The organism is Pseudoflavitalea sp. G-6-1-2 (assembly GCF_012927185.1).
GTDB lineage: Bacteria > Bacteroidota > Bacteroidia > Chitinophagales > Chitinophagaceae > Pseudobacter.
On sequence record NZ_JABBGB010000001.1, the window covers coordinates 2,248,068 to 2,305,287 of the forward strand.

57 protein-coding genes (2 of these 57 only partly in view) are annotated in these 57,220 nt (G+C 47.7%); 21 read left to right on the top strand and 36 right to left on the bottom strand.

Annotation, left to right across the window (positions count from 1 at the left end):
- Nucleotides 1-1,178, bottom strand: the 5' portion of a protein-coding gene (locus tag HHL16_RS09430; protein ID WP_169424867.1) for a PDZ domain-containing protein. Its footprint begins 646 nt before the window's first position; 1,178 of the gene's 1,824 nt are visible here — the first part of the coding sequence; its start codon is at nt 1,176-1,178; the stop codon falls past the left edge of the window.
- A 76-nt stretch (nt 1,179-1,254) separates the two neighbouring features.
- Here HHL16_RS09430 and HHL16_RS09435 point away from each other — a divergent pair, with 76 nt between their 5' ends.
- Nucleotides 1,255-1,731, top strand: a complete 477-nt coding sequence (locus HHL16_RS09435) for a nucleoside deaminase (protein WP_169424868.1) — start codon at nt 1,255-1,257, stop codon at nt 1,729-1,731.
- Here the strand turns inward: HHL16_RS09435 and HHL16_RS09440 are convergent.
- Both HHL16_RS09440 and HHL16_RS25215 read right to left on the bottom strand, forming a co-directional pair.
- The gene (locus HHL16_RS09440; protein ID WP_169424869.1) at nt 1,728-2,090 is read right to left on the bottom strand and encodes a hypothetical protein; all 363 of its coding nucleotides are present in this window, start codon (nt 2,088-2,090) and stop codon (nt 1,728-1,730) included. The two genes, HHL16_RS09435 and HHL16_RS09440, sit on opposite strands and share 4 nt — an antisense overlap.
- A 25-nt stretch (nt 2,091-2,115) precedes the next feature.
- Nucleotides 2,116-2,682, bottom strand: a complete 567-nt coding sequence (locus tag HHL16_RS25215; protein ID WP_169424870.1) for a sigma-70 family RNA polymerase sigma factor — start codon at nt 2,680-2,682, stop codon at nt 2,116-2,118.
- Nucleotides 2,683-2,793: 111 nt separating this feature from the next.
- On the opposite strand from HHL16_RS25215, the gene HHL16_RS09450 reads away from it, so the two are divergent.
- Nucleotides 2,794-3,564: a C40 family peptidase gene (locus tag HHL16_RS09450; RefSeq protein WP_169424871.1), complete on the top strand. Its 771-nt coding sequence runs from the start codon at nt 2,794-2,796 to the stop codon at nt 3,562-3,564.
- On the opposite strand, the gene HHL16_RS09455 is transcribed toward HHL16_RS09450, so the two are convergent.
- The 4 genes from HHL16_RS09455 to HHL16_RS09470 all read right to left on the bottom strand — a co-directional run bounded on the left by HHL16_RS09455 (nt 3,565) and on the right by HHL16_RS09470 (nt 6,322).
- Entirely contained in the window at nt 3,565-3,984 is a 420-nt protein-coding gene (locus tag HHL16_RS09455; protein WP_169424872.1) for a sulfite exporter TauE/SafE family protein, read from the bottom strand.
- A gap of 46 nt (nt 3,985-4,030) precedes the next feature.
- Nucleotides 4,031-4,573, bottom strand: a complete 543-nt coding sequence (locus tag HHL16_RS09460; protein ID WP_169424873.1) for an inorganic diphosphatase — start codon at nt 4,571-4,573, stop codon at nt 4,031-4,033.
- Between the two features lie 201 nt (nt 4,574-4,774).
- On the bottom strand, nt 4,775-5,185 hold the full coding sequence (locus HHL16_RS09465; protein WP_169424874.1) for a hypothetical protein: 411 nt from the start codon (nt 5,183-5,185) through the stop codon (nt 4,775-4,777).
- 117 nt (nt 5,186-5,302) lie between these two features.
- A complete protein-coding gene (locus HHL16_RS09470) occupies nt 5,303-6,322 on the bottom strand; it encodes a PhoH family protein (RefSeq protein WP_169424875.1) in 1,020 nt (339 codons plus the stop codon).
- 193 nt (nt 6,323-6,515) lie between these two features.
- Between HHL16_RS09470 and HHL16_RS09475 the strand changes: the two genes are divergently transcribed.
- Nucleotides 6,516-7,067 (top strand): thioredoxin family protein, encoded by a 552-nt coding sequence (locus HHL16_RS09475; protein ID WP_169424876.1) that lies wholly within the window; start codon nt 6,516-6,518, stop codon nt 7,065-7,067.
- Nucleotides 7,068-7,161: 94 nt separating this feature from the next.
- Here the strand turns inward: HHL16_RS09475 and HHL16_RS09480 are convergent, their stop codons facing one another.
- The 9 genes from HHL16_RS09480 to HHL16_RS09520 form a co-directional block, all read right to left on the bottom strand.
- Nucleotides 7,162-7,686, bottom strand: a complete 525-nt coding sequence (locus HHL16_RS09480; RefSeq protein ID WP_169424877.1) for a YdeI/OmpD-associated family protein — start codon at nt 7,684-7,686, stop codon at nt 7,162-7,164.
- A gap of 27 nt (nt 7,687-7,713) precedes the next feature.
- Nucleotides 7,714-8,001, bottom strand: a complete 288-nt coding sequence (locus HHL16_RS09485; protein ID WP_169424878.1) for a hypothetical protein — start codon at nt 7,999-8,001, stop codon at nt 7,714-7,716.
- 246 nt (nt 8,002-8,247) lie between these two features.
- The gene (ahcY, locus tag HHL16_RS09490) at nt 8,248-9,576 is read right to left on the bottom strand and encodes an adenosylhomocysteinase (protein ID WP_169424879.1); all 1,329 of its coding nucleotides are present in this window, start codon (nt 9,574-9,576) and stop codon (nt 8,248-8,250) included.
- A gap of 95 nt (nt 9,577-9,671) precedes the next feature.
- Nucleotides 9,672-10,082 carry an Rrf2 family transcriptional regulator gene (locus HHL16_RS09495; protein WP_169424880.1) on the bottom strand — a complete coding sequence of 137 codons (411 nt, stop codon included), beginning with the start codon at nt 10,080-10,082 and terminating at the stop codon, nt 9,672-9,674.
- A gap of 54 nt (nt 10,083-10,136) precedes the next feature.
- Nucleotides 10,137-10,361, bottom strand: a complete 225-nt coding sequence (locus HHL16_RS09500) for a LuxR C-terminal-related transcriptional regulator (RefSeq protein ID WP_169424881.1) — start codon at nt 10,359-10,361, stop codon at nt 10,137-10,139.
- Nucleotides 10,362-10,673: 312 nt separating this feature from the next.
- The gene (gene dapB / locus HHL16_RS09505) at nt 10,674-11,390 is read right to left on the bottom strand and encodes a 4-hydroxy-tetrahydrodipicolinate reductase (protein WP_169424882.1); all 717 of its coding nucleotides are present in this window, start codon (nt 11,388-11,390) and stop codon (nt 10,674-10,676) included.
- Between the two features lie 27 nt (nt 11,391-11,417).
- On the bottom strand, nt 11,418-12,143 hold the full coding sequence (locus HHL16_RS09510; protein ID WP_169424883.1) for a DUF5683 domain-containing protein: 726 nt from the start codon (nt 12,141-12,143) through the stop codon (nt 11,418-11,420).
- Nucleotides 12,144-12,153: 10 nt separating this feature from the next.
- Nucleotides 12,154-13,077: a ParB/RepB/Spo0J family partition protein gene (locus HHL16_RS09515; protein ID WP_169424884.1), complete on the bottom strand. Its 924-nt coding sequence runs from the start codon at nt 13,075-13,077 to the stop codon at nt 12,154-12,156.
- A 36-nt stretch (nt 13,078-13,113) separates the two neighbouring features.
- On the bottom strand, nt 13,114-13,914 hold the full coding sequence (locus HHL16_RS09520; RefSeq protein ID WP_169424885.1) for an AAA family ATPase: 801 nt from the start codon (nt 13,912-13,914) through the stop codon (nt 13,114-13,116).
- A gap of 282 nt (nt 13,915-14,196) precedes the next feature.
- Here HHL16_RS09520 and HHL16_RS09525 point away from each other — a divergent pair, with 282 nt between their 5' ends.
- The 3 genes from HHL16_RS09525 (at nt 14,197) to HHL16_RS09535 (ending at nt 16,883) form a co-directional block, all read left to right on the top strand.
- The gene (locus tag HHL16_RS09525) at nt 14,197-15,444 is read left to right on the top strand and encodes a metallophosphoesterase (protein WP_169424886.1); all 1,248 of its coding nucleotides are present in this window, start codon (nt 14,197-14,199) and stop codon (nt 15,442-15,444) included.
- A gap of 155 nt (nt 15,445-15,599) precedes the next feature.
- Nucleotides 15,600-16,193: a porin family protein gene (locus tag HHL16_RS09530; RefSeq protein WP_169424887.1), complete on the top strand. Its 594-nt coding sequence runs from the start codon at nt 15,600-15,602 to the stop codon at nt 16,191-16,193.
- 102 nt (nt 16,194-16,295) lie between these two features.
- Complete coding sequence (locus tag HHL16_RS09535; protein ID WP_169424888.1) at nt 16,296-16,883, top strand: porin family protein; 588 nt, start codon at nt 16,296-16,298, stop codon at nt 16,881-16,883.
- A gap of 86 nt (nt 16,884-16,969) precedes the next feature.
- Here the strand turns inward: HHL16_RS09535 and HHL16_RS09540 are convergent, their stop codons facing one another.
- The 4 genes from HHL16_RS09540 to HHL16_RS09555 all read right to left on the bottom strand — a co-directional run bounded on the left by HHL16_RS09540 (nt 16,970) and on the right by HHL16_RS09555 (nt 22,444).
- Nucleotides 16,970-19,537, bottom strand: coding sequence for a T9SS type A sorting domain-containing protein (locus HHL16_RS09540; RefSeq protein ID WP_169424889.1), 2,568 nt, complete (start codon nt 19,535-19,537; stop codon nt 16,970-16,972).
- Nucleotides 19,538-19,854: 317 nt separating this feature from the next.
- Complete coding sequence (locus tag HHL16_RS09545; protein WP_169424890.1) at nt 19,855-20,865, bottom strand: NAD(P)-dependent alcohol dehydrogenase; 1,011 nt, start codon at nt 20,863-20,865, stop codon at nt 19,855-19,857.
- A gap of 73 nt (nt 20,866-20,938) precedes the next feature.
- The gene (locus tag HHL16_RS09550; RefSeq protein WP_169424891.1) at nt 20,939-21,847 is read right to left on the bottom strand and encodes a helix-turn-helix domain-containing protein; all 909 of its coding nucleotides are present in this window, start codon (nt 21,845-21,847) and stop codon (nt 20,939-20,941) included.
- A gap of 78 nt (nt 21,848-21,925) precedes the next feature.
- Nucleotides 21,926-22,444 carry a DoxX family protein gene (locus tag HHL16_RS09555; RefSeq protein ID WP_169424892.1) on the bottom strand — a complete coding sequence of 173 codons (519 nt, stop codon included), beginning with the start codon at nt 22,442-22,444 and terminating at the stop codon, nt 21,926-21,928.
- A gap of 196 nt (nt 22,445-22,640) precedes the next feature.
- Here HHL16_RS09555 and HHL16_RS09560 point away from each other — a divergent pair, with 196 nt between their 5' ends.
- Nucleotides 22,641-23,063 (top strand): DUF4345 domain-containing protein, encoded by a 423-nt coding sequence (locus HHL16_RS09560; protein WP_169424893.1) that lies wholly within the window; start codon nt 22,641-22,643, stop codon nt 23,061-23,063.
- 57 nt (nt 23,064-23,120) lie between these two features.
- Here HHL16_RS09560 and HHL16_RS09565 read toward each other — a convergent pair whose 3' ends face one another.
- Complete coding sequence (locus tag HHL16_RS09565) at nt 23,121-23,693, bottom strand: Crp/Fnr family transcriptional regulator (protein WP_169424894.1); 573 nt, start codon at nt 23,691-23,693, stop codon at nt 23,121-23,123.
- A gap of 190 nt (nt 23,694-23,883) precedes the next feature.
- On the opposite strand from HHL16_RS09565, the gene lon reads away from it, so the two are divergent.
- The 3 genes from lon (at nt 23,884) to HHL16_RS09580 (ending at nt 28,187) form a co-directional block, all read left to right on the top strand.
- Nucleotides 23,884-26,286: an endopeptidase La gene (lon, locus tag HHL16_RS09570; protein ID WP_169424895.1), complete on the top strand. Its 2,403-nt coding sequence runs from the start codon at nt 23,884-23,886 to the stop codon at nt 26,284-26,286.
- A 286-nt stretch (nt 26,287-26,572) separates the two neighbouring features.
- The gene (porQ, locus tag HHL16_RS09575; RefSeq protein ID WP_169424896.1) at nt 26,573-27,619 is read left to right on the top strand and encodes a type IX secretion system protein PorQ; all 1,047 of its coding nucleotides are present in this window, start codon (nt 26,573-26,575) and stop codon (nt 27,617-27,619) included.
- A gap of 130 nt (nt 27,620-27,749) precedes the next feature.
- Complete coding sequence (locus HHL16_RS09580; RefSeq protein ID WP_169424897.1) at nt 27,750-28,187, top strand: response regulator transcription factor; 438 nt, start codon at nt 27,750-27,752, stop codon at nt 28,185-28,187.
- Here the strand turns inward: HHL16_RS09580 and bioB are convergent.
- The 10 genes from bioB to HHL16_RS09630 all read right to left on the bottom strand — a co-directional run bounded on the left by bioB (nt 28,184) and on the right by HHL16_RS09630 (nt 39,494).
- The gene (gene bioB / locus HHL16_RS09585) at nt 28,184-29,161 is read right to left on the bottom strand and encodes a biotin synthase BioB (RefSeq protein WP_169424898.1); all 978 of its coding nucleotides are present in this window, start codon (nt 29,159-29,161) and stop codon (nt 28,184-28,186) included. The genes HHL16_RS09580 and bioB overlap by 4 nt on opposite strands.
- A gap of 60 nt (nt 29,162-29,221) precedes the next feature.
- Nucleotides 29,222-30,844, bottom strand: a complete 1,623-nt coding sequence (locus tag HHL16_RS09590) for a hypothetical protein (RefSeq protein WP_169424899.1) — start codon at nt 30,842-30,844, stop codon at nt 29,222-29,224.
- The gene (locus tag HHL16_RS09595; protein ID WP_169424900.1) at nt 30,828-32,369 is read right to left on the bottom strand and encodes a sulfatase-like hydrolase/transferase; all 1,542 of its coding nucleotides are present in this window, start codon (nt 32,367-32,369) and stop codon (nt 30,828-30,830) included. Before HHL16_RS09595 ends, HHL16_RS09590 begins: the two co-directional genes overlap by 17 nt.
- A gap of 5 nt (nt 32,370-32,374) precedes the next feature.
- Entirely contained in the window at nt 32,375-33,868 is a 1,494-nt protein-coding gene (locus HHL16_RS09600) for a sulfatase-like hydrolase/transferase (protein WP_169424901.1), read from the bottom strand.
- Between the two features lies 1 nt (nt 33,869).
- Complete coding sequence (locus HHL16_RS09605) at nt 33,870-35,243, bottom strand: class I SAM-dependent methyltransferase (protein WP_169424902.1); 1,374 nt, start codon at nt 35,241-35,243, stop codon at nt 33,870-33,872.
- Nucleotides 35,230-35,418, bottom strand: a complete 189-nt coding sequence (locus HHL16_RS09610; RefSeq protein WP_206022314.1) for a hypothetical protein — start codon at nt 35,416-35,418, stop codon at nt 35,230-35,232. The genes HHL16_RS09605 and HHL16_RS09610 overlap by 14 nt, the downstream gene beginning before the upstream one ends.
- On the bottom strand, nt 35,415-36,521 hold the full coding sequence (locus HHL16_RS09615) for a M42 family metallopeptidase (protein WP_169424903.1): 1,107 nt from the start codon (nt 36,519-36,521) through the stop codon (nt 35,415-35,417). The genes HHL16_RS09610 and HHL16_RS09615 overlap by 4 nt, the downstream gene beginning before the upstream one ends.
- A 62-nt stretch (nt 36,522-36,583) precedes the next feature.
- Nucleotides 36,584-38,146, bottom strand: a complete 1,563-nt coding sequence (locus tag HHL16_RS09620) for a hypothetical protein (protein WP_169424904.1) — start codon at nt 38,144-38,146, stop codon at nt 36,584-36,586.
- A 38-nt stretch (nt 38,147-38,184) separates the two neighbouring features.
- Nucleotides 38,185-39,036: a hypothetical protein gene (locus HHL16_RS09625; RefSeq protein WP_206022315.1), complete on the bottom strand. Its 852-nt coding sequence runs from the start codon at nt 39,034-39,036 to the stop codon at nt 38,185-38,187.
- On the bottom strand, nt 39,036-39,494 hold the full coding sequence (locus HHL16_RS09630; RefSeq protein WP_169424906.1) for a hypothetical protein: 459 nt from the start codon (nt 39,492-39,494) through the stop codon (nt 39,036-39,038). The genes HHL16_RS09625 and HHL16_RS09630 overlap by 1 nt, the downstream gene beginning before the upstream one ends.
- 54 nt (nt 39,495-39,548) lie before the next feature.
- On the opposite strand from HHL16_RS09630, the gene HHL16_RS09635 reads away from it, so the two are divergent.
- A complete protein-coding gene (locus HHL16_RS09635; RefSeq protein WP_169424907.1) occupies nt 39,549-40,535 on the top strand; it encodes an acyl transferase in 987 nt (328 codons plus the stop codon).
- A 67-nt stretch (nt 40,536-40,602) separates the two neighbouring features.
- Here the strand turns inward: HHL16_RS09635 and HHL16_RS09640 are convergent, their stop codons facing one another.
- Nucleotides 40,603-41,718 carry a D-TA family PLP-dependent enzyme gene (locus HHL16_RS09640; RefSeq protein ID WP_169424908.1) on the bottom strand — a complete coding sequence of 372 codons (1,116 nt, stop codon included), beginning with the start codon at nt 41,716-41,718 and terminating at the stop codon, nt 40,603-40,605.
- Nucleotides 41,719-41,741: 23 nt separating this feature from the next.
- Nucleotides 41,742-43,058 carry a gluconate:H+ symporter gene (locus tag HHL16_RS09645; protein WP_169424909.1) on the bottom strand — a complete coding sequence of 439 codons (1,317 nt, stop codon included), beginning with the start codon at nt 43,056-43,058 and terminating at the stop codon, nt 41,742-41,744.
- A gap of 60 nt (nt 43,059-43,118) precedes the next feature.
- Here HHL16_RS09645 and HHL16_RS09650 point away from each other — a divergent pair, with 60 nt between their 5' ends.
- Both HHL16_RS09650 and HHL16_RS09655 read left to right on the top strand, forming a co-directional pair.
- A complete protein-coding gene (locus HHL16_RS09650; RefSeq protein WP_240965956.1) occupies nt 43,119-44,150 on the top strand; it encodes a metal-dependent hydrolase in 1,032 nt (343 codons plus the stop codon).
- Between the two features lie 258 nt (nt 44,151-44,408).
- Nucleotides 44,409-45,395, top strand: a complete 987-nt coding sequence (locus HHL16_RS09655; RefSeq protein ID WP_169424910.1) for an AraC family transcriptional regulator — start codon at nt 44,409-44,411, stop codon at nt 45,393-45,395.
- Here the strand turns inward: HHL16_RS09655 and HHL16_RS09660 are convergent, their stop codons facing one another.
- Together HHL16_RS09660 and HHL16_RS09665 are read right to left on the bottom strand one after the other, a co-directional pair.
- Nucleotides 45,396-45,641: a hypothetical protein gene (locus HHL16_RS09660; protein ID WP_169424911.1), complete on the bottom strand. Its 246-nt coding sequence runs from the start codon at nt 45,639-45,641 to the stop codon at nt 45,396-45,398.
- Between the two features lie 909 nt (nt 45,642-46,550).
- Nucleotides 46,551-47,195, bottom strand: coding sequence for an RNA polymerase sigma-70 factor (locus tag HHL16_RS09665; protein ID WP_169424912.1), 645 nt, complete (start codon nt 47,193-47,195; stop codon nt 46,551-46,553).
- Nucleotides 47,196-47,886: 691 nt separating this feature from the next.
- Here HHL16_RS09665 and HHL16_RS09670 point away from each other — a divergent pair.
- The 8 genes from HHL16_RS09670 (at nt 47,887) to HHL16_RS09705 (ending at nt 56,797) form a co-directional block, all read left to right on the top strand.
- Nucleotides 47,887-48,756: an ROK family protein gene (locus HHL16_RS09670; protein ID WP_169424913.1), complete on the top strand. Its 870-nt coding sequence runs from the start codon at nt 47,887-47,889 to the stop codon at nt 48,754-48,756.
- Nucleotides 48,757-49,006: 250 nt separating this feature from the next.
- Nucleotides 49,007-50,527 carry a tagaturonate reductase gene (locus tag HHL16_RS09675; RefSeq protein WP_169424914.1) on the top strand — a complete coding sequence of 507 codons (1,521 nt, stop codon included), beginning with the start codon at nt 49,007-49,009 and terminating at the stop codon, nt 50,525-50,527.
- Between the two features lie 167 nt (nt 50,528-50,694).
- Nucleotides 50,695-52,128 carry a glucuronate isomerase gene (gene uxaC, locus HHL16_RS09680; RefSeq protein ID WP_169424915.1) on the top strand — a complete coding sequence of 478 codons (1,434 nt, stop codon included), beginning with the start codon at nt 50,695-50,697 and terminating at the stop codon, nt 52,126-52,128.
- Nucleotides 52,129-52,155: 27 nt separating this feature from the next.
- The gene (locus tag HHL16_RS09685; RefSeq protein ID WP_169424916.1) at nt 52,156-52,917 is read left to right on the top strand and encodes an SDR family NAD(P)-dependent oxidoreductase; all 762 of its coding nucleotides are present in this window, start codon (nt 52,156-52,158) and stop codon (nt 52,915-52,917) included.
- Between the two features lie 9 nt (nt 52,918-52,926).
- Nucleotides 52,927-53,757: a 5-dehydro-4-deoxy-D-glucuronate isomerase gene (gene kduI / locus HHL16_RS09690; RefSeq protein ID WP_169424917.1), complete on the top strand. Its 831-nt coding sequence runs from the start codon at nt 52,927-52,929 to the stop codon at nt 53,755-53,757.
- Nucleotides 53,758-53,780: 23 nt separating this feature from the next.
- Entirely contained in the window at nt 53,781-54,803 is a 1,023-nt protein-coding gene (locus HHL16_RS09695; protein ID WP_169424918.1) for a sugar kinase, read from the top strand.
- Entirely contained in the window at nt 54,796-55,455 is a 660-nt protein-coding gene (gene eda / locus HHL16_RS09700; protein WP_169424919.1) for a bifunctional 4-hydroxy-2-oxoglutarate aldolase/2-dehydro-3-deoxy-phosphogluconate aldolase, read from the top strand. Before HHL16_RS09695 ends, eda begins: the two co-directional genes overlap by 8 nt.
- Nucleotides 55,456-55,498: 43 nt before the next feature.
- Nucleotides 55,499-56,797, top strand: a complete 1,299-nt coding sequence (locus HHL16_RS09705; protein WP_169424920.1) for an MFS transporter — start codon at nt 55,499-55,501, stop codon at nt 56,795-56,797.
- Here the strand turns inward: HHL16_RS09705 and HHL16_RS09710 are convergent.
- Nucleotides 56,739-57,220 carry the 3' portion of a Crp/Fnr family transcriptional regulator gene (locus tag HHL16_RS09710; protein WP_169424921.1) on the bottom strand. The gene runs 163 nt beyond the window's last position, so 482 of the gene's 645 nt are visible here — the last part of the coding sequence; its start codon lies beyond the right edge, outside the window — the gene reads right to left on this strand; it ends in the stop codon at nt 56,739-56,741. The two genes, HHL16_RS09705 and HHL16_RS09710, sit on opposite strands and share 59 nt — an antisense overlap.

A 57,220-nucleotide genomic window follows, 5' to 3' on the forward strand; every position in this document is an offset into this window, starting at 1 on the left:
TAGACGTTGGCGTAGTTGTTTTTGTCAACCGATGTGCCGGCATCTACAAATACGGCATGCTGACTCATGGTGATGGGAGAGAATCGTTGTGCGCCGGGGCTCACCATCTTGGTGCTTGCATGACCTCCGAGAATAGGATAGTATTTCTCTTCTGCCATGTTTCCGGAACGCTCCATAAGCAGGTTGCCGTAGTATTGAGTGAAACCTTCTGCAAACCACAGTTCGTTGCTCATATTGCTTTTCTCGAAATTGAACGGCTCCAGTGTTTTGGGGCGGATGCGCTCTACATTCCAGCAATGGAAGAATTCGTGGGCGAATACGCCGAGCAGATTGTTCGATCCGTCGAATTCAACGGGAATGGCGATCATGGTTGAGTTGCGGTGCTCCATGCCATCGCCGTCTACCCATGGATTGATGCTGGCGATGAACGTGTAAGTGCCATAATCGAATTCGGGCAGTTCTCCGAATACAGCCTGTGCCTGTTCGGTGATCTTGCGGATCTTTCCTGCAAAGGAAGTAGCGAGGCTGTCGGATGCTTTTGCTTCGAGTGCAAGACGGATCGTATATTCTTTACCGTTGGGATTCTTCTGTTTCCATTCTTTCCAGATCAGTTCTCCGATCTTAACAGGACTATCCATGAAATACTGAAGACCGGGAGCGGAAAACAGTGTAGGATCCTGAGTGGGCTTTAGTTGTGTGGCGATGGTCCAGTTTTTTCCCTGCGGGATATTGAACTTTACATCGATGGGCGATTTGTCGTATCCTTTGATCCACATGAAAGTGGCGGGGATATTGAGTTGCACGCTGCTGCCGTCGATGCCTGCATATGTGCCATCGGGGAAGTTGGCATAGAGCGTGTACTCCAATCTGATGAAACCGCTGTGGCCGTTCACCTGATACACATCTCCGTCGATGCGCGTTACAGTGAGCTCCTTGCCGTTCTGGCTGAATGCTTTTACGTCGTACACATTCTTGCCGAACTCGTGTGTGGCATATCGGCCGGGCGATGAGCGGCTCATGCGGAAGATGGCATTGCGTTCTTTCACGTCGGTCACCGTCATGCTGATGCTGGCCTCGTGGTGTGTGATATTGGGGAACGAAACGATGTAGCTGATCTTCTGGGCAAAACCTGGTCCCATCATCAGTACAAGCAGGATAAGCAGGGAAAATTTTCTCATTTGTTGATGTTATAGTGTCACAAGATAAAAAGAGACATGCTTCATTTAGTAAATTGCCGCTATAAATTAAAGCACTATGACTACAAGGGAGCAGCAATTTATGCAGGCGGCAATAGAGGTGGCCAGAGAGGGCATGAATGGGGGAAAAGGCGGGCCTTTCGGATGCGTTATCGTAAAGGGCGACGAAATAGTGGGTAAGGGCTGTAATTCCGTGCTGTGCAACAACGATCCTACGGCGCATGCCGAAGTGATGGCCATCCGCGATGCGTGTAAAAACCTCAACAGTTTTCAGTTAACGGATTGTGAACTCTACACCAGCTGTGAACCCTGCCCCATGTGCCTGGGCGCTATTTACTGGGCAAGGCCGAAGAAGGTATATTTCGCGGCCAATCGCTACGACGCGCAGGATGCGGGTTTCGACGATTCTTTCATTTACAAGGAGCTGGTATTGCCTTACCAGAGCCGGCAGATCGCTACAACTGAATTCGGAAGGGAAGAGGCAGTGAAACTGTTTGAAGAATGGGGCAAACTGCCCGGAAAAGTGGAGTACTAGTGACCCTGTAATTTTTTGATCACCACATAACCGAGTATCACCAGCGTAAGAATGAGCAGGATGGCCACATACACCCAGGGCGCTTCCTGTACTTTTCTTTTGAGGCGGCGGTCTTTCTTTTTGCTGATGTATTTGTTGAGGTCTTTGTTCAGCTGATCAACGTAGGAGTCGATATTCTTTTTACCGTGAAGTTGCTGCAGTCCTTCGACTGCTTCGTTTTCGAAATCGTTTTCGAGCATCCATGCTTCTACCTCATGTTTGTCCTGCTCAGACAGTTTGCCTGCGAGGTAGTCCATCAGCTTCTGATTGTCGATGTCTTTGTTACTGTTCGATAATATGTTCAACAGGTCGCGGTTCATTGTTATGGCGTGTCTGCTACCGGTTTCAGTGTTTTAATTTTTTTTCGAGTGCCAGTTTCAGGTTGCGTTTTCCGTTCTGGATATAACTTTTAACCTGCATCATGGAGAAGCCGGTTTGTTCAGCGATATCCTGATACGATCGTTTATCGAGATAGAACAAAGTTACGCAGAGTTTCTGCTCTTTGCTGAGTTCTTCCAAAGATTCGCTCATCAGTTCGAGCTGGCGGTCTTTTTCTATGAGTCCGCTGATGCTGGTGTCTTCAGCGGGCGTGGCCACCATCTGTTCTTTTATTTCGGTGGTTTTGCCGTTTTTGTTGCGGAGCTTCATGAGGCAGTGGTTCTTGGCCACCATATAGAGCCAGCTTTTGAAGTATTCCACTTTGTATTTCGGGAGTTCCTGTATCACTTTGAGGAATACCTGCTGAACGGCGTCGCGGGCTTCTTCTTCGTTCTTCAGGTATTTCATGCACACACCAAACAGCAGCATGGTGTATCGCTGCAGAATAACGCCCAGCCAATAGTTGTTCTTTTCGGAGTAGTACCGGCTGAGTAGTTCCTGATCTGTGATATGTGGGTATGCGTCCTGATTCACCGGCTGAAAATTAGCTAATTTCCCTGATAAGATGCAAGCGGGAAAAAATTTCACAACAGCAAACGGAATCCCCGCTTTTTTTATTTCATTTGTTCTGTAAAACCTGTGAATATGCAATATGCAGTTTGTGTGGTGCCGGTATCACCGCTTCGTGCAACCGATAGTCATCGCAGTGAAATGGTGAACCAGCTGTTGCTGGGAGAGAATGCCGTGCTGCTCGAAGAGCAAAAAGATTTTGTGAAAGTGCGCACCGTGAACGACGATTATGAAGGATGGGTACAACGCGGCCAGGTAGAACTGGTGGATGCCATTCCCGGCAATCCATTAAGCAAGATTCTGGTGAGTGATTATACAGATCGTGTAATGATCAACGGATCGGAAGCGCATATTCCGATGGGCACTATCGTAATTGCGCCTGCAGGAGAAGATCTCGTTATCGGCAATTATACACTGCGTTATCAGATTGGCAGTCCATGGAATGCAGCAGGGGCGGCCGTTACAGCCGACGCTATTACGCAGAGGGCCAGCCGCTGTCTCAATACGCCCTATCTCTGGGGTGGAAGATCGGTATTCGGAATAGATTGCAGTGGCTTCACGCAATCGGTGTTCCGCTTCTTCGATTACAAACTGATGCGCGATGCCTATCAGCAGGCCACGCAAGGCGAAGCCATCGGGTTTTTGCAGGAAGCGAAGTGTGGCGATCTTGCGTTTTTCGATAATGAAGAAGGAAGGATTACGCATGTAGGCATTATGCTCAACGATCATGAGATCATTCATGCTTCCGGTAAGGTTCGCATCGATAAGATCGACAATGCGGGGATCATAAATGTTGATACGGGACTGAGAACGCACAAGCTGCGAATGGTTCGCAGATACTTCTAGTTATTGAAACACAGATCTCACCCAACGGATGATGATTGTATCCCATCCAAACAATTTGAATGCAGTGTAAAGCATAATGATGCCGAAGATCTTCTTCAGCATTTCCTGATTGATCTTTACGGCCAGGCTGCTGCCCACGAAACCACCGACGATAAAACCTGCGGCGAGAATGAGAATCACCTTCGGATCGAGTGGGGTACCCATCTTCCGGCATTCGGTGTAGTATTTGAAGAATGCCAGCGCTGCAACAGGCAGGGTCAGCACACCCAGTGAGGTGCCCTGAGCCTGGTGTTGCGAATAATGCATAAAAAATGCCAGCGCCGGTACCATAATTACGCCTCCTCCAACACCGATCAATCCACTCAGTATACCGGCAGCCAGACCGATCATCACGAGGATGATCATTTCCTGAGAAGCCATATCACGAGATTGAATTTGCAATCAGTGAAAGTTAGCGCATTGGCGGCTATTTCTGAAATGATTCCTTGTAGAGGTCTACTGCATTCTGGATAACTTTCAGTGCAGTGGTTTTGTCTCCGAACTCTTCTACGATCACTTTCTTGTTCTCCAGTCTTTTGTATTCTTCGAAGAAGTGGCGCAGCTCACTGAAGAAGTGAGGAGGCAGTTCTTCCATATTGTTGTAGTGGTTAACGCCTGGGTCGTTGGCGGCTACGGCGATGATCTTATCGTCTCCGTCTCCGTTGTCGATCATCTGCATAACACCTACCACTTTGGCTTCCATGATGCAGAGTGCCTGAACGGGCAGTGAGGTGATTACGAGAATGTCGAGCGGATCTTTATCGTCTCCGAGTGTCTGCGGAATAAATCCGTAGTTGCAGGGATAGTAGAATGATGAATAGATTACACGATCGAGCTTCAGCAGACCGCTGTCTTTATCGATCTCATATTTGGCGCGTGAGCCTTGTGGGATCTCGATTACAGCGTTTACAACGCGTGGTGCATTTTCTCCGTAAGGAACCCCATGCCAGGGATGTGAAACAGTTAACATACTTCTTCTAGTTATTCGTCTTCGGTTATTATAAAACAGCTGCGGTGAAGGCAGCATTACAGTAAAGCATTGCAGACGCGTGAGCGTCTTATCCAGCGAAGCTGAACAGGTGCACAAGCAAACGTGGAATTTTTTTTGAGATTGCCGTGGCAAACGGCAACCGGCAGCAGTTCGTTATTGGGTGTGTAGCCGTTAGGAGGCTTAGTGATGCCAGGTATGCACCTGCTTAAGGTCTACCAGCCATTCTCCTTCCTGCTTCACAATGGTGATCACGGTGGTGTCGTGCGATTTGTAACTGTTGGTATACACGTAGTTCACCAGTGAATCGGTAATGGGTTCAATTTTGATGGGTCTGATCTGCGCTTCGCGGTATTGGCGGCGCTCGTCGTCGATCAGTTTATCGTAGTACCCTTTTTTCCAGGTATTGTGGAGCATATGAAGATTGGCAGAATCTTTCAGCATATAGAATTTGGCTTTCTGAACGTCGCCGTCGAGAGAAGCGCGGATGAATTCACGGCCTGCATCCTGTGCGTCGGTAGCCTTTTTATAGCCGCTTTCCTGATTGCAGCTCCAGCAGATGATTGCGAGAACTGGTAGTAGAAAATATTTCATAATGTACAAAAATAACGGATGTAGCTGAATAGGCAACGTGGAGGGGGATAAAAAAGCCCGCAGGGCGGGGCATCGGGTGCCTTTCCTGCGGGCGTAATATGGGTTGAACCCAATGGGTTAGTCGAGACTCTTGTCGTCGAGCCTGTGGCGCTGCTGGCGCCAGTTTGTTGGCTGTTCCGGGTTTTGCTCCGCTTCGAGGTTGTAAGCCTTGATGATGGCTTTAACGAGGCGGTGGCGAACCACGTCTTCTTCGTCCAGCTCTATATGCCCGATTCCGTCTACATTCTTCAGAATGCGCACGGCTTTTTCGAGGCCGCTTCGCTGGTTCTTGGGAAGATCCACCTGGGTCATATCCCCGGTGATGATGGCCTTGGCATTGGCACCGATACGCGTGAGGAACATTTTGAGCTGAAGATCGGTAGCGTTCTGCGCTTCGTCGAGGATGATGAAGGCATGATCGAGTGTACGGCCGCGCATGTAGGCGAGCGGTGCAATTTCGATCACGCGCGTGCTCATGTAATAACCGAGCTTGTCTGCGGGGATCATATCATCCAGCGCATCGTAGAGTGGGCGCAGGTATGGATCGATCTTTTCTTTCAGGTCGCCGGGCAGGAAGCCGAGGCTTTCTCCTGCTTCTACAGCTGGCCTGGTGAGAATGATCTTCTTCACCTGTTTGTTTTTAAGCGCCCTCACGGCCATGGCAACGGCAGTATAGGTTTTACCCGTACCAGCAGGTCCGATGGCGAATACGATATCGTTGCGTTCCGATTGCTGCACCAGTTTTTTCTGGTTGGCCGTTCGGGCACGCACCGTTTTTCCGTTGGGGCCGAAAACGAGCACATCATTCGGATTGCGATCAATGAAATGATCTACCGTTTCTGCGTCATCGCCGCCAAGGATCTGTTCAAAATAATTTTCGCTCATGTGGCCATTGCGTTCTAAATACTGAACAATGAGTTCAATCTTCTCTTTCGCAGTTCCCACTTGTTCCGGTGCTCCACTTAATTTTAGCTGAGTGCCCCTCGATAGAATTTTTAGCAGGGGGAATTTTTTTTTGAGGATGTCTAATTTACCGTTGTTCACTCCGAAGAACTCGATAGGATTAACGGTTTCAAGGTTGATAATTGTGTCTGTCAAGCGCGTCAGATTTAAGTTCACAATAGTGGTACCCTGAGGTACTTACTAACTTCCGTCCATCTATACCAAATCTAATCTTTGGGATAGGTTCAATACAAATTTACATATTAACAGCTTGTGGAAAATAAGCTTAACTATTCCTTTTAGGTTAAATTATCTACATTTAGCGATCTAACTTTTTATTATCATGAAAATGCGTTCGTTACTAATTATTCTTGCGCTGTTTACAGGTTTAGCCACTGTTTCGGCACAACAACCAAAGTCGGCAGAAGCCATTCTCAAAGAGGGTTATGCCGAGGCTAAGAAAGAAAAGAAGAATCTGTTTGTGATGTTCCATGCAAGCTGGTGCGGATGGTGCCATCTGATGGATACATCCATGAACGACGCATCAGTTAAAAAGTATTTCGATAAGAGCTTTGTGATCAAACATATTGTAGTGAGTGAAGCGAAAGACAAGAAGAATCTCGAAACGCCTGGTGGCATGGAGATGCTGCAAAAATATCATGCAGCCGATCAGGGCATTCCCCTGTGGCTGGTATTCGATGCAAAAGGTACATTGCTGGGCGATTCACAGCAAAGACCGGATGGTGTTGGTCTCGATCAGCCGGGGAAGAATGTAGGATGCCCTGCTACGCAGGAAGAAGTGGATCATTTCATCAAAGTTTTGAAAGTGTCAACAACTTTAAAAGAAGACGAACTGGCTGCCATTGCAGCGCGTTTCAGAAAGAACGACAGAGGTCATTAACGTTTGATGTGTTATTCCAATGATAAAGCGGCCCGGAGCCTGTATCGATACAGTTTCCGGGCCGCTTTGTGTTATAGTTTATCCGTCTTAATTATTATAAACCCAGCCTGTCTTTCCTTTCCTGCCGAACACTCCGGAGCATCTGGCTGTAATCGAATTTTTTATTGAGGGCGATGAGGCTCTCTGCAATGCGTTTTGCTTTCGTTTCTTCTGTTTTTGCATTGTCGATATTCTTGCTCCAGTATCGTTGATGAGCAGGAGTGAGAGATTTGAAAAATGCAAGTGCTTCGGGTTCTTCTTCCAGCAACTCCATGAAGTCTTTGTTGAACTGGTACTCTTCTTTATCAACAGTGATTTGCACCTTCAGGGTTGCACCCTTTTTTTTGCCGGTGCCTTTTCTCATGTCGGCATTGATGGGCAGAATGAAGGTGCCGCCACCCATTGGAATGAGATAGGCTCCTTTGAAGGAATAGCTGTCCAGCTTGCCTTTTACGCGAAAAGATTTCTTATTGCCGGGGAGAATTTTCTGGGCGATTTCTTCAGTGATGTCGATATACGACCATCCTGTTTTCTCGCCCATTTTTTCAAACTTGTGTATTACAGCAGTAAATTGAACCATACTCATGATGGTATAAACTTACCTGATTTAGCTGAATTGTGATGCAGTTGGATTCTGCAATTCTTCTTCGATGAGTTCGTGCAGTTTCTTTTCATTGTCCCAGATCCAGCGGGGGAGTGTTTGTTCCATGATCTTCCATGAACCATCTTCTTTCTGCATGCGGAAAAGAATTCTGTTACCTCTGTCGTCTACAACATCTACAGTGAATATTCCTTCCTGCTGTCCGCCCAGCTTGCGGAAATTAAACTCTCTCAGACGACCTTCAGCCTTCAGCAGTTTGGTGAACTGAATATTCTTTACAAAATGAATGCGCATATATGGTTATTAATAATTCCTTTACTATCAATTCTTGTGCTACAAATTGCAGCAATGTGTAATCAGGCCCAAAAAAAATGGGCGGATCAAAATGGCCGGTTGTGGGGAGTGGGTGTAAATGGGCGGACAAGGATTCGTTTGCAAGATAAGGGAAATGCCGGGATTTCCTAATCGGATACCCTTATGGTGGATAACAAAAAAGCCCGGCTGATGGCCGGGCTTTGAATATGCATTGCAAATGACTTTTTAGTATCTGTAATGTTCAGCTTTGAACGGACCATCTTTGGGGATACCGAGGTATTCCGCCTGTTCTGTAGTCAGTTCATCGAGTTCTACACCGATCTTTCCGAGGTGCAGGCGGGCTACTTTCTCATCGAGGTGTTTAGGGAGAACATACACTTTGTTTTCGTAAGCGTTGGTGTTCGTCCACAGTTCAATCTGAGCCAGTGTCTGATTGGTGAAGGAATTACTCATTACGAAGCTCGGGTGACCTGTAGCGCAGCCCAGGTTAACGAGGCGGCCTTCAGCCAGTACAATTACATCTTTACCTTCGATGGTATAGAGATCTACCTGAGGTTTGATGGTGTCTTTGGTGTTGCCATAGCTGGCATTGAGCCATGCCATATCGATCTCGATATCGAAGTGACCGATATTACAAACGATGGCTTTGTCTTTCATTGAACGGAAATGCTTTTCTGTAATGAGGTCGCGGCAACCTGAAGCGGTAACAATGATGTCTGCTTCTTTCACAGCGTCGATCATTTTCTTCACTTCAAAACCGTCCATTGCAGCCTGAAGGGCGCAGATAGGATCGATCTCAGTTACGATAACGCGGCAACCGGCTCCTGCGAGTGATGCAGCAGAACCTTTACCTACGTCTCCATAACCACCTACAACTGCCACTTTACCAGCGAGCATGATGTCGGTAGCGCGGCGGATAGAATCTACCAGGCTCTCTTTACATCCGTATTTGTTGTCGAATTTGCTCTTGGTAACAGAGTCGTTTACGTTGATGGCAGGGATTGGCAATGTGCCTTTAGCCATTCTTTCGTACAGGCGGTGAACACCGGTAGTGGTTTCTTCACTCAATCCTTTGATATGTTGTACCAGCTCAGGGTATTTGTCGAAAGCAATATTGGTAAGATCACCACCATCGTCGAGGATCATATTGAGCGGGCGATCGGCACCACCGAAGAACAGTGTTTGCTCGATGCACCAGTCTGCTTCTTCCTGTGTTTGTCCTTTCCAGGCAAATACGCCGATGCCAGCTGCTGCGATAGCTGCTGCTGCATGGTCCTGCGTAGAGAAGATATTGCAGCTGCTCCATTTCACTTCGGCACCCAGTGCTACCAGTGTTTCGATCAGCACGGCTGTCTGAATGGTCATGTGCAGGCAACCCGCAACACGCGCACCTTTCAGGGGCTGGCTGGGTCCGTATTCTTTTCTCAGACTCATCAGACCTGGCATTTCTGCTTCTGCGAGACGGATCTCTTTGCGACCCCACTCTGCCAGGGAAATATCTTTTACTTTATACGGTAAAGAAAAGTCAATGGTAGACTTTGAAATAGTTGACATATAAATGGTTTGATTTCGTGTGCAAAATTACGAAAAAGGCAGGAAACATAAGCAGTATCCGTGCCAGATCAGGCGGTTATTACAATCAGGAGACATTATTGTTTCGAAATATCCGACACTGATTTCTTCTCTAAGATTTTGAGGGTGGCATCCCTTACCGCAATCATCATATCGTGAAGGCCGCATTGCTTTTCGTCGCAGTTCTTGCAGCGTTCATAGAAATAGAGACTTACGCAGGGGAGCATGGCGATTGGCCCGTCTATCAGGCGCATCACCTTGGCCATGGATATATCTTTGGGCGCTACTTTGAAAAAATAGCCGCCACCCTTTCCTTTTTTAGAGTCGAGGATGTCTGCCTTTTTCAGTTCGAGCAGGATATTCTCCAGGAACTTCAGGGGTATTTTTTTCTTTTTGGCAATTTCAGCGATGAGTACGGGCTGGTTGTCTTTTTTTTCAGCCATGTACATCAGTGCTTTAAAAGCATATTGTGCTTTCTTCGATAACATTTGGGTCTGATTTCGAGGCGAGAAAGATAGAATAATTTTCTGAATAGCTGCGTTTCAGACCAATTTATGCTCATAGGCATATTTGATCAGTCCGATTACAGAGCTGGTTTGCGTTTTCCGAAGGATATTTTTCCGGTGCGTTTCCACTGTACGTTCACTGATAAAAAGGTTGGTGGCAATTTCTTTGTTGCTGAACTCTTTTTCTATCAACCGCAGTACTTCGAGCTCCCTTTCAGTTAATGGGATGGCTGCAGCACTCTTCTCCTGTTGCTTCTTCATAATCTCGTTGGGTTAATTCATTAATGGAGGCATCTTACTGATGCCACATGGCCAATGCGAAAACAAAACTGATTACTGATGGACTGCCGGCAGGCATTTGCCGGTTGCATGTTGTTCGGATGATGGAAAAAAATAATATCCGTAAAATGCCAGGTTGGGGTTTAAATATCGGGCGGAAAGCGGAATCTGCCAGTGTGATTCAGTTAGAAAGTAGCGGTTCATACAGCACAATTTGGTAAAGGTTTCTATACTGAATATAACACTAATTGCAGAACACACGAATTATTTCTGCTCTTAATAACTTGCTTTGGATCAAATTCCAAGCACATCACTCATAGAAAAAATACCTTTTTTGTTTTGCAGAAACTCTGCTGCCAGTACGGCTCCTGTGGCAAAACCCTGACGGTTGTGGGCGGTATGCCTGATCTCGATATCATCGATGGCTGAGGTATAGGTAATCACATGCGTGCCGGGAGCGGGGTCGATGCGTTCGCTGAGTATCACCAGATCGGAAGCATTGCTGCCATCATGATTTACCCATTTGGTCTTTTGTTTGTTTTGCTCCAGTATCTGTTCGGCAAGTGTGATAGCTGTTCCGCTTGGTGCATCTTTTTTCTGTGTGTGATGTATCTCCAGCATCTTCACATCGTACTCAGGATGCGGCTGCATCAATGCGGCCAGCTTTTGGTTGAGGGCAAAGAATATATTTACGCCTACGCTGAAATTGCTGGCGTAGAGCATGGCGCTGTTATGCGCTGTGCAACTTGCTTTGGCGGCTTCATATTTGTCGAGCCATCCGGTTGATCCGCTTACTACAGGCACGCCCGCTTCTATGCAGCGAAGGATGTTCTCATACGCACTTTCCGGACCGGTAAACTCGATGGCCACATCTGCTTTGCGGATATTTTCAATGGTATTGTCTTCGAGATTATCGATAGACACTTTCAATACCACCTCGTGTCCGCGCTGCAATGCAATGGCTTCAATAGCCTGTCCCATTTTACCATAACCGATAAGTGCGATCTTCATAGATGTTAGTTCTGTGTAAGCTTGTTTTTAGCGCAGCGAAGGTAGCCCTTTTGCCCGATTATTTGTACCAAGATTGAACACAAGGCTCAATCCCACAGAATTCCCCGGAAGAATGGCAGGGGTGATGTTCATGGAAATATTGTCGCTGATGTCGAAGTCTTTGAGGTGCGCGTCTACTGTTGCATCCACAATCTGCAGCCCCCAGAAGAGCAGGCCAACCAGTACGGAGTAGTCCATATTCTTACGGTACTCGTTGCGGTAGTTCATCAATGCACTCTGGCTTTTTCTTTCTACCAGCGGCAGCACGCGCGGATGCACTTTTGCCATGCTGTCTGCATTGCCGTAACTGTTGTTGGCTACAATGGAAAGACCATAACGGATACGGTCGTACCATTTTTTATTGTCTACAAACAGGTAGGCGGGGATTCCAATGGCTGCGTAAACGATGGGCAGCTTCCAGTATTTTTTATTGTAGATCTGGCCCCATCCGGGAATGATGGCGGAGCGGATAGTTGCTGTGCGGGGATTGTGTTTCTTCTTCTTTACCGTATCTGTTTTCAGCAATGCACTGGTATCGGCCTGCAGCCTGATGGGAGCCTTGGGCACTGTATCCAGTTTCTTAGGCGCTGTTGTATCGAAGGCATAATGAAGGTAAACGTAGCGATGAACAGGCAACACCACATTCTTTTCATCTGCACGCACAGACGACACACCTATCAGTAACAACAGTATGGCAGAGAGAACACGTATCATGAAAACGATCTTAATTGGCCGTTACACCAATCTGATCGAGAATCTTTGTGAGATCCTGGATCGAGTAATATTCAATCGAGATCATACCATGACCTTTCTTGCTGTGATTGAGTTTTACTTTGGTGCTGAAATGCGATGCTAAATTATCTTCAATTTTCTTGTATGTAGGAGGCAATGTCGATTTTGATGAAGATTTAACAGCGTTCGGTCCCTTGTACATTTTGCGTACAAGCTCTTCGGTTTGCCGTACACTGAGGCCGTTTGTTTTGATCTCGTTGAAGATGAAAAGCTGCGTATCTACTGCATCAACATTGATCAGCGCGCGGGCATGGCCCATGCTGATTACATTGGTGCGAACTGCTACCTGAATATCTGGCGGCAGTTTCAGCAGACGGATATAATTGGCTACTGTACTTCTTTCTTTACCCATTCTTTCTGCTACCTGCTCCTGCGTATGCTGCAGTTCTTCCATCATACGTTTATAGCTCAGCGCAATTTCCATGGCGTTGAGGTCTTCGCGTTGCAGGTTTTCGAGCAGGGCCAGCTCCAGCAATTCCTGGTCGTTGGCCTGGCGGATATAGGCAGGAACATCTTTCAGTCCGGCCAGTTTCGAGGCTCTCCATCTGCGTTCACCTGAGATCAGGCGGTACTTTCCTCCGGGGAGGCCCGATACCGTGATCGGCTGAACCAGATCGTGTATTTTGATGGAGGCTGCGAGTTCATTGAGCGCTGTTTCGTCGAAATCACGGCGCGGCTGTTTGGGATTCGGTTCAATATCTCCAACTGGGATACGTTGCATGGTAGTAACCTGCTCTACAACTGCACCTTTCAGCTGACCAGTGCTTGTTTTGAGATCGGAATCAATGCTCTGCAACAGGGAACGGATTCCCTTTCCTAACGCTTCTTTATTATTTTCTTTCTTTGGGTTGCTCATGAACTGTATTCGTTTACAGATGGTAGTTTGAAATGCTTACTCCAGAATCCTTTCTTCCTGTCTGATCTTGGTCATGTTATTCTTCTGCAGAATTTCTTTGGCAAGATTGAGGTAGTTGATGGCTCCCTTGCTCTGTCCATCGTACAGAATTACGGGTTTACCAACGCTGGGCGCTTCACTGATTCTGGTATTACGGTGGATGATGGTATTGAACACCATTTCGTCGAAGTGTTTGCGCACTTCGTTCACCACCTGATTGCAGAGGCGAAGCCTTCCATCGTACATGGTCATCAGAATGCCTTCGATAACGAGGGCTGTATTGAGGCGGCTTTGTACAATTTTAATAGTATTGAGGAGTTTGCCCAAACCTTCGAGGGCGAAGAACTCGGTCTGAACCGGAACAATCACTGAATCAGCGGCCACGAGAGCGTTTACAGTGATCAGGCCCAGAGAAGGAGAGCAATCGATGATAATGAAATCGTACTCGGTTTTTACCGGCTCGAGAATTCCTTTCAGTACACTTTCGCGGTTGGGGTAGTTGATCATTTCAATCTCGGCACCTACCAGATCGATATGGGAAGGAATCACATCCAGATTGGGGATCTCCGATTTCAATACCACATCTTTGGCAGCAGTTCCGTTAACCATGCAATCGTACAGGCTCTGCTGAATATTGTGCAGGTCGAAGCCCACCCCTGTGGTGCTGTTGGCCTGCGGGTCTGCATCTACCAGCAGTGTTCTGAATTCGAGCACGGCCAAACTAGCCGCCAGATTGATGGCAGAAGTAGTTTTTCCTACTCCTCCTTTTTGATTTGCTACTCCTATTACTCGCGCCATTGTAGAGTACCTAATTTAGTGGATCGTAAAAATGTCCCCAATCAGCAAGACTACAAAATTTAGTTTTGCCCACCGGGAAACCGGGTTATTTTGCTGTAGATTAGCCGATATTTGGGGCCGAAGACCGTAATAATCAACCATTCTGCAGCGATTGCCTGCCATAAAATCCGGGTAAGCCATTACAGCAGGACGGCAAAAATACACTTCCCCCCCAACAATCGCAACCAAAAGGGCTGCTGACTGTTAAATAAAGTTTCAACCAAGGAAATAAATTCTCATCCAATGCGCAATTCCGGATTCTGGTGGATCATCGTGGGTATCATGATCTTACTGGATATTTATGTATATCAGGCCATCAAAGTGGTACTGCCCGATAATTCCCCTAAGACAAGACTTTTCATCATTGCACTATATTGGACGGTCTCCGTCGCCATCATCGCAACGATGGTAGCTTTGCCCTATGTAGACTTCGGAGGTCTCGGCCGCGCATTCCAAACCTATATGCGGGCCATCATCATCGGACTGTTTCTGGCCAAACTCATTATCGGCATCTTCCTGGCCCTCGATGATATCCGCCGTGGTGGCATGTGGGTGATCGGTAAACTGTTCAGCAATCCTTCCGTTCCCATCAATACAAAATCCGATGGCATTACCCGCTCCGCTTTCCTCAGCTGGCTCGGTATCGCTGCCGGCAGTTCGGTTTTCGGCACCCTGCTCTACGGATTCAGCAACAAATACAAATATCAGGTGAACAGAATCCCCATGAGTTTTGCCAATCTGCCGGCTGCATTCAAAGGACTGAAAATTGTACATATCTCGGATATCCATTCCGGCAGCTTTATGGACAAAAAAGCGGTTGCCCATGGGGTAGAGAAGATCATGAAAGAAAAACCCGATCTGATTCTCTTCACCGGCGATCTCGTAAACGACCGCGCCACCGAAATGGAAGAGTACATGGATGTGTTCAATCAGCTGAAAGCGCCATTGGGTGTTTACTCCACTTTAGGCAACCACGATTACGGCGATTATGTGAAATGGGAAAGTGCAGCAGCCAAGGTAGCCAATCTCGAAAGGCTGAAAGCCGTTCATGGCGAACTCGGCTGGAGACTGCTGATGAACGAACACGTGGTTCTCGAAAAAGGGGCGGACAAAATTGCCGTGCTCGGCATCGAGAACTGGGGAGCCAAAGGCAATTTCCCCAAGTACGGAAAGATGAGCGAAGCACATCCCGGCACAGAACAGATCCCATTCAAGATATTGCTCAGCCACGATCCCAGCCATTGGGAGGCAGAAGTGATACCACAATATAAAGATGTAGACCTCATGCTCAGCGGACACACGCATGGCATGCAGTTCGGCGTAGAGCTGCCCGGCTTCAAATGGAGCCCTGTTCAATATATGTACAAACAGTGGGCAGGATTGTACGAAAATGATACGCAGAAATTATACGTCAACCGGGGGTATGGATTCCTCGGTTATCCCGGACGTGTGGGAATATTACCCGAAATTACCGTGATCACCCTGGCATAGCTGATCATCTGACATGATATGGCGTTTATTTCGCATGCGTATTCATGTGAGATGTTATTTTATATTACAAATCCGCGATTACGTAGATATTAACAAGCGATTGCAACATACTGGCACACCAATTGAAAAAACAGGGTTGAACCAAATTACAATGTATGAAAAAGAGAACCCTGTATCTTTTACCCCTGGCTTTATTATTATGTACTGCCTCTGCTTCTTTTGCACAAGGACTTCACTTTGGCGTTAAAGCAGGTGCGAACATTCTGAAAGTAGATGGAAAGAGTTTCAATGATGGATTCAAGTTCGGGTATAACGTGGGAGCATTTGCAGAGATCAACTTTACAGACAAGTTTGGCATTCAGCCGGAAGTATTGTGGCATCAGACGAATTACCGTTCTGGCGACCGTTTCAGCAATATCTATCCCGGTGGTGTGAACGATGTGAAAGGTAAACTCAATTACCTGAGCGTTCCGGTATTGCTGAGCTATTCTCCTGTTAAATTGATCTCCATTCAGGCAGGTCCTCAGTTTGGTATTCTTTTGAATCAGGACAAGAATCTTTTCAACAACGGAAAGGATGCATTCAAAAAAGGTGATTTCTCCTTACTCGGCGGCGTTCAGGTGAATGTGGGCGGACTGAAAGTTGGAGGAAGATACCTTATCGGATTGTCGAACATCAATGATGTTGGCAGCAGCGAGAAATGGAAAAACCAGGGCTTCCAGCTGTATGTTGGACTTCGCATCATCTAATCATGAAGGTTGAATGGTTGGCGCTTTTTTTCTATATGTTCCATCAAAAGAGGTACCTTGTAGCCGCAAAACCTTTTCATGGAAATCCAAAAATCAATATGTATGAAAAAAAGAATGCTGGCTCTTTTTTCCGGCATGATGCTATTCTCGATTACCTGCATGGCTCAGAGTCTGCACGTAGGCATTAAAGCAGGCGCCAATATTTTCAAGGTAGACGGAAAATCGTTCAACGACGAATTCAAGTTCGGTTATCATATCGGCGCATTTGGAGAAGTGTATATCAACGAAAAATGGGGCGTACAACCGGAACTGTTATTCAGCCAGACGAACTTCCGTACCGGAAACGGTTTCAACAGCGTTTATCCCAATGGCGTAAGCGATGTAAAAGGAAAACTGAATTACCTGAGCATTCCTGTGCTGCTTTGTTACCGGCCCCTCAGCCTGGTAGCCATTCAGCTCGGACCACAGTTCGGCACATTGCTGAATCAGGATAAGAACCTGCTCAACAATGGCAAGGAAGCTTTCAAAAAAGGCGACTTCTCCCTGCTCGTAGGCGCACAGCTGAACCTGATGAAATTCAAAGTGGGCGCACGTTATGTGATTGGTCTCAACGATATCAATGATGTGGAAGACTCACACAAATGGAAGAATCAGGGTTTTCAGCTTTATGTAGGCGCAAGAATATTATGAGCCCTCTGTAAAACATAAAGTACTTAAAGAAAGAAGGTGTTCCGATTTTCCGGAACACCTTCTTCTTTTGTAAACATTGCAGAGGCTTACTTCTTCAGTATTTTGAAATTGTTCTTCTTATTGTTCTCTTCAATGATGAAATAATACAAACCTGCAGGCAGGCTGCGTATATCAACCTTGGTGGTTCTTCCGGTGAGCACTTGTGTTTTGAAGGCAACACCTGTTATGCTCACTATCCTCAGTGTGGCGTTGTTGCCGGTGCCGGAAACGGTTACTTCATCTTTTGCAGGATTGGGCGAAACCGTGATGCGGCCTGCATTTCCAAACTCAAGATGTTTCACTGCACTGTAATCCGGTTTGCCATCGAGATCGGTTTGCTGTATGCGATAGTACACGGTGCCATCGTTTGGTCCGTTGTCAGTGAAGTCGTAGCTCAGCGGTTGTGTGCTGTTGCCATTGCTGGCTTTGCTTGCAACAAAACCGAGGTTGCTCCAGGTTTCACCGTCGGCACTACGCTGAATGGTGAATCCTTTATTGTTCAGCTCTGTAGAAGTAGACCAGCGGATGATGGCTTTGCTTCCGGCTTTGTTTACGTCGAACGATTGCCAGCGTACAGGCAGTCCGCAGGTGATGTTTACCGTTACATCGTCGGAGCTCACACAAGATCCGGTAGGATTGGGTGTGGTGATGCTCCATGTAAATGTATAGGTGCCAGGTACACTGAGACCGGTTACTGTTGTAGACGGGCTGGTAGGGGTGCCGAACACCGGTGCCGATCCCGCAGGAGAAGAAGCTACGGTCCACAATCCGGTACCAACGCCGGTTGCATTGCCTAAGAGGCTGGTGCTGGTTACGCATCCGAGTGTTTGATCACTGCCTGCATTTGAGTTGAGGAAATTATTCACGTGCAGCGTGATGTCGAACTCAAGCGGGGTTGCAATGCCTGAGCATGCGAACTCCTGTTCGAGAATTGGTCCCGCACCATTGCCCGAGAAATAAGAACCACGGATTACGTAATCACCCGCTGCATCGATATTGGAAACCTGTATGGTGCTATTGGTGATGCCGCGTTGATCGGAAGTTGGGAATACCAGCGGAGAAGAACCCGGAGGTTGAGAGATTACGTTGAAATTGTAGTATCCTCCAAAATCCTGCAGGTAGCTGGAATTTACTACACCCTGGAATACCGGTGGCATCGCCATGTTGAAGCTGATCTGTCCGGCTCCGGGATAACAAACCGTCTGTTCCTGCGGAGCAAGCGGCTGCCTGTTGTTATCGGTAATATGGATGAAGTATGATTGTGGAATGGTACAAGGGCTTGTTCCAACGCTGAGGTCTATGCGATAAGTACCCACTACCCATCCGCTGGCGCCGGGGTTTACGCTAATGCTCCGATTCATTGTTCCGGCACCACTTTGTACAAAGGTTGGTGTGCTGGCTCCGGGAGGCAGTATGCCTGCACTTGCAGCAGTTACCACAGTTGACGGTGGATCGGCCGCATTAATATCAAAGTAGAACAATTCCGGTGTAGCTGTTCCGGCAGTGCCGCAATGTACTTCACCGGCTGAACCGCCAAATGAATACACTGCCAGCTGCTCAGGCGCACCATGACCAGCCGGTTGAAAATTCAGCTGACCCGGATTCATTCCTGAAATGGTATAGGTCATCGGTGCAGAAGTTACAGTACCACAGCAGTTGCTGACGGTGATTGTAAAAGTGTATGCGCCGGGAACAGTAGCCCCGGTTACATAAAGTCTTCTGCTTTCCAGTTTATCGTACACCATATTTGCTCCACCCGGTTGGGATGTAACGTTGATGGATACTGTAGTTCCATTGGCTGTGTTACCGGATGATCCCGGAGTGGAAGTAGCAAAGTCAGGTGTATTGGAAGGCAGATCGATGTATTGCACGGAGCTGCCATCACTGCATCGTGAAATATCGGCAACCGGAATATTGGGATTGGGGCAAAAACGTACCACCGTAGTGTCTTTATAGGTACAAATGCCTCCGGGAGATGTGATGGTGAGTATTGCCCAGTATGCAGGATCGATATCGTGATCCGCTTTATTGATCAGCGAAAAGTTTGGCGTTGCACTGGTTGTGCTGCTGAACGATGAATTGGTGGTTACCGTTCCTCCAAATGATTCGAAACTGTAGATGTTCACGGCAGTCCAGGTTCCGGTGAAACCGGGAGGGATCACACCATCCAGCTGTACAGTTCCGGTTGTTGCGCAGATACCTGTCTTATCAGGTCCGGCAGTAAAACTTGCGGGCCTTGGATGTGCTGTAACTGTTACGTTTGAGGTGGAAGTTCCGGTACCGCAGGGCTGGCTCAGCTGGAATACATAGTTTCCATCGGCCGTCATTCCGGTGATACCCGTTGTAAGTGAATTCGGAGAGCTGATCACGGGTGTAACCGGACCAGAAACAAAACTCCATGTCGGGCTGCCGCTGACTGTTCCGGAAGCGGTGCCGTTCAGCGTGGCAGTTGATCCGCAGACAGTAAAGTTCCCCCCTGCATTGGCCGAGCAGTTCTGTGCTTCTGCAGAGGCAGACAGCAATAGCAGGGCTACCGGAACCAGCCACTTTATTCTACTGCATTGTCTGGAAACAATGGCCTGCAACCGGCCATGGAAAGTAAATCTAGCTTTCATGAGATAGTAATTTTAGGTTTCGATACAAAGGCATACTTATCCCTTGTGTGCGGGATAATAAGTTGTAAGGAATTCAGAGCTGGATTACTTCAGGAGCGTAAATTGGGTTGGGGGGAATGAATCGTAGGTTTGCTCCTGCGGATAACAAGGTTATTGCGAATTAAATATACCAAAAAATACAGGTTGGCAGCGCAAAATTTATGGATCAGGGTGATGGGTGCCCTACTGGTGCTTCAGTGATAATAGAAATAGGGAAATATGTAAAATGGAAAAGGCTGACCACGCGGATCAGCCAATGGTATGGTGCATGGATTGATTCAGATATTAGTCAATACTACACGGTATCTCGCTTTTCCTTCTTTGAGATGTGTGATGGCTTCATTCACTTTTTCCATCGGGAACTCCTGCACGGTAGGATAGATATTATGGCGAACACAAAACTCCAGCATGGTGCAGGTGAGGGCGGGGCCTGCACCCGGACTGCCTGCTACAGACTTTCCTCCGTTGATAAGATTCCACCCTGCAATCTGCATCGGTTCCTCTACAATTCCAACGGTATGGAATTTTCCTTTGGGAGCAAGGCATTCCAGATAACTGTTCCAGTTGAGCGGTACATTGGCGGTGTTGAGAATAAAATTCAACTGGCCTTTGATCGATTGAAGCGCTTCGTCGCTGGTAGAATCGATCACGCGCGTAGCGCCCATCTGCAATATCTCTGCTTCTTTCGATTTGTTGGAGCTGAATGCAATTACTTCACAACCCCAGTGTCTCAGAAACCGGATGGCAAGATGTCCCAATCCACCAATTCCGATAACGCCCACTTTATCTGTTGGTCTGATATTCTCGGATACAATCGGCGTGAATACGGTACTGCCTCCACAGAAAAGCGGACCGGCTTTGGCCATATCGATGCCTTCAGGAAGTTTCACCACCCAGCTCCAGTGCCCGCGTACAACATCTGCAAACCCGCCATGGCGGCCTACTTCCGTTTGTTCGATATCGGTGCAAAGCTGATGATCTCCCTGCATGCAATGCGGACAATGCATACAGCTTTTAGAGAACCATCCCATACCAACTTTATCGCCCACTTTCAAACCATGTGCATCATCACCGGTGCGGATTATCTCGCCTACGATCTCATGGCCGGGCACAAGCGGATATTGTGAGAACCCCCAGCTGTTATCGATCATGTTTATATCTGAATAGCATAGCCCGCAATAATGCACTTTGATATCAACCTGTTCTCTTCCGATCTCCGGCAGCGTGTATGTGAATGATTCCAATTTCCCACCTGCTGCTTTTACTGCGTATGCGTTAACTGTTGTCATGCTGAATATTTATGCAAAGCTAGTTTTGCAATGGCAGGCATAACTACAACAATCAAAGGGATTAGTATGAAATTCAAAGTGCCTGCTGCCGGGTGATGCCGGGAGCATGACCGGTTTGTTTTTTGTAGAAATTGTAGAAGTAGTTGGGATATTCGAAACCGAGACTGTAAGCGATATCTGCAACAGGCCAGTCGCTGTGTTTGAGCAATGAGTCGGCTTCGGTAACGATCCGCTCGGAGATATGAACGGAAGTAGGTTTACCTGTACTTTTTTTCACTGCATTGTTCAGGTGATTCACATGCACGCTCAGGGCATTGGCGAAATCGCTTGCAGAACGGAGCTTCAATATTCGTTCAGGTGTATCGATAGGAAATTGCCGTTCGAGCAATTCGAGAAAGGAGGCGGTGATGCGTTCTGCCGCCGTATTGCTTTTGCTGAATGGGGCATCGGGTTCCATCTTCAGCGATTCGTGAATCAGCAGTTGCAGGCGGCTGCGCAACAGATCGTATTTGAAAGCATAGTCCGAATCGATGTCCCGGAGCATCGACCGGAAAATATCACGCACATTCTTCAGCTGCTCTTTGTTCAGAAAAAACACGCCGTTCTTTTCAGGACGGAAGAGTGGGGACTGCTGCAGGCTGGAGTTTTTTTGCAGTTCTATCAGGAATTCTTTTTTGAACATGCAGAAGTATCCGGGCTGTTCGGGAGAAAGCGGCGTCCACGAAAAAGGGAGCTGGGGATGATAGAAAACAAGTGCGGGTTTATCGATCTGTATTTCCTTATCGTGCAAATTGAGTTTGCACTTTCCAAGGAGCAGGGAGATCTTGTAAAAATCTCTGCGTATGTAAAGCAATGGCTCTGTGCAATATTCGCCATTATCAAACACATTGAAGAGATTGGTAGCGGTATGCGTAATGCCTCTGTGACGGTAGAATGATTCGGCAGATTCGATGGCTTTCATATTCATTACTACAAAAATCAAAGCACAATGTTTCGCAGGGGCAAAAGAAAAAGCTGCCTTTGCAGCAGCTTTGATCCGGTATTTTCACCGACTGAATGCTTATGCAGTAGCTTTCGCGTACCTGGGAGCATTGGTCGTTCCATGGGATGAAGTTCTTCTTGCTGTTAACCAGCGGTCAACGGAGAAACGCCCACTGCCATTGATCGTCAGCACTGCGGCAATAGCCCAGAGCAGCAGATCGAACTCATAACCTTCACCTTTCTGATTACCGAACCAGTTCATATAAAAACCGTTGGATTTATGTTCTACAAAGAAGGCGCCTATCATTATCAATCCGATCAGTGCAGCATTGATTCTGCCTGCAAATCCGATGATGAGGAGAGCCGCGCCGAGTGATTCTACCAGAATTACAAAGGCTGCTGCGGGAGCGGGCATTCCTACATGGCCTGTGAAGTAACCCATGCTGCCTTCCCATCCGAATCCGCCGAACCAGCCGAAGGTTTTTTGCACACCATGCGCCAGCATTACCACGCCGAGCATTACACGAAGGATTGTCCAGTTGATGCTGTTATCTGTTCCGAGGATGTTGAGTTTCTTACAGTAGTTAAAGAGATTCATAAAATAACGTTTTAGAAAATGTTTGCGTTTGTGTGATATTGTGATGCAAAGATGCTACGAAACGCAGGGGTGCTCCAATGACCTAGGTTAAGAAATAGACTTGATCTAGGTTAAGTGTTTTGATGGGGCATAAATCTTGGCGACCGCCAATATTTTACAGATCAGCAGTATCGAATTTTGACCAAAACATTACACCATGAATGCTGGTTCAAAATTTCTCCGGTTTGCTTCAAAAGGCTTTGTTGTATTATCTGTGCTGAGTTTGCTCTACGTGAGCATACTCGCCATTTTCGATCCGCAATCTGTGATGGACCTGGTAGGCGTTAAGCTTCCCAACACGGATTCCATCAGCTCTATCCGTGGTGTGTACGGTGGTGTAGGCGTTACCATTGTTGCATTACTGATCCGTTACCTGCTCACAGATGTTGTATCGGCACTGCGTTTTCTTTCCATCTTCTGGGGCGCTTATGCCATATCGAGATTGATCACTATGATCTCAGACGGACCACTCGGCGCATTCGGCATGCAATGGCTGATGATAGAGTCGGTATTCTGTCTCATTGCAATTGTATTGCTGCTGCAAAATAAAAAGCTGCACCGCAGACCGGCACAGCTGTAACTATTGTTTCCTATGAAGGGTGTTTTTTGAGTGAACAGATCAGGTTTGCCTGGTCTGTTATTTTCTGTTGCTTCTGATTCTGCTGAGGCTTTCGGGCGTGATGCCGAGATAAGAAGCGATATGTTTCAGTGAGAGTCTCTGTTCAAATTGTGGGTATCTTACCTGAAATGCACGGTAACGTTCTTCTGCCGTCATGCTCATCGATTCGAAAATGCGGTTCTGCATGGCCACATAGGCGCGCTCCAGCAATATTCTGAAATGGCGGTTGAGCTGCGGAATTTCGTCGTATAATTTTTCCAGCGCCTGTCGCTCGATCATCAGCAGGGTAGAATCTTCCAGCGCTTCCACATCAAAGCGCGAAGGGTTTCCGCTAAGGAAACTGTACATATCTCCCGTCCACCAATCTTCAAATGCAAAAGTGAGTGTGCGTTCCTGCCCGTTATCATCCACATAAAAGGAGCGGAGGCATCCTTCGGTAACGAAACATTCGTATCGCATAACGTCGCCTGCCTGTAAAAGGTATTGTTTGCGGCGAACCTGTTTGGTTCTGATCACGCTGGTAAATCTGTTGATCTCGTCTTCGGTTAGCTGAACGTGTCGGGTGATGTTTTGAACTATCCTTTCGTACATGGGCTAAAGTTACAGGAATTGGTAACTTTGAAATCAACCTTTGTCTTTTTATCTGCCCTTTTGGCTTACCTGAGCCCCTGGCATGCAGCCGCACCTCCGTTGGCATCAAACTTGAACTATAGCCATTCTATTAATAATCATAGGTATTTCACGCTGAGTGTGTTATTTTGTCATTAGATAAAATGAAGTAATGAAAGAACCCAGTTTACTTTTTCAAGGCGAAGATGAGATGGATTTTCTCCCGATAATTCCCCTTAACGAGAATGAACGCGATAATGGTGAAGATCTGGTAGTGCCTGATGAACTTCCCCTGCTCCCCCTCCGTAATACAGTATTGTTCCCCGGTGTGGTATTGCCCATCACCGTAGGAAGAGATAAAAGCATCAAGGCTGTGAACGATGCCTACAAAGCCGACAAACTGGTGGGCGTTGTAGCGCAGAAAGACAGTAATGTGGAAGATCCCACAGTGAATGATCTCGAAGATATCGGTACAGTTGCCCGCATCGTGAAGCTGATAAAGATGCCCGATGGCGGAACCACGGTGATCATCCAGGGCCGCCGGCGTTTCAGGGTGGCAGGCATTGTGTCGGAAGATCCTTATTTCAAAGCAAGGGTAGAATTGCTTACTGAAGACGATACGCCCAAACTCGAAGACTTCGAAGCGTATGTTGCCAATATCAAGGAACTGGCAACGCAGATCATTCAGCTTTCTCCGAACATTCCTTCGGAAGCAAGCATCATTCTGAAGAATATCGAAAACCCTTCCTTCCTCATCCACTTTATTTCGAGCAACCTCAATACCGAGCTTACCGAAAAACAACAGCTGCTGAAGCTGGATAATATCGAAGCACGCGCAGACCTGCTGATGCAGTTGCTGCAACGCGAACTGCAGTTTGCTGAGCTGAAAAATAAAGTGACCACCAAAACAAAAACAGAGCTGGATAAACAGCAACGCGAATACTTCCTCAATCAGCAGATGAAGAGTATCCGCGAAGAGTTGGGTGGAGATTCCAACGATCGTGAGATCAAGGAAATGCAGAAGAAAGCGGAAACAAAAAAATGGACGGAGGCCGCACGCGATATGTTCCGCAAAGGAGTAGAGAAGCTGGAAAGAATGCATCCCAGCACACCCGACTACTCGGTGGTGTACAATCATATGGACCTGCTCCTCGATCTTCCCTGGGGTGAGTACACAGACGATATCTACGATCTGAAGCGTGCACAGAAAGTGCTCGACAAAGATCATTTCGGCATGAAGAAAGTAAAGGAACGCATTCTCGAATATCTCGCAGTACTGAAACTGAAAGGGGATATGAAGAGTCCGATCCTCTGCTTCGTAGGCCCTCCCGGTATCGGTAAAACATCGCTGGGACGCAGCATTGCCAGTGCCATCCAGCGCAAATACGTGCGTATCAGTCTCGGTGGACTGCACGACGAAAGTGAGATCAGAGGCCATCGCAAAACCTATATCGGTGCGATGCCCGGCCGCATTCTGCAATCGCTGAGAAAAATAAAATCATCCAACCCTGTTATCATTCTCGATGAGATCGATAAAGTAGGGAACGATTTCCGCGGCGATCCTTCATCAGCATTGCTCGAAGTGCTCGATCCCGAACAGAACAATACTTTCTACGATAACTATCTCGAACTGGAGTACGATCTCAGCAAAGTGTTGTTCATTGCTACGGCCAATAATATCAATAATATTCAACCGGCATTGAGAGACAGGCTTGAGATCATCGAGCTCGGTGGATATGCTGTTGAAGAAAAGATGGAGATAGCGAAGCGACACCTGGTGCCGAAACAAAAAGAAGCACACGGTCTCAAAGATTTCAACTTCAAGATCGGTGATAAAGTGCTGGAGAAAGTGGTGCAGGATTACACGCGCGAGAGTGGTGTTCGTGAGCTGGATCGTCAGTTGGCCAGCATCATGCGTTACGAGGCGAAGGAATATGCGATGAAGGAAAAGATCAAAACGCTGGTGACCGCAAAAGATATCGAGAAGATCCTCGGCAAGCCGCGATACAGCAATGATCTCTACAAAGTGGCCAATATGCCCGGTGTTGCCGTAGGGCTTGCATGGACGTATGTTGGTGGCGATATCCTCTTCATCGAAACAAGTCTCAGTGAAGGCAAGGGCGAGTTGAAGCTCACCGGAAACCTCGGAAACGTGATGAAGGAATCAGCGGTTACCGCACTGACCTATCTGCAATCGAATGCTAAGAAATTCGATATCGATCCTGCCATATTCGAGAAGCGAACCATTCATATTCACCTTCCTGAGGGAGCGGTGCCGAAAGATGGTCCATCTGCTGGTATAACACTGATGACCGCGATGGCATCTGCTTTTCAGGGCCGCAAAGTGAAGCCTTATCTGGCAATGAGCGGAGAGATCACCCTTCGCGGGCAAGTATTACCCGTGGGTGGCATCAAGGAGAAAGTGCTGGCTGCCAAGCGGGCAGGGCTCAAAGAGATCATTCTCTGTTGGCAGAATGAGCGCGATGTGCAGGAAATCGACTCTGATTTTATCAAGGGAATCAAATTCCATTTCGTGAAAACCATGCAGCAGGTGCTGGAACTTGCGCTGGTTTAACATTTATACAACGCTTTGCACAATAAATCCCGGAATTGCCGAAACCCGCTATGGGAAAGGTTTTCCGGGATTTTGCCTTTCTGGAAGACTGCTTTTTAATATTATTTTAATCGCTATACGAGCACGAAAGGTCAACAAAAGGAATCTAATCATGTTATATTTATAGTATCAATTGAAAATTTTTTCATGTTGGTTGTTTTAAGGGTTAAAGGAATTCCTCCATGTCAATGGAGGAATTTTTTTTTGTACCTGAATAACTGGATTATTTTCGCAGGCCATCTACTGCATGAGAACCTGCATCTTCATATCGATCGCACTGTTGTGCTGCGGCCATCTCCGGTCTCAGACACTCGGCGGCAGCAGTACCTACAACTTTCTCAAATTACCGGCATCACCACAAACAGCAGCGCTGGGCGGCATCAATATTTCTCAGATCAGCAATGATATCGGTCTTGCATATGGCAATCCGGCTTTGTTACGAACTAACATGCATACACAAACGCAGTTCAGTTTCAATTCGCTGAAGGGTGGAGTGAATGCTTACAACCTCATCGGCGGTTACCGCGCAGAGCAACTGCAAACCAATTTTGCATTGGGCATTCAGTACATCAGCTATGGCAATATTGTGCAGACAGATGAAAGCGGAAACATATACGGCAATATGCGCCCGGTAGATTATGTGATACAGGCCAGTGCAAGCAGGCGTTATATGGATCGCTGGCATTACGGCGCCACCATTAAATTCATTCATTCTTCGTACGGCATATATCGTTCTTCGGGCATTGCGCTGGATATCGGCATCAGCTATTACGATTCTTCCAATCTCTGGCAGGCATCATTCGTTGCGAAGAATATGGGCGCACAGCTGAAGCAATACAATGGATCTTCGCGCGAAGAACTTCCTTTCGATATGCAGCTGGGCATTTCAAAAAGACTGGCCAATGCGCCGCTTCAGTTTTCGTTAACGGCCTGGCATCTGCAACGCTTCGATATACGCTACAACGATACTGCTTTCAACACGGAGAATGGGTTTGATGAGAAAGGTTCACCCTTCTTCGATAAACTGTTCAGTCATGTTTTGCTTAGTGCGCAATGTTACCTCACCGACAAAATAGAGCTCAGTCTCGGCTACAACCATATGCGAAGGAAGGAGCTGAATGTAAGCAATGCGGGGAATGGGCTGAACGGATTTTCGATGGGAGCGGGTGTGATATTGAAAAAGCTGCAGATCAGGTATTCGAGAAGCTGGTATCAGCGGAGCATTGCGTATAATCAGTTTGGGCTGGCTTTGCGGTTGGGCGACTACCTGGGAACCGGGAATAGCGGAAAATAAGGTCTGGTAATCGTTTCCCCTTAATTTCTACTATCAAATTTCCTTGACGCGGTGAAAATTGGCAAAGCAGAATATGATTTTGTCGCCATTTTGAAGGATCTTTTGCCGGTTACTTTAACAACATTGCTCAATGATCAAAATTATGATAGCAGACGACCACCGGCTGGTGCGGGAAGCCTGGCGGCTGCTCCTGAACAGAGATCCCCGGTTGGATGTGATCGCTGTTTGTGAAAATGGCCACCGTGTGGTGGAAGCATCCAGGGTTTTGCAACCCCAGATAATATTGATGGACATCAATATGGAACCCATGAATGGCATTGAAGCTACGCGCCGCATCCGCGAATTTTCCGATGATATCCGCATCATCGGCATTTCTGTTCATACAGACCTGGCTTATGTTAACGGGCTTATGCAGGCCGGGGCCAACGGCTATGTAACCAAGAATTCTTCAGGGGAAGAAATGATAGAGGCCATCCTTCAGGTGATGGATGGCCAGCCATATTTTTGTAAAGAGATTTCAGGTATCACTTCTGCCGCAGTTCTCGCGGCAACAAGGGCAGCAGGTTAGTGCTGCACCATTTCCTTCTCACCTTTGAAAGCTTCACGGGGCTTCAATCCCAGCAGATCGAACATTGCCATATCCTCATCGAATGTAGGATTCGGTGTGGTAAGCAGTTTCTCTCCGGCAAAGATGGAGTTTGCACCAGCCATAAAGCAGAGCGTTTGATCGGCAATGCTCATGGTAGCTCTTCCTGCACTGAGGCGAACCATTGCTTTCGGCATCAGTATGCGTGCTGAAGCGATCATTCTCACCAGATCCCAAACCTTTACTTTTTCGTTGTGTTCGAGCGGTGTTCCTTTAACAGGCACCAGTGCATTTACGGGCACGCTTTCAGGATGCTCAGGCATGGTGGCCAGTGTATGCAGCATCTTGATGCGGTCTTCGTGTGTTTCTCCCAGACCTACGATGCCGCCGCAGCAAACAGATACGCCTGCTTTGCGCACATTGTCGAGGGTTTGAAGCCTGTCGTCGTAAGTACGGGTAGAAATGATATCGCCGTAATATTCGGCAGAAGTATCGAGGTTATGATTGTACGCATAGAGGCCGGCATCTGCCAGTTTCTTAGCCTGTTCTTCGGTAAGCATGCCGAGTGTACAGCAAACTTCCATACCCAGTTCATTAACGCCTTTTACCATGTCTATTACACGGTCGAAGTCGCGGTTGTCGCGCACTTCGCGCCAGGCGGCACCCATGCAGAAGCGGGTAGATCCTGCATCTTTTGCTTTCTGGGCGTACTCCAGCACCTGATCTGTTTTCATCAGTGCCTGTACATTGATGTCGGTATGATAACGCGCAGCCTGCGGGCAGTAAGAACAATCTTCAGAGCAACCACCTGTTTTGATACTCAGCAGCGTACACACCTGAACCTCACCGGTATCGTTGAATTCACGGTGGATGGTAGCCGCTTTGTAAATCAATTCCATCAGAGGGGTATTGTACAGTTCTTCTACTTCCTGCAAAGTCCAGTCGGATCTGATCATATCAAAATTTTTTCTTGAATGGGCGAATATAAAGGTTATTTCGGATCAGGAATAACGTTTTCAACGGGTCATTGGTTTACAAACCCTTGAATATTTAAAACCTGACAGGGGACCACCCCAATCGACGGGTTTCTGCAACTGGTGCGTGAAATGATCCGTGAGGGCGGGCAGCTCCGGGCCGCGAAAATAGACGTTTGGATTGAGAATTGCATCATTGAAGCCGGTATATCCGAAATCGCGGAGGAGCGCAGCATTCCGGAGGCTAAGCGGCTGGTCCACAAAAAGCATATTCTTCATCGGATAGTCTTCGGGTGTGGCAAACACATAAAAGCTGCCGAAAACATCATTGTCCCCAATACTGATGAAGAGTTTGTCGGGGTGTGTACTCAACTCACGCTGGATAGCCCATAGTTCTCCGAACTCCTCTTTATTGTGATTGCTGATCTTCACAGCCCTCACCACTCCCCAGCCGATAAAGGAGGCGATGATCAGAAAAGTGATCACCCTGTTCATTACTGCGGGAGGGTAAATGTACTTTACCGACGATGCCGCAAACACAAACCAGGTGAATACAAAAGAGGGGATGATGAACTCCGGCAGTTTCATCACCATCACCAGATAAACAGTAAGTGCTGCTGCTGCGAGCAGCGACAATATCTTGATGATATTGTTCTGTCTTCTTCCCCAGAAAAGCGACATCGCCACCAATGCCATCACCAGAAAAAGGCGGTTGTTCACCAGCGGCCAGTACAGCGTATCCATCGAAAAGAAAGTCCGAAGAGGCATGATGGTTTTTGCTTCGCGGGCAAGCATGCTCAGCCTTTCGCGCGGAATGAAAGCGGTATCGGGAAGTATCAGTGCATTCACTAAACTGATGTCTTCACGGTAAGCTGCCAGCGAAGCTTTAGTGGTATCTCTGTTGTAATTGATGAAATCGTATTTAGCCTGGCGGTAATGCTCTTCCGACTGCCAGTTGGGGCAATGCCGGGTGTAATAATTTTCATGAAGGGTATAAGCATTCAGAGCAAGCAATATGCAGATCGCGATCACAGCCACTGCTTCCAGTTTTTTCTTCCATCCCTTTATCAGTAAAAAGAATGGGGCTGCAATGATCAGCAATGGTATGGCAATATGCAATCTGAGCAACATGCCCAGTACCAGCAACGCTGCTGCCGGAATCAATAACCATTTTGATCCCTTCGGCTGATCGGCATAATGCCATATCAGCAACGATCCTGCTGCGATGGCTGTTACTGCTGCCGAAGAGTTATGCAGGTATAAAATGAGAAAACTTACATACACGGAAAAACTGAGCAGAAAAAAAATTACAGCAGGCAACCAGTTCTGCCTTTTCAGCTGCACATAAAAAATAACAATGCAACAGATATACTGAGTGAACAGCAACAACCAGCTATACCAGTTCTGTGAAGGATAATTTTTGTAAAGCCCAATCAGCGGAGCAGACAGCCAGTAGTGCATATTGTGCATGAAAGGCAGGCAATCCGATTGACCTGTGCCGAATCCGTTGCCGAGGATCATTGCAGTGAAGGTATCATCCGGAGAATGGTACACGGGAAAACCAAATGTTAGCAAAAGCGCAAATAATGCGGTAACGCCGCCGAATGCGATCAGTAATGGCCGCTGCGCCGGATTTGCCGGAAGTGTACTAATGATATTGCTCATGCGAAAAATTCAGGTTAGATTCATTCGCTTTTCGAACAGACTTCAGGAACACGGTATCCGGTATCAATGGATATTGCTGATGGAATAATGAATTAAAGATAACCCTGAATTGATTCACATTGGTAATGCTGTCGTAAAAAGCGCCGTATTCCCGGTTAGGGAAATACACGGCGTTCTGATTGCGGAAGAGCCAGGCCGGGTTCACCGCTCTGCCCGTCCACCGATATCCATGATCGCTCATGAAGATGATCACCGCATTGGGATTTTTCTGCTGAATGGTGGTAATGATCTTTTCAATCTCGGTATTGCCATACCGTACATAATCTAAGTAATAAGGCAATGGATCGATGGTCTCCGCCATTACGCCATACACGATACTGTCTGGCAATACCTTGCCTGCTGCATCTTTGAAGAATGGAAAATGCGGTATGAGAAAATGTCCGTAAATGAAACGCGGTGCGTCGGTTTTGCGATCCAGCTCCTTGAGTACTCCCGCAATGCATTGATCGTTGTTGAGCATCTGACCACGATACGATTTTACAGGCAGGAGTTTTCTGAGAAATTCATGGGCTGCTATCTGTCCTTCAAATGCTTTGGTGATCCTTGGCAGCAAAGTGCCTTCTGTTACGAGCCTTGTATCGATGCTCAGCCATCGCTGGTTAACAGGAGCGGGGTGATTCACCAGATCGAAAAAAGAGTAGTTCACTATCTGATAGCCATTGGCTGTGAGAAAGCGCATGGTCTCATTGTCTTTGATCTCTGTAGCGCAGCGCATAAAATCTTCCTTCACTACCGGTTTGCTGAAATCGCGCCATGCGAGGTAGTTCATGTTGAACATAGACGACATCGATAACATCGTTTCAGGATAGTTGCTGCTGCTCTTCGGCATCAGGCGGAAGTTGCGCGATTGCAGAAAACTGTCGAGTTTGCTGTTGTCGAAATTGAACTGCTCTTTGAGCGCAGCGGAATTGCTGTATTCATCAAAAAGCAGAAAATAGATATCTGGTTTTTTGCAGCTGTCGGGGATTGGTGTATGACCCGGAACCCGCAGCTCAGCTGAAACCACAGGCGCTTTGCCGGAGTATTTCCAGATCAGTACCGTTGTATCGAATGCGAGATAGATCAGTAACAGCAGGTTCAGAAAAAATGTAACCCTGGTTAATGGTTGCTTTCTCCTGCGCAGATAGACGAACAGCAGAATAAATGAAATTACAAAGCTGCTGAGCAATACCGGGTTTTTGTACAGAAAGCGGATAGGAGAATGTGCTTTCAGAAAATCAAAAATGGCGCCGTAGAAAAAGAAGAATGCCATGCACCATATGGCCATCAATGCTCCTTTTTGTACATCGCGCATTATCCATTTGAAAAGCCAGAACAGCAGCAGGCTCACTGCTGTGTAAACCAGCAACAGCGGCAGTAATCCTGTTGCGGAGAGGAATCCCGCATGTTCTGCCCATCCGTGCCAGATGAAAAACAGTGGCAGTAGTACTATGAAGTATGGCTTGTTGCTGAGTGATGATTTCATATAGTTCAATGATAGATCCTCAATAAACTGTCTTTCAGCATAGGATATTGCTGATGGAACAATGTATTGAATATTATTCTGAATTCGTTCACGTTGGTGATGCTGTCCATAAACTGGCCATATTGTCCGTTGGGCAGATAAACTGCATTTACGTTGTACCAGACATTGTGTTTTTTCTCCGGCGGCGCCTCATAATGGAAACCATGATCTGATTCTACGATGATCACTGCCTTTCCGTTGGTGTTGATCTGAATGCTGTCCACCAGTTTTCTGATCTCGGTATTGGCATATTTGATGTAGCCGGTGTAAGGGTTATCCGGACCATCCTGCCAGTTAGGGTCGTTCAGCATTTCCTGTGATCTGTCTTTTCCGTTCTTGTCGCGGTAATAAGGATGATGCGGCAGCAGCACGTGCCCGTATACGAATTTAGGTTGCTTGCTTTTTATGGATGATTCTTGTACGATACCATTCAACAGTTGTTTCACCGTTACATACTGATCTTCATAAGTGAAGAAGGGCATTAGCTTAGCGAGCGCAGGATAAACTGTGAACATCCATCGGAATTCTTTCAATACTCTCGAACCGAATGTTCCTTCTGCAAGGATATTTGCATGAATCGTACGCCAGTCCTGATCTGCATAAGACGGGTGATCTTTCAGATCGAAAATAGAATGGTTGGCAATCTCATAGCCGTTGTTTTTCAGAACCCGCATTACCTCATTATCATAAACCATAGCGGCGCACTGGGCATACTCTTTCTTGGTCATGAATTTGCGCGCATCGAGCCAGGTGAGGTAGTCGAGATTGAGTTGTGAGGCCATGGAAAAAACCGTGGCTGTATAGTTGCTCCTGCTTGCAGGCAGGTTGTGGAATTTTCTGCTGATGAGAAAACTGTCGAGTTCGCTGTTATCGTATCCGAAAAATTGTTTCAGCCCGTAAGTGCTGGAGTAACCATCGAATACCAGCAGGTAGATATCGGGCTTTTCGATACTGTCTGCAATAATGCCGTTAGCGGCATTCGGCGCAGTGATAACAGGTCTGCTGGTTTGTGTTTGCGACTTTCGTATGGCAGTGAAAAGATCGAGACCGAGATAGATGAGCAGCAGCAGGTTCAGAAAAAATGTAATTCTGTACAAACTGCTGGTGGTACGGCGAAGCCAGATGAACAGCAGGATGGCGAGTATCAGAAAACTGACGGTGAGTACGGAATATTTGTACAGCGCTGCAAATGGCGAATGCGCTTTCAGAAAATCGAAGATGGCGCCGAAGAACAGATAGAATCCTGTGAGGAAGGTAGTGATGAGTGCAGCCTTTCTCCAGTTGCCGGTTATCCATCGGAATAGCAGCAGCACTATCAATGTACAGCCGGTATAGAGCAGCAGCAGGGGGAGGTAATCCGCAAAACTGTGAAAACTCCATAGCTCCACAAATCCATGCAGTACAAAAAACAGCGGCAGCAGAAAAGCATAGAAAGGTATCGAGCGCAGGGCCTCCTTCATATCAGTTTTTTCTGTTCATGAAATATAGTATGCGGCTTGTATCGGGTATGCGAACTTTTGTGATGGTATCGAAGTAGGGTTCGAATGCGGCTTCAAATCCGGCTTCGGAATAGTCCGGAAAGATGTCTTCACGATTGCTCAGCAGCAGCTGCACTTTTTCGTCATTTTTTTCGGGAAACTCGATAATCAGTTGCGGAGCAATGCCATGCAGATAAGCGGCGATATCGGGCAGCGGGATATTCTTTCCGATAGCCAGGTGATGGATCAGGGCCAGCGCTGCAACCAGTTCTGTGCGGATGCGCTGATGAAATGCCGGACGTTCAGTATTGTTGAATCCGATGGAAGATGAGGGATGAACAATATCCTGAATCAGTGGCAGTATATTCTTTATCTTTTCTTTTCTCGTGTAGCTGTACAGGTGATGTATGCATGCTTCGTCGAAATCCGCGGCAATCACCTGCCTGTTGCCTTCGGCGAGGATGCGGGAGAAATGCCCGTTGTTGGCGCCGAGATCCAATGCTGTTAATGCTTCGGTGGATTGCAGCATCTGGCGGAAGATCTTTTCCTTGGCCTGCAGGTAAGCCTGACCGATAATGGTTTCTTCGTAATAGTTGCCCCAGGTGGTGCCCGTGGCGGATTTCCCTGATTTGAGCAATATGTTCTCCAGGTGTTGCAGCAGGTTCAGCAGTTTCTGTCTGCTGAAAGGCTTAGCCTTGCTCTTATCGGAATCGTTTTTCTGTGCAACGGAGCGCTGGAGAAATACATGCAGCCATACGCCTGCATTCAGTTTGCTCTTGAATGGAAGAAGGTTGGCAGTGTCGGCTGCAGAAATGCCATCGGGGTGCATGCGCAACCAATGATGACTGCTTACTTTGGTATATCGTTCCAGCAGCAACGGAAAGAGAAATGTTTCGCAGAATTGTCTGTAGGCGATCCATGGTTTGCTTTCATCATACATTTCAAAAGAGAGGGTATCGATGAAAACGGGTCTGCCATTCTGGAACTGTACGTTGTAGGGAGTGGCATCTTTGAGAATCATGCCATGTTCCATAGCTGTGCGCATGATGCGGAGCGTGAGTATGCCTGCATCGCGCAGCTGCGCGCCCGACCATTCATACGCATAGGTGATGAAATGGATAGGATCGGGCAGTAATGTTTTGTACCAGTTGGGTGTATTGGTGAGGTTCTCGTTCAGTTCTGAATGAGGTACCAGCCTGTGAGCGGCTGTGAGTGCGGTATAGAGGCCGCTGCTCATCAGGTGTTCATAGGTGGCGGCATAACGCTGGTTCACCTGCCGGCAGATGACATTATTGGCCAGGAATACAAAACCGCTGGGGTCTTTGTACGATCCTGCAACGCGCTTAGATGTCTCCATGGGCATCTTCATTCCCGGTGGAATCTTTCTTAGTTGGTTTAAAGAAGAAGGATTTTATTCTCCACCAGATATTTTTAAAGTAGAAAAGCGCCCCCAGCACGGCAGCGATAATTGCCTGAATGAGGTAACTGCCGCTGCCGGGATCGAGGTATAAAAAAATGGATTGGATGATCACAGGTAACTGAGATTTGTTTTTGGTGATAATGTCAGCAAGGTTTCGTACATGAGCTGAATGGTTTGTTCAACATCACGCTTATGCAGCATTTCCACGGTGGTATGCATATACCTGAGGGGGATAGAGATGAGCACAGAAGGGCATCCGTCGTTTGCATAGGCAAATGAGTCGGTATCGGTTCCTGTGCTGCGGCTTACTGTGCGGAGCTGAACAGGGATGTCTTTTTTCTCTGCCACATCCTGCACTATCTGCAACAGTTTGTTATGCACTGCGGGGCCGTAAGCCAGTGATGGTCCTTTGCCGCAGGCCACATCTCCTTCGATTATTTTGTTGATCATCGGAGTAGTGGTATCGTGTGTAACGTCTGTAATGATGGCGATATCCGGTTTGATGCGGCGTGCAATCATTTCTGCACCACGCAGCCCGATCTCTTCCTGAACGGCATTCACTACGTAGAGGCCGAAGGGAAGTGATTTCTTATTTTCTTTCAGCAGTCTGGCCACTTCGGCGATCATAAATCCACCGATGCGGTTATCGAATGCGCGGCCGATCCAGTAATCGTGGGCGAGTTCGTCGTAGCCATCCTGATAGGTAACCACTGCGCCGATATGTACGCCAAGGTCTTCCACTTCTTTCTTGCTTCTTGCTCCGCAATCGAGAAAGAGGTTGTCCACTTTCGGATTGGGTTCCTTGCCGTCGGGATTGCCGATGCGGGTATGGATGGCTGGCCATCCGAACACAGCTTTCACGGCGCCTTTCTTTCCGTGAATGAATACGCGTTGTGCGGGCGCGATCTGATGATCCACACCGCCATTGCGTTTGAGGTAGATGAGGCCTTCCGCCGTGATGTAATTCACAAACCAGCTGATCTCGTCGGCATGCGCTTCTATCACCACTTTGAAAGTGGCTTTGGGATTGATCACTCCTACAGCCGTTCCGTAAGGATCGGTGAACGTAGTGTCTACATATGATTTGATATAATCCAGCCACAAACGCTGACCGCTGCTTTCAAAGCCTACGGGCGATGCGTTATTGATGTATGTGCGGAGGAAGTCTAAGCTCTTATTGGTGAGGATTGATTTTTCTTTGGATGCTTTCGCCATATTCTGAACGTCTTTTATTGGTTATCTGGAAATTAAAAGTACATATTTCTGCTGTTGCATCCTCAATTTATCTCCAGTATCACAAAATTGCAGATGCCGGTCTGGTACACCTGAGAAGCGGCTTTGAAAAGGGCGCTTTGCTGAAAGGTTTGCAGGTCCTGCTCATTCCGGTACCGGTAGAAATAGTACCGGATATGTTGCTGCCGCATGGCCTGGAGGAGCTCTTCGGCAGGGGCATCGTGGCGTATCAGCAGGTGCATGCTGCTGCCGGTGAGCAGCGCTGCTTTGGGCAGCATGCCGTAATCTTCACTGCTGCCGCTGCCTGTAATGAAATTGCCCTGTATTTTCTTTTCGCGCAGGTAGCCGGCAAGTACGAACAGGTCTTTATTGGCGCCTGCACTGTCTTTGAGGGTGTTGATGGGATAGATGAGGAAGCTGCTGAAATACACCAGCCATGCGAACAATATCCAGTTGCGCGACGGGGCGATTTTCGGCAGCCACTGCTGCAGCAGTACGGCTCCGGCAATCATCAGCAGAAAATTCAGGGGCCAGAGATAACGGGCTTCTATGAATACGGTAAGATATCCTAATGGCAGCAACAGCACGGTGAGCAGGAAAATGCTCATTGGCTCCGGCCTGAATCTGTTGCGGGCACAGGAAAGTATCAATGCCAGCAGCACGGCCAGTTCGAGAAAACTCATTTCTGTGAAGGCATCGATTGCCCTCATGATATTGGTGAGAAAAAGCCTGATCTCCCTCACTATCATCTGAGAAGAAAAGAAATGCTGGCCCGGCACTCTCTCAAACGGCAAATAGATGGGGTCTTCCCAACCACTTGGCGAACCGGGATAGGGTGGTGGATAGATCAGTTTATCGGTAGCTATCTGCCGGTCGAAAAGATGTGCATCGAAGTTGTAACTGCCACTGGTGGCGAAACTGATGATCTGGTATTTTTCGTGCAGTGCATAGAGCCAGGGAGCGGAGATCAGCAGAAACAGGCCGATGCCTGCGAGCAGATTCCTCAGCAGCCATTTCTTTCTTTGCGGCGCGATGCTGTGGTAACATAACCAGCATTGCAGTACCGTGAAATGCAGCAGAAAGAAAGGAAAGGAATAGGCCTTTGAAAAATACATCACAGCTGCCACTGCTCCTGCAAGCAGGTTATACCGTGGCTTTTCAAAAAAGTTTTTTGTGGTGATCACATCGATGTAGAGCAGCGCCAGCCAGCAGAACAGCACATCTGCGGCTATCTCGTAAGTGGCGTAGTGTATGCTAACGGGAATGCATGTTAGCAGCAGCGCGAGTTTGAGGCTGTTCGTCAACATGGTTTTGTTCAGCAGCCTGTGCACCTGAACCAGTATCAGCAATCCGGCAATCCAGCTGGTGATCTTGAATGCAGTGAGCAGGCTCATGCCGGTTTTGAGCAGGGGCCATGCAATCCACGCATGGAGCGGACTCCAGTAGCCGTTGATGGCGTTGAAGTAATCGCCTTCGGCCAGTCTTTTGGCTACCATCAGGTAACCGGTTCCGTCTTCATCAAAGATGTACTGATATGCCGGATAGAGCAGCAGTCCACATACAAGGTAAAGCATGCAGGTAAGAGTCAGCCGGTATTGTTGCAGCATAGCTATACTGGTTATGCGCGGAAAGATACCAATAAATATCAATGGCTGGGAAGCAGCAGGGTGAGGAGGGGACTGAGCATCATCAGTCCGTCGATAACGAAGTAGTAGAGATAATCGTTGAAATTCTTTTTGGCGTAGGGATAAATAATTGCTGAGATGGCTCCGGGTATCAGCAGCATGATGCATCCTATCTTGCCTGCACTGATCAGCAGGCTGAACCAGATGGTGCTTACGGCAAAGATGGCGAGTGAAACAGCAAAGATGCGGTCTACTCCTTTTTCACTGAAATGTGTGATCATGCTTCGGATGCCCTGGGCCTTGTCGTAGAGCCTGTCGCGGTAATCGAACATGATGCAGAGGGCGTACACCAGAAAGAACCTGCTCACGCAGAAGAGGATGGAAGGCAGTTCCCATTGCCGGCCCGTGATGGCCAGCGGCAGAAAGGCAGTCACATACATCCACACAAAAGCGAGAAAGATGGTTTTGCCGATGGCGATCTTGCTCAGGTGCTGAAATGGAAAGAATTGCAGCTTGGGTGCCGAGTATAAAAAAGTAAGCACCACGGCTCCCATGAGCCAGAACCAGTGCTGAATAAAATGGAAGAAGTACCAGCCCGATCCGATCATGCCAATGATGAAGAGGGCCAGATGCAGGTTGCGGTTGCGGGTGGTCCAGCCGATCCGCATTGTTTCCTGCGGCATATCTGGCGTAAGGTACCAGTGGAAATTATAGCTGCACAGGGTAGCGAAGAATACAAAGAGGTAATAATCGGGATAATCGTATTGCAGGTGCAAAAGCTGATTGGTCTGATGAACCATCATCAGTGCACAACCCGAAATGAATAAACTGGTGAATAACAGAAAATTTAAGAGATACCTCAACATCTGCATTAATGACGCAAAATTATGGTACCAGCCGATACGGTGTCACTGGTATTTCCGGCTTCATCCCTGAGTGCGAATCTCAATGCCATGGTATCAGGCTGCGAAGGTGTTTCTACCATTGCGAGGTTAACGGCTACCAGCCTGATCTCGATCTGACCATCTGTACGGCGTACTTCAGGTACGGGAACGGCAAACCGGGTAGAATCACGGCCTTCAATGATGCTGGTCTGCTGAAGATTAAGACGGGTTTTACCCATCCACAGGGTGCCTCCGATATCGCCTTCCTTATCGGCATAATCGAATATTACCACCACAGGGATAGTTTCCTTATCCGATACATCGCGGGGCGTTACACTTTTTACTTTGATGGAGGGTTTGGTTCTCAGCTTATCTTTGCCACAACCCTGTGCAATCAAAATTGTTACAGGGATCAGGAGAAGACCTAAGTATGTAAGTGTGCGCATATTCATAGCTCTGTTAGATACAAATTTAATGGCTTTACCCTTTATGCTCTGTATATGAATCCTAAATATGAAGATAAAGTTTTTTTGGCGGACCAGCAGGGATTCGAACCACTGGCCCTGGAATTGTTCCGGTTCCAATATGCAAACAATCCTGTATATCATCAATACGTAAATGCTGTTAATGTGGTTGGGGATGATGTACGGAGGGTGCAGGACATTCCTTTCCTCCCCATTCAATTTTTCAAAAGTCATGATGTAGTTACCACATCGTTCGAGCCGGAAGCGGTTTTTCAGAGCAGCGGTACCACTCAAACCATCAATAGCCGGCATTATGTGCGCCATCTCGGCATCTACCGGGAAAGTTTCATGCTGGCATTCGAGCAGTTTTACGGACCGGTAAAGAATCTATGTGTAATCGGACTGCTGCCGTCCTATCTCGAAAGAAGCAATTCTTCGCTGGTGGTAATGGCAGATGAACTGATCAGGCAAAGCGGCCATCCGGAAAGCGGTTTTTATTTATACGAACACGAAAAACTGGCTGCCGTATTGCAACAGCTGGAAGCCAGACAACAACCTACACTGCTGATCGGCGTAACATTCGGACTGCTCGATTTTGCAGAGAAATTCCCGATGCCGCTGAAGCATACCATTGTGATGGAAACAGGTGGCATGAAAGGACGCAGAGAAGAAATGACCAGAGAGCAGGTGCATGCTATTCTTAAAAATGCATTTGGCCTGACCCATATTCATTCGGAGTATGGCATGACGGAACTGCTTTCTCAAGGATATTCCAAAGGAGAGGGCATTTTTGATACGCCCGCCTGGATGCGTGTAATGGTGCGGCAGGAAGATGATCCTTTCGATGTGAGACACAGCGGAACGGGTATCATCAATGTGATCGATCTGGCGAATATTTATTCCTGCGCATTCATTGCTACGGAAGATGTAGGCCGTGTGTTTGAGAACGGACAATTTGAAGTGCAGGGCCGCATGGATAACAGCGATATCCGCGGATGCAGCCTCATGGTGGCTGGATTGTAAATCGTTTTCATAAAATAGAAATGCCGCAGTTCTGTTGAGCTGCGGCATTTTTTATGAGTTGTGTCGGTTAAATCGTGATACTTCTGTCTCTCGCTGCAATGCGCCACTTGCCGCTGATTGTTCCATCTTCGATAGTGATGGCGTTATCGTACAATGCCACAGTAGGGCATACGTGTTGCGGAATGCCATAGAACACATCACCCACTTTGTATTGATGCCCAGGCCCTGCCTCTACAACCAGATGTTCTTCGCTTTGGCCCAATGGTTTCAGTTCAGGTGCATTCAGAAAGAAAACACGTTTGGCGAGTTCGTTCTCTGCAGCTACTGATTTATGTCCGAGATCGAGGCAGAGTTTGGTAGAGTCGGGGAGTGAAATTACGCGCGTGATCACCAGCGCAGCGGGAATGAATGGCTGCTCCGGACATTCATCGGAATATCCTTTGTCCCAGAACACAAATGTACCCGGACTGCATTCCACTTCTTTCCGCTGAACATGCACGGGAAAACCAGGAGTGCCGCCGGCAACGATAATCGGTTTCGGAAATCCTTTTGCAACGATGGCTGCCGCGAGTTCTTCAACTGGTGCATATCCTTCATTCACCAGTTGGGTGCGTTGTGCAAGGTCTTTATGGTGAATATGGCCGTCATATGCATGCAGCCCGATAATGGAAATGCCGGGAAGTGCAGCAGCAGCTTCGTACAAAGCCAGCGCCTGCGCGGGTTGGATGCCGGTTCGGTTCTGCCCGATATTGAGATCGATGTACACAGGCAGCTGCCTGCCGGAGAGCAGGAAATGTCCGGACAGTTCTTTCGCTACTTCGATATTGTCGATGAGACAGCTGAAAATTGTATCAGGATATTTGCTGATCAGCGTAAAGAACCGCTCTTGTTTCGGACCCACCGGCTGATAGGCGAGCAACACATCCGGAGCTCCGGCCTGTGCCAGCAATTCTGCTTCGGCGATGGTAGCGCATTTGAATTTGCGGATGCCATGCTTCAGTTGCAGTAAGGCCGCTTCTTTCGATTTATGCGTTTTGGCGTGTGTGCGTAAGCGCTGGATATCGTCCGTCATGCCAATCAGCTGGCGGATATTTTCTTCCACGCGCTGCGGATACACCACCAGCGCCGGTGAATCTATTTCTTCGATATTGCTGATCTGGTACCAGTTGTTTCCCGTTGTCATGTTCACAGTTTTTTCTGATGTAGTTACACTACGAGGTTAAGCAATAATACACCGATCAGTCCTACAACGGCCACCACAGTTTCCATGAGCGACCAGGACCGGAGCGTATCTTTTATGCTGAGATTGAAATATTCTTTATAGAGCCAGAAGCCTGCATCGTTCACGTGTGAGAACATGAGGCTGCCCGCGCCGATGGAGAGTACCATCAGGTTGGGATTTACATCGAGCAATCCGATAGTGGGTGCGATGATGCCCGCTGTTGTTAAACCCGCTACCGTAGCAGATCCTATGCATACGCGCAGAACGGCTGCGATGAGCCATCCGAGCACCAGCGGTGGTATGGTCCAGGTTTTGAGATTGGCAGCAATGATATCACTCACGCCGCTTTCTACCAGCACCTGTTTCAGTACGCCTGCACCTGCAACGATGAGCACAATCATGGCCACATCTTTCACGGCATCTCCATAAATGTCCATGATGGCTTTCATGCTTCTGCCGTTGGCCAGTCCTAATGTGTAGGTGGCAATGATGAGGCTGATCAGCATCACGATATTGGCATCACCCACAAAAGAGAGCAGCCCCGGCCAGACGCCCGTTTTCATAGCGGGTATCATCGGCAGTACCGAAGTGAGTGCCAGTAAAATCACAGGCAGGAGGGAGGATACAAAACTGTTGACGGCTCCGGGCATTTCATCATCCTTCAAAACCGGTGGTTGAAATGTCTGCAACGGAACGCTCTTGATATTTTTGAGGGTTCTTGCGAATACGGGTCCGGCTATGATGATGGTGGGAATGGCAATGATCATTCCATAGAGCAGGGTAAGTCCCATATTGGCATGGAATTGCCCAACCAATGCGCTCGGCGACGGATGTGGAGGAAGAAACCCATGCGTTACCGACAACGAGGCCAGCATCGGCAATCCTACGTACACGGCAGGCATTTTGTATTGATACACCACTGAAAAAATCAGGGGGATCATCAGTACAAAACCAACATTGTAGTAAAGCGGAATGCCTACGATGAAACCGGTTACCATCAGGGCCCACTGGATGTATTTTTCGCCGAAGGCGCGCATCAGCACATCGGTAATGCGTTTGGCTGCGCCGCTGGCTGCTACCAGTTTTCCCAGCATGGCGCCAAGCATGATGATCATGGTCAGCGATCCGAGTGTATCGCCGATTCCTTTCTGAACCGCTTTGGTGATTTTGTCGGGAGGGATGCCAAGAGAAAGGCCAGCTGCAATGCTTACAATCAGAAATCCGATAAATGGATTCACCTTGCCCCATGTAACCAGCAGAATGAGGGCAATCAGAGCTAATAACACAATCAATAATGTCATGAGAGGAAAGGGGGAATAGTGTACAGTTAGTCTGCTAATATACTCAATAATCCATTACATTTGGATCAGCCTATGGATTCACTCACGCACATCGTACTCGGAGCCTGCATCGGGGAAGCATTTGCTGAAAAGCAGGTAGGAAAAAAAGCTATGTTCTGGGGAGCGCTCATGCAAAGCCTTCCCGATATAGATTTTGTGGCAGGCTTCTGGCTCAATCCTGCAAACGATCTGCTGGCACACCGCGGATTCACCCATTCCTTTTTATTTATTCTGATTGTTACGCCGTTGATGGCGCTGGTGGCGGAGCGCATACATCGCCCGCATGATATCTCACTGAAAAAATGGTTGCTGTTCTTTGGCGTGGAAATGCTGGTGCATGTGCTGCTCGATGGCATGAATGTGTACGGCACCGGATGGCTGGAGCCATTCAGTCATCACCGGTTTAGCTTCGATTATCTTTTCGTAGCCGATCCGTTGTTCACCATCTGGCCTGCCATTGCATTCTTGGCTTTGCTGCTGATGAGCACAAAGAACAGGGCGGCAAGATTGCGCTGGGTAAAATTCGGACTGATACTTTCAGGGCTCTATCTCGCCTTCGGCGTACTCAGCAAGACCATTACCGATAACCGGGTGAAAAAAATGGCTGCCCGCCAGGGAGTCGGTTACACCAGATATTTTTCAACGCCCACACCACTGAATAACGTACTCTGGTATGTGATACTGGAAGACAGTACCGGGTATCATCTCGGATACCGCAGTTTATTCGACAGCGACACCAGCATGGTGTTTACATATTTTCCCCGCAACAGGGAGTTGCTGAAGCCGATGGAAGAGGAAGAAGATACGCATCGGCTGATCAGGTTTTCGCAGGGGTACTACACGGTGGACAAACACGACAGCACGCTTGTGTTCAATGATCTCCGGTTTGGACAGATGATCGGATGGAATAACCCGCAGGCCGGTTTCGTATTTCACTATTACCTGCAAAACCCGGCGGATAATGCTTTGGTGATACAACGCGGGCGATTCAGCAACTGGAATAAGGAGGCTGTGCTCGGTCTGCTGAGACGAATGCGTGGCAATAAACCTTAATGGAATCAAAAAATCGGATTGCTACGCTCAATTACTTAGCGGTTATTATAGGTATTCACTTAGCCTTTCGTGGCTTTAATAATCTTGTAGTTATTTTCTCTCAAAAAACGTAGCTAACTTTACTTATATCGTTTTTGTGGAGGTTCTCTGCTCCCTCTCTCTCATTGGTATCCCTGTTTGTTTGATGGTTGTTAAAAAAAGGAAGAATTGATCCGTTAAGCGTCTGTTTAGTAGCAGTACGGATAATACAGATCAGCTATGGATGTGAAACTTACAAGCGGTACTCAGGAAGCAATTGCTTTCACTACCGAAATACCAGCCTCTTACCACCACCTGCAGTTGCCGGGAGCACGCAGGTTATTAGGGAAAGCAGACTTCGGAACAATACTGTTCTCAGAAATTGCTACACCCTGGTTTACAATCTGGCATCAGCACTATATTGTAGAAAAGCCCGGTACCCTTGAAGCCACCTTTACTGCGCGGGTACTGGATCTGCATGTGGTGATGCGCGGGCATGTGCGGTATCAGCTCGAAGAGATCGGCAATTTCAAAATGCAGGAAGGCCAGCTCAATATGGTCTGTGCGCCATTTCTGTCTGCCAGGGCTTTTATGGAAGACGTAAAGGAATACACCACCCTCACTGTACATTTCAACCGAACTTACCTCGATGTATATGCGCCTTATTTCCCTGCGTTGCAGCAATTGCTCGAACACTACGATGCAGGCGAAGCGGCAGTGCTGAGCGGAGCCAATACCAGTCTCACGCCGGAGATGATCACCATCATTCGCGATCTGCTTCACAACGATTATTCAGGAGAAGTGCGGGAGCTCTATCTCCGCAATAAAGTGTCTGAACTGCTGTTGCTTTCGTTCACTCGAATTGCGCCTTCTTCGGCCAATGCTTCGGAAATCCGCCTTCATCAGTATGATATCGATAAGATCAGGGAGGCGAGGGAATACCTGCTGCTGAATATGGAACATCCTTTAACGGTGATCGAGCTGAGCCATAAAGTAGGCATCAATGATTTTAAGCTGAAGAAAGGATTCAAGCAGTTGTATGGTGTAACCATTTTCGATTTTCTGCTCGAAGCCCGGATGGAAAAGGCAAGAACCCTGCTAACGGAGACAGATACTCCCATTCATGAGATCGCTTTTGCAACGGGTTACAAGAATGTGAGCAGTTTTACAGCTGCATTCAAAAAGCGGATGGGCTTTCCGCCAAGCGCCATGAAGCGCAGCAAATAATCAATCCTCCTTTATTTTTCGTAATAACCGCATGTGCGCCTCAGCTACGGGATAGCCGGCGATCTGAGCAAGCGCTTCACTTGTCTGCAGGGGATCTTTCAGCGATTCGAACACATCGTAATGTGCGGCATTGCTGTTGATCCAATGATGCAGATCACTGAGCTCTTTTTCACTTAGTTCACCTTTGAGGTGTTTGATGATAAGATAAGCGGTATGGAATGCTCCATCCACCTGATGCTCTTTCATGGGGACAATTGTTTTTGATGTTCGTGCAAGTTCAACCCCTTTTTACAGGAAAGGCCAGCCAAATGTGATTAATATAAAAACAACTGAAACGTGCTGCTGTACTACTTCAGGCGAAAAAAAAAGATGCATAGTAAAAAGCCTAAGTGAAAACCCGTAAGCGTATGAAGATGTTTATAAAAAACACAGGAAACGAAAGTTTTTATCCCGAAAACATAACCGGTAATGTTGATTGGTTTGGATATTTATGTGGGAAAGAATAGTATGTAAAAGTCCGGCACACGGCAGTCTGCCACAACCGGACGAACGGTTGACGGATAGCAACTCTTCAACTTTTTTAACTTATAGATCCGGGCGTATGGGATGCAATGAAAGCATGCCAAGCAGGTGTTTGACAGTTATGTACAGGATGCAGAGGGTCTACATAACAGGAAGATGCCTGGCGCATGAGTGGGTAATCCAGTTTTTGCGGCATTTCCAGTACCCCGGATTTTTTTTGAAAGAATCAGCCCATTCTTCATTCAGCTATAACGTTCATGGTGCTGCGAAACATATGCAGCGTGCAGGTGGATCCTGTTTTGCAAAGCCATCGGGGACCGGGAATTACCCCGGCCCCAGGCCTCGTTTTTGAACCTCAGATCAAGCAGTTCAAGTTGGTTATTGAAAGGGAGTAATGACTTTTTCCGGGTACTGCATAAAAAAGAAAAAGAGAGTGTAGAAACACTCCCCGGTTGTGACCCAACCAAACAGTCACATGCGATAAAAATTAACCATTTTGAAAATGGAATATGTTTATCATGGCTTTAATCATTTTGTTGCGGTGGCAGTATTTTGGTTTTTCAGTAATCAGTGGTTATTTATATTAAAACAGTAAAACTGTGCTGTGGTACCATTGGAAATGAAAAAATATTTTCAGGCATAGTTATTCAGCTTGCAGATATTCATCCTGAGTATCTGAACAGCCCTTACTTTCTGGTTCTTTACAGTATGTACCGATACATCGAGCGCGCGGGCGATTTCGTGGTTGCGCATGTTCTCAAAGATGCTCATCTTCAATACTTTCTTCGATTGTGTGGGCAGTTTTTCTATCTGCTGATAGATCTCTGCAATCACTTCTGCACGCACAATGCTGTTGAGTACATGATCGTCTGCATCACCTCTCAGATAGGCCAGTTCTTTAATGGAAGCAATATCGCGCTGACTCTGTTTGAGATGATTCAGTGCCGCATTGCGCGTAGTGATGTAAAGAAATGCCTTGATGTTCTGGATACTCCGAAAATCGGTATGCTTCTTCCACAGCTTCATGAAAGAGTCTTCCACAATGTCCTGCGCAGCAGGCTTATCGTGCAAGATCCTTTCCGCGAAATAGCAGAGCGGAGCATAGTAAAGTTTAAAGAGACTGAGCATTATGTCAGCATTGCCCTTCCTGAGTTCCGTCACCAGTGCCGAATCGGTTTCTGCCAATAACTGACTGGTGTAAGAAACAGGCGGCATCTCTTGTGTGGTTTCTTCCGGATGTGTACCATATCCGGAATTGTCAGGCAACTGTAACCTCATCATCCGCTGTTTAATACTTCAAAAAAATATAGGTGCAAGCATTGGCCTGGCTTAACAGTTACCTATATGCGAAAAAACATAAAGGCAATAGAAAGCCACCAACAATGTCATGTGTGTGGTGAACCCAATAAATAATTTGTGAAGCGGGGGGATAAGTAACGTAGTTGATCAGCCGCATGCCCGATAGCCATTACAGCAACAGCCATTTGAACGGTTGAATTGTTTTTTTTGATCCCGCTTACATTGCGAGCCTTAATAAAGAATGAAAAGTTGTTATCCCAATTTGTGAAAGCTACTAAAAAAGAATTGACGTGTATCCGGGTACAATTTTACAAGTAATTATGGTACCCGCAAAATTCATTTTGTGAAATGAAACGGGTATAACGGGGACTTCGAAATACTTGACCGGATGCGGGTATCTTTGCGGGTTTGCAGGCGTGTCAGCCAGCAGTTTTCAGCCCATCGGAAGACTGAGTGACTGGTAATCAATATCGGGTTTCGGAATATGGTTTTTCAACCAACTTGCTTCTTTCCGGGTATCAGCGTTTTTTTTGAGAAAACCGCTGTTGCAACAGCTGACTTTTTACGGGTATAATTTCAACGGGGGAGAAAAATTATGAGCCTTCATTTTTTTCATTATCTTCACGGAGGTTTGCTAAAACGATTTAGTTAGCAGGTTTCAACACTTCCCATGAATTTTGATCTCATTGCCGGCGTAGATATCGGCGGAACTCATATAACTGCTGCTCTGGTGAATGTTCGCAATGGCGCCATTCTCACCCATTCCCTCGTTAGAAAAACGGTGCGTGCCGATGATGATGCCGATACCGTGATCAAAACATGGGCTTCCGCCATCCGTAATGCATTCTCCGCCTACCATACACGTATCCCGCAACAGCTGATCGGCATTGCCATGCCCGGTCCGGTAGACTATGAGTCCGGCATCTCCCTTATCAAAGATCAGGGTAAGTACGAATGCCTTTATGGCCTCAACATCAAGCAATTACTGGCTGCGGAACTTGGCATTGCCCCCACATCGATCCGCATGATGAACGATGCCCTCTGTTTTTTGCGCGGCGAGATCGCAGGAGGTGCCATTCAGGGATGCACCAGTGCACTCGGCATTACGCTCGGCACAGGCCTCGGTTCTGCCTGGTTCAGCAATGGCAAAGTGATCGATGCCGATCTCTGGCGAATGCCTTTCGAGGGCGTGATCGCCGAAGACCTGCTCGCTTCCCGCTGGTTCGTTCAGCGTTACGCGTTACAAAGCGGCATCACTGTAGAAAATACCAGAGCGCTGGTCGATCGCCTGCCGAAAGATCCTTCCATCGCAGAGATTTTCAAGGAGTTTGCAGAGCGTCTTGCCCGCTTCATCGAAATCGCCCTGCACAAACATCCATCCGATGTTATTGTAGTGGGAGGCAATATCTCTAAAAGTCATAGGCTCTTTCTTCCCGCACTGGAAGCGGCTTTGAAGCAAAAAAATATCGAAGCCCCGGTTCGCATAGCCCTGCTCGGTGAAGATGCACATATAATTGGTGCAGCCACCTGCTGGATGTGATTCGTGCTGTTTTCCCTATCTTTACTCCATTGCATCGATCCTGCTATCCCGTGCAGGAATACCCGGACACATCTCCCTTTCCTTCCCTTTGTTATAACCTTTCCATGATGAAATGCTGCTCATTTCCTCCCGCGCAACGATAACGTTTGCGTAAATATTCCGCGTTCAATCAGCCGGATGTAACGAATAACTTTTTACACTTGCTGAAAGAAAAGCTGGCATTCATCACTTTACTTAAACTAACGGCCCCATGATTCTTTCCAGGCAAACCATTGACAATATCTCTTCACCAGCTGTAGACAAACCGGCATCGTCCTATTTCGACCTGCCCGAAAAAGTATTGCAGTTCGGCACAGGCGTGCTGCTGCGCGGGCTTCCCGATTACTTCATCGACAAAGCAAATAAACAAGGCATATTCAATGGCAGAATAGTGGTAGTGAAATCTACCCGTGGCGGAGATACCGAATCTTTCGCCGAACAGGATGGCATGTTCTCTCTCTGCGTTCGCGGTATCGAAAACGGAGCAATGATTTCCGAGAACATCATCAATGCCAGCATCAGCCGCATGCTCTCTGCCAGATTCGACTGGGCCAAAGTGCTGCAATGCGCATCCAATCCACAGATGCAGATTGTGGTGAGCAACACTACCGAAGTAGGTATCGAACTGGTGCTGGAAGATGTGCGGGCCACGCCTCCCGGATCTTTCCCCGGCAAACTCCTGGCATTTCTCTTCGAGCGATTTAAAGCCTTCGGCGGCGATACCGGAAAAGGTATGGTGATAATTCCCACCGAACTGATCCCCGACAACGGAACCAAACTCAAAAAGATATTGCAGCAGCTGGCCGTGTACAACGACCTTCCTGCTGAGTTCATGACCTGGCTCGACAAATGCAATTACTTCTGCAATTCGCTCGTAGACCGCATTGTGCCCGGCAAACTGCCCGCAGCAGAGCAACAGGAAATGGAAAAGCTCACCGGCTACAAAGATTCGCTGATGATAAAATCGGAAGTCTACCGGTTATGGGCAATCGAATCCGATTCCGACCGCGTGAAAAAGATCCTCTCTTTCCGCGAAGCAGACAATGGAGTGGTGATTGCTACGGACATCAATGTCTTCCGCGAGCTGAAACTCCGTCTGCTCAATGGTTCTCACACTTACACCTGCGGTCTCGCATATCTCGCAGGTTTCAATACTGTGAAAGAAGCCATGGCTAACCCGGCTTTCAATCAATACATCACTTCACTGATGATGCAGGAGATTGCGCCAGCCATCACTTCCGAAACATTGAGCATCGAAATGGCCCGCGACTTCGCCAACAAAGTACTCGATCGTTATCGCAATCCATATATCGACCATCAGTGGATCAGCATCACCATGCAGTATTCTTCCAAAATGAAGATGCGCAATATCCCCGTTCTGCTGAAACACTACGAACGCAACGGATCCGTCCCTGAACTGATGGCTTCCGGGTTCGCCGCCCATCTGCTTTTCATGCGCAGTACAAAAAATCAGGATCAGTATTTCGGCAACATCGCCGGAAAACAATACCTGGTGAATGATGATCATGCAGCCTGGTATTCCGAAAAATGGGCACGTATGGAAGCTCCCGAACTCGTTCAATCTGTACTCAGTGATGCAAACTTCTGGGGCACCGATCTCAGCACTCTTCCCGGCTTTGCAGATGCCGTTACCCGTTACCTGCAACAGCTGATGAAAGAGGGCGCAGCAGAGCTGATCAACAGCTGCCGCAACAACCCGATCGTTGCCTGACTTACCCTGAATGGATCATAAAATGCCTGATTGCCAAAAAAGTATAATATTTTGACAATCGGGCAGAGGTCTGCCTTCATGAAAGAACCTAATATTGGCTGCTGATAGGTAGTTTAAATTGCACCTGTTCCGATCTCCGAATCGGGGCAGGAATTAATGATATTGATATGAAGAATTTCCTCGATGAACATTTCCTGCTGCACAACAGCACAGCGCAACGATTGTATCATGAGTTCGCCAAACCAATGCCTGTGATCGATTACCACGGTCACCTTTCTCCCCAGCAGATCGCAGAAGATACCCAATTTGAAAACATCTCACAGGTATGGTTATACGGAGATCACTACAAATGGCGCGCTATGCGCACCAACGGCGCTGACGAAAGCTACTGCACAGGAAACCGCTCAGACTGGGAGAAATTCGAGAAATGGGCAGAGACCGTTCCCTACACGCTCCGCAATCCGCTCTATCACTGGACGCATCTCGAACTGCAGCGTTATTTCGATGTAAAAGACATTCTCAATCCTGCCTCTGCACGCAAAGTGTACGATGCCTGCAATGCAAAGGTGGCTACGCCGGATTACAGCGTTCGCAACCTGCTTCGCAAAATGGATGTGCGCGTGGTGTGCACCACCGACGATCCTGCAGACGATCTGCGATACCATCAGCAGGTGAAAGCAGATGGCTTTGAAATAAGCATCCTGCCTGCATTTCGTCCGGATCAGGCGATGAATGTGGATGATGCCACCAACTTCAACAACTATCTCGGCAAGCTCGAAAAGGCGGCCAATAAAAATATCGGTTCTTTCGATCAGTACCTCGATGCACTGAAGAGCCGCCACGATTTCTTCGCATCACAGGGCTGCTCCGTTTCCGACCACGGTCTCGAACAGATCTACGCCGCTCCTTACACCGAATCGCAGATCCGTGCCATTTTCGACAAAGTGCGCAGCGGAAAAACGCTCGAAGAAAGCGAACGCATCCAGTTCAAATCTGCCATGCTGGTAACTTTCGCGGAGTGGGACTGGGAGCGCGGATGGGTACAGCAATACCATCTCGGCGCATTGCGCAACAACAACGGAAGAATGATGCAGCAGCTCGGCGCCGATACCGGCTGGGACTCCATCGGAGATTTTCAGCAGGCAAGAGCACTGAGCACTTTCCTCGATACACTCGATAAAAAGAATAAACTCGCACGCACCATTCTCTACAACCTCAACCCAGCCGACAATGAAATGATGGCCTCTATGATCGGCAATTTCAACGATGGTTCCATCGCAGGAAAAGTGCAGTGGGGCTCCGGTTGGTGGTTCCTCGATCAGAAAGATGGCATGACGAAACAACTGAATGCACTCAGCAATCTCGGACTGCTCAGCAGATTTGTAGGAATGCTCACAGACAGCAGAAGCTTTCTCTCATTCCCCCGCCATGAGTATTTCCGTCGTATATTGTGTAATCTGTTTGGAGAAGAGATCGAGAACGGCGAGTTGCCCAACGATATCAACTGGGTCGGTAAAATAATCCAGGACATCTGCTACAACAACACAAAGAATTATTTCAACTGGCAGTTTGCAGATAAGGCAACGCTGGCAGCAAAATAAATAACAGCACAACTGAAGCGAAAAGGCATGACGAATTATTTTGATCTCAGCGGAAAAACAGCACTGGTAACAGGTTGCAACAAAGGCATCGGCAAAGGCATGGCGCTTGGCCTCGCCGCCGCAGGTGCAGACATCATCGGTGTTTCGGCCTCACTGGCTCCCGGCAGCGATATCGAAAAAGAAGTGACCGCACTCGGCAGGAAATTCTACACACACAAGGCAGACCTCAGCAACAGAGAAAGTGTTTACAGTTTCATCAAAGCTGTGAAGGATGGCCCGATTCAACCAGACATCCTTATCAACAATGCGGGCACCATCATGCGTAAGCCTGCTGCTGAACATCCTGATGAATATTGGGACACTGTTATGAGTATCAACCTCGATACGCCATTCATCCTTGCAAGAGAATTCGGAAAGGATATGATTGAGCGCGGTGGTGGAAAGATCATCTTCACCTGTTCTCTGCTTACTTTCCAGGGCGGCATCAATGTACCCGGATATGCATCCAGTAAAGGCGCATTGGGCAGTCTGGTGAAAGCGCTCGCCAACGAATGGGCTGCTAAAGGCGTAAATGTAAACGGCATTGCACCCGGTTACATCGCAACAGACAACACGGAAGCACTGCGTGCAGATGAAGCAAGAAGCAAAAGCATTCTCGACAGAATTCCTGCTGCACGCTGGGGACAACCGGAAGACTTCAAAGGTCCGGCAGTGTTCCTCGCATCCAACGCATCCAACTACGTACACGGAACTATCCTCACCGTTGATGGTGGATGGATGGGACGATAAAAAAATATTATGGAGATCAGATTTCAGAATAGTCCGCAGGAAACCGCAACAATGAATACGCAGGCGTTGCGTGAGAACTTTCATGTTCCCGGACTGATGACAGACGACCAGTTGCAACTGGTATACTCACATTACGACCGCGTAATACTCGGCGGAGCGAAGCCAGTGAGCAGCAGTATCGCATTGAGCAATCATCCCGAACTGCGTGCAGAATATTTTCTCGAAAGAAGAGAGCTTGGCATCATCAACACAGGTGGTGCGGGCACAGTAACTGCAGACGGGAAAACATTCGAGCTTAACAAACTCGATGCGCTCTATCTCGGCAAAGGCACTAAGGACGTGGCTTTCAAGAGCAATGATCCTAAGGATCCTGCCATCTACTTCCTGCTTTCGGCGCCTGCACATCACGCGTATGAGAACAGAAAACTGAGCAAAGAAGAAGCATCGCCTGTAACACTCGGCGATCAGAGCACAGCCAATAAGAGAACCATTTACAAATACATCCATGCAGACGGTATTAAAAGTTGTCAGCTGGTGATGGGCCTCACCGTACTCGACAACGGAAGTGTTTGGAATACCATGCCTGCACATACACATACGCGCAGAATGGAAGCCTACTTCTATTTCGATGTACAGGAGCAGCATCGTGTATTCCACTTCATGGGACAACCACAGGAAACACGTCATTTGCTGATGGCCAATCACGATGCAGTGATCTCGCCACCATGGAGCATCCACAGTGGTTGCGGCACTGCCAGCTATTCTTTTATCTGGGGAATGGCAGGAGAGAATTTAGTGTTCACCGATATGGACGCAGTGCCTATCAGCGAACTCAGATAGAACAATATTGATTAGTAGCAAGTATGAATAAAAAAGTTTCTTGTTTCGGAGAACTGCTGTTAAGGCTTTCACCAGTGCTCGACAGGCAGTGGATACACTCGGCTTCCATGCCGGTGTTCGTAGGAGGAGCAGAGCTGAATGTAGCAACTGCACTCGCTAAATGGAACCTGCCGGTAGAGTACAGCACGGCGCTTCCGGACAATTACCTTTCCCGCGAGATCTGCGAGCATATTGCTCAGAAAAATATCGGCATCCGTCCCATTCAGTTTTCGGGAGAGCGCATCGGCACTTACTATCTGCCACAGGGCACCGACCTCAAGAACGGAGGCGTGATCTACGACAGAAAGTATTCTTCTTTCGGTAGCCTCAAACCCGGAATGATCGACTGGGACGAAGTATTGCGCGATGTGCGCTGGTTCCATTTCAGCGCTATCAGTCCGGCGCTTACCGAAGATGTAGCCGCTGTTTGCCGCGAAGGTGCAGCAGCTGCTGCAGCCAAAGGCATCACAGTGAGCATCGATCTTAACTTCCGTGCCAGCCTCTGGAAATATGGAAAGAAGCCGGCGGAAATTATGCCTTCACTCGTTGAATATTGCGATGTAGTGATGGGCAATATCTGGGCAGCGAATTCACTGCTCGGTATCGAAGTAGATCCGGAGATTCACCTGCATGGCAACAAGCATGATTTTCTGGCGCATGCCACCAAAACAGCTGTAGCGATGCAGAAGCGATTCCCTAAAGTGAAAACGATTGCCAACACTTTCCGTTTCGATCAGGGAGATGGAGGTATTCTGTACTACGCATCATTGGATACAGCAGGGCAGCAATATCATTCAACAGAACTGGTAGCTGCCAGGATCGTAGACAAAGTAGGAAGTGGTGATTGCTTCATGGCTGGCCTCATCTACGGACTCTATCACAAACATGCGCCGCAGGAAGTGATAGAAACCGCTGCCAATGCAGCTTTCGGCAAACTCATGGAAAAGGGAGATGCCACTAATCAGGACATGGAAACAATCAAAAAAAGAATAAGTGCTCATGGATAAGAACAAAGCGATCATTAAAATGATCAAGGGCCAGGGTCTCATCCCGCTCTATTTCCACCCGGATACCCAAACCTGTATCGATGTAATGAAGGCATTGTACGCAGGTGGTGTTCGCGTTGTGGAGTTTACCAACAGAGGTGCAGAAGCGTTGGATAATTTCGAAGCGATGCTGAAAGTGCGCGACAAAGAATGTCATGAACTGCTGTTGGGTATCGGTACCATCAAAACCAAAAAAGATGCGAAGGCATTCATGAAGGCAGGAGCCGATTTCATCATCGCTCCCGGCATCATCGAGGAAGTTGCAGAAACTGTTCACAAGGAAGACATGCTTTGGATTCCTGGTTGCATGACCACAACCGAGATCATGAAAGCCGAACAGGCTGGTGCATCGCTGATCAAACTGTTTCCCGGAAATCTGCTCGGTCCCGGTTTTATGAGCGCTATCCGCGAACTCTTTCCAGAGCTGCTTTTCATGCCAACCGGTGGAGTGGAAGCAGAGAAAGGAAATCTCAGCGCCTGGTTCAAGAGTGGCGTATGCGCTGTTGGAATGGGAAGCAAGCTGATCACCAAATCCGTTTTAGAAGAGAAAAAATATGATGAGCTTACAGCAGCTGCGAAGCAGGCATTGCAACTCATCAGTGAAGTAAGATAGAGGTGTCTTACTGAGTTCATTCAACACAACCAAAACCCTTCACATGCAGCAAGCCATTGGAAAGTACAGATGGACCATCTGTGCACTGGTATTCTTCGCCACCACAATCAATTACCTGGACCGTCAGGTGATCAGTCTCGTAAAAGGATACGTGGAGAAAGAGTTCAACTGGACGGAAATTGATTATGCCAATATCACGGTAGCATTCCAGCTTTCCTATGCACTTGCAATGCTGGGAGTGGGCCGGTTGATAGACAGGCTGGGAACCAGACTCGGTTATGCGGCATCGCTCATCGCATGGAGTGTGGCAGCTATCGGCCATGGTCTCATCAACAGCACCGGTGGTTTCTTTGTGGCGCGTGCTGCATTGGGTGTAACGGAAGCAGGCAACTTTCCTGCTGCCATCAAAACAACCGCTGAATGGTTTCCGAAAAAGGAGAGAGCGCTGGCAACAGGCATCTTCAATTCAGGTTCCAATATCGGCGCCATCATTGCTCCACTCACGGTTCCGTTTATTGCAGAAGCACTGAACTGGCGTTGGGCGTTTATGATCACAGGTGCAGTAGGTCTTATCTGGCTGATCTTCTGGTTCTGGTTGTACGAAGTACCTGCACGCAGCAAAAGACTCAGTAAAGAAGAATACGATTACATCCACTCCGATGAAGATGAAAAGCAGGAGCAGGCAAATGATACCGGCGCTAAAGTAAGCTGGGGCAAATTGCTGAGCTATAAACAAACCTGGGCATTCGCACTCGGTAAATTCATGACGGATGGCATCTGGTGGTTCTATCTTTTCTGGCTGCCCGACTTCCTCAAAAAACAATACGGACTTACCAATACCGAAATAGCATTACCGGTTGCGATTGTGTACACCATCGCTGCATTCGGAAGCATTTTCGGAGGATGGGTTCCTGCCAATCTGATGAAGAAAGGCTGGCCTGTTTTCAAAGCGAGAAAAACTTCCATGTTCGTATATGCATGCTGCGTATTGCCGGTTGTGTTTGCACAAACGCTCGGCGCCATCGATATGTGGTTTGCGGTGCTGATCATCGGATTGGCTGCTGCAGCGCATCAGGCATGGAGCGCCAATATCTTCACTACCGTTTCGGATATGTTCCCCAAGAAAACTGTTGCCAGCATCACCGGAATCGGTGGCATGGCAGGTGGATTGGGTGGCATCCTGATCGCAAAGAGTGCAGGTTACCTGTTCCAATACTACAAGGAACTGGGGCATATCACCACCGGATATATGATCATGTTCGTGATCTGCGGAGTAGCCTATCTTACAGCATGGCTGGTAATGCACTGGCTGGTTCCGAAAATGAAGCGAGTAGAGCTATAATTGAAGAATTCATCGAAGCTATTTTATTACCCGCGCGTATACGGCTCAACGTTACCTGAGTAACTCCAAGATAAGAAGCGATATATCCCAGCTGCACACGGCGGATCAGATGCGGGTTCTGATCCAGCAGTTGCTGGTAGCGGGTTGCAGCCGGTAAACTTTGCTGCACCACAAATGCCTGCTCCGTTCTGATGAGCTCGTATTCTGCGAGCTTGCGACCCCAGTTGGAGATTTCGATATTGGTAGAGTAGAGTTCCTGCAGATTCTCCTGGCTGATGCTGTAGAGCACGGAATCTTCGAGCAGTTCAACCGTTTCATAACCGGGCTTGTTGGCCACATAGCTGAAATAACTGATGGCCACATCTCCTTCGGCACCGAACCAGTAAGTGATCTCTTTATTATCCCTCACCGAGAATGCACGCG

What these genes read in the sequence shown, in the direction of transcription:
- HHL16_RS09435 (WP_169424868.1), top strand. Translation starts at nt 1,255, where the DNA reads ATGACTACAAGGGAGCAGCAATTTATGCAGGCGGCAATAGAGGTGGCC.
- HHL16_RS09440 (WP_169424869.1), bottom strand. Translation starts at nt 2,090, where the DNA reads ATGAACCGCGACCTGTTGAACATATTATCGAACAGTAACAAAGACATC.
- HHL16_RS09450 (WP_169424871.1), top strand. Translation starts at nt 2,794, where the DNA reads ATGCAATATGCAGTTTGTGTGGTGCCGGTATCACCGCTTCGTGCAACC.
- HHL16_RS09455 (WP_169424872.1), bottom strand. Translation starts at nt 3,984, where the DNA reads ATGGCTTCTCAGGAAATGATCATCCTCGTGATGATCGGTCTGGCTGCC.
- HHL16_RS09460 (WP_169424873.1), bottom strand. Translation starts at nt 4,573, where the DNA reads ATGTTAACTGTTTCACATCCCTGGCATGGGGTTCCTTACGGAGAAAAT.
- HHL16_RS09465 (WP_169424874.1), bottom strand. Translation starts at nt 5,185, where the DNA reads ATGAAATATTTTCTACTACCAGTTCTCGCAATCATCTGCTGGAGCTGC.
- HHL16_RS09475 (WP_169424876.1), top strand. Translation starts at nt 6,516, where the DNA reads ATGCGTTCGTTACTAATTATTCTTGCGCTGTTTACAGGTTTAGCCACT.
- HHL16_RS09480 (WP_169424877.1), bottom strand. Translation starts at nt 7,686, where the DNA reads ATGGTTCAATTTACTGCTGTAATACACAAGTTTGAAAAAATGGGCGAG.
- HHL16_RS09485 (WP_169424878.1), bottom strand. Translation starts at nt 8,001, where the DNA reads ATGCGCATTCATTTTGTAAAGAATATTCAGTTCACCAAACTGCTGAAG.
- ahcY (WP_169424879.1), bottom strand. Translation starts at nt 9,576, where the DNA reads ATGTCAACTATTTCAAAGTCTACCATTGACTTTTCTTTACCGTATAAA.
- HHL16_RS09495 (WP_169424880.1), bottom strand. Translation starts at nt 10,082, where the DNA reads ATGTTATCGAAGAAAGCACAATATGCTTTTAAAGCACTGATGTACATG.
- HHL16_RS09500 (WP_169424881.1), bottom strand. Translation starts at nt 10,361, where the DNA reads ATGAAGAAGCAACAGGAGAAGAGTGCTGCAGCCATCCCATTAACTGAA.
- dapB (WP_169424882.1), bottom strand. Translation starts at nt 11,390, where the DNA reads ATGAAGATCGCACTTATCGGTTATGGTAAAATGGGACAGGCTATTGAA.
- HHL16_RS09510 (WP_169424883.1), bottom strand. Translation starts at nt 12,143, where the DNA reads ATGATACGTGTTCTCTCTGCCATACTGTTGTTACTGATAGGTGTGTCG.
- HHL16_RS09515 (WP_169424884.1), bottom strand. Translation starts at nt 13,077, where the DNA reads ATGAGCAACCCAAAGAAAGAAAATAATAAAGAAGCGTTAGGAAAGGGA.
- HHL16_RS09520 (WP_169424885.1), bottom strand. Translation starts at nt 13,914, where the DNA reads ATGGCGCGAGTAATAGGAGTAGCAAATCAAAAAGGAGGAGTAGGAAAA.
- HHL16_RS09525 (WP_169424886.1), top strand. Translation starts at nt 14,197, where the DNA reads ATGCGCAATTCCGGATTCTGGTGGATCATCGTGGGTATCATGATCTTA.
- HHL16_RS09530 (WP_169424887.1), top strand. Translation starts at nt 15,600, where the DNA reads ATGAAAAAGAGAACCCTGTATCTTTTACCCCTGGCTTTATTATTATGT.
- HHL16_RS09535 (WP_169424888.1), top strand. Translation starts at nt 16,296, where the DNA reads ATGAAAAAAAGAATGCTGGCTCTTTTTTCCGGCATGATGCTATTCTCG.
- HHL16_RS09540 (WP_169424889.1), bottom strand. Translation starts at nt 19,537, where the DNA reads ATGAAAGCTAGATTTACTTTCCATGGCCGGTTGCAGGCCATTGTTTCC.
- HHL16_RS09545 (WP_169424890.1), bottom strand. Translation starts at nt 20,865, where the DNA reads ATGACAACAGTTAACGCATACGCAGTAAAAGCAGCAGGTGGGAAATTG.
- HHL16_RS09555 (WP_169424892.1), bottom strand. Translation starts at nt 22,444, where the DNA reads ATGAATCTCTTTAACTACTGTAAGAAACTCAACATCCTCGGAACAGAT.
- HHL16_RS09560 (WP_169424893.1), top strand. Translation starts at nt 22,641, where the DNA reads ATGAATGCTGGTTCAAAATTTCTCCGGTTTGCTTCAAAAGGCTTTGTT.
- HHL16_RS09565 (WP_169424894.1), bottom strand. Translation starts at nt 23,693, where the DNA reads ATGTACGAAAGGATAGTTCAAAACATCACCCGACACGTTCAGCTAACC.
- lon (WP_169424895.1), top strand. Translation starts at nt 23,884, where the DNA reads ATGAAAGAACCCAGTTTACTTTTTCAAGGCGAAGATGAGATGGATTTT.
- porQ (WP_169424896.1), top strand. Translation starts at nt 26,573, where the DNA reads ATGAGAACCTGCATCTTCATATCGATCGCACTGTTGTGCTGCGGCCAT.
- HHL16_RS09580 (WP_169424897.1), top strand. Translation starts at nt 27,750, where the DNA reads ATGATCAAAATTATGATAGCAGACGACCACCGGCTGGTGCGGGAAGCC.
- bioB (WP_169424898.1), bottom strand. Translation starts at nt 29,161, where the DNA reads ATGATCAGATCCGACTGGACTTTGCAGGAAGTAGAAGAACTGTACAAT.
- HHL16_RS09590 (WP_169424899.1), bottom strand. Translation starts at nt 30,844, where the DNA reads ATGAGCAATATCATTAGTACACTTCCGGCAAATCCGGCGCAGCGGCCA.
- HHL16_RS09595 (WP_169424900.1), bottom strand. Translation starts at nt 32,369, where the DNA reads ATGAAATCATCACTCAGCAACAAGCCATACTTCATAGTACTACTGCCA.
- HHL16_RS09600 (WP_169424901.1), bottom strand. Translation starts at nt 33,868, where the DNA reads ATGAAGGAGGCCCTGCGCTCGATACCTTTCTATGCTTTTCTGCTGCCG.
- HHL16_RS09605 (WP_169424902.1), bottom strand. Translation starts at nt 35,243, where the DNA reads ATGGAGACATCTAAGCGCGTTGCAGGATCGTACAAAGACCCCAGCGGT.
- HHL16_RS09615 (WP_169424903.1), bottom strand. Translation starts at nt 36,521, where the DNA reads ATGGCGAAAGCATCCAAAGAAAAATCAATCCTCACCAATAAGAGCTTA.
- HHL16_RS09620 (WP_169424904.1), bottom strand. Translation starts at nt 38,146, where the DNA reads ATGCTGCAACAATACCGGCTGACTCTTACCTGCATGCTTTACCTTGTA.
- HHL16_RS09625 (WP_206022315.1), bottom strand. Translation starts at nt 39,036, where the DNA reads ATGCAGATGTTGAGGTATCTCTTAAATTTTCTGTTATTCACCAGTTTA.
- HHL16_RS09630 (WP_169424906.1), bottom strand. Translation starts at nt 39,494, where the DNA reads ATGCGCACACTTACATACTTAGGTCTTCTCCTGATCCCTGTAACAATT.
- HHL16_RS09635 (WP_169424907.1), top strand. Translation starts at nt 39,549, where the DNA reads ATGAATCCTAAATATGAAGATAAAGTTTTTTTGGCGGACCAGCAGGGA.
- HHL16_RS09640 (WP_169424908.1), bottom strand. Translation starts at nt 41,718, where the DNA reads ATGACAACGGGAAACAACTGGTACCAGATCAGCAATATCGAAGAAATA.
- HHL16_RS09645 (WP_169424909.1), bottom strand. Translation starts at nt 43,058, where the DNA reads ATGACATTATTGATTGTGTTATTAGCTCTGATTGCCCTCATTCTGCTG.
- HHL16_RS09655 (WP_169424910.1), top strand. Translation starts at nt 44,409, where the DNA reads ATGGATGTGAAACTTACAAGCGGTACTCAGGAAGCAATTGCTTTCACT.
- HHL16_RS09660 (WP_169424911.1), bottom strand. Translation starts at nt 45,641, where the DNA reads ATGAAAGAGCATCAGGTGGATGGAGCATTCCATACCGCTTATCTTATC.
- HHL16_RS09665 (WP_169424912.1), bottom strand. Translation starts at nt 47,195, where the DNA reads ATGAGGTTACAGTTGCCTGACAATTCCGGATATGGTACACATCCGGAA.
- HHL16_RS09670 (WP_169424913.1), top strand. Translation starts at nt 47,887, where the DNA reads ATGAATTTTGATCTCATTGCCGGCGTAGATATCGGCGGAACTCATATA.
- HHL16_RS09675 (WP_169424914.1), top strand. Translation starts at nt 49,007, where the DNA reads ATGATTCTTTCCAGGCAAACCATTGACAATATCTCTTCACCAGCTGTA.
- uxaC (WP_169424915.1), top strand. Translation starts at nt 50,695, where the DNA reads ATGAAGAATTTCCTCGATGAACATTTCCTGCTGCACAACAGCACAGCG.
- HHL16_RS09685 (WP_169424916.1), top strand. Translation starts at nt 52,156, where the DNA reads ATGACGAATTATTTTGATCTCAGCGGAAAAACAGCACTGGTAACAGGT.
- kduI (WP_169424917.1), top strand. Translation starts at nt 52,927, where the DNA reads ATGGAGATCAGATTTCAGAATAGTCCGCAGGAAACCGCAACAATGAAT.
- HHL16_RS09695 (WP_169424918.1), top strand. Translation starts at nt 53,781, where the DNA reads ATGAATAAAAAAGTTTCTTGTTTCGGAGAACTGCTGTTAAGGCTTTCA.
- eda (WP_169424919.1), top strand. Translation starts at nt 54,796, where the DNA reads ATGGATAAGAACAAAGCGATCATTAAAATGATCAAGGGCCAGGGTCTC.
- HHL16_RS09705 (WP_169424920.1), top strand. Translation starts at nt 55,499, where the DNA reads ATGCAGCAAGCCATTGGAAAGTACAGATGGACCATCTGTGCACTGGTA.